Raw genomic sequence first — 46,071 nt, forward strand, 5'->3', positions numbered from 1 at the left:
ACCCGTCCGCCACTCGTCAGCGAAGCAGCAAGCTGCTTCCTGTTACCGTTCGACTTGCATGTGTTAGGCCTGCCGCCAGCGTTCAATCTGAGCCATGATCAAACTCTTCAATTTAAGTTTGATGCTCAATGAATTAAACTTCGTAATGAATTACGTGTTCACTCGTTGAGACTTGGTATTCATTTAGTGTCCGAGGACATTAAGAATCCATGTCACTTTGAGTGCCCACACAGATTGTCTGATAAATTGTTAAAGAGCAGTGCAACGCGGCTTTCGCTCACCGTTGCGAGGTCCCGTATATTACGTTTTCCTCATTCAGAGTCAAGCAATTATTTTCACTTTTCTCTGTTGGCGTTCATCTCTGAACCCCGCTGTCCCGGCGGCTTGTAAGCCGTTGTTCCGTGTCAGTGGAGGCGCATTATAGGGAGTTCTCAGACGTTGACAACCCCTCTTTGAAAAAAAACGTTCAACCGTCTCTTTTTTGCTCAAAACCGTGCTACAGCGCCAGTTTTTCGAGCGTTTCGAAGCCATAACGACGTAAAACGGGCAAAAGTTGTTCGGTTTCTTTTGTTATCGCCATACAGAAAGCGATGTTCGCATCCGCTGATTTCGCATCCGGCGCCTCGTGCTCCAGTAGCCAGGCCGTCCGACGCGCAATCGCAGCACCGGAATCCACCAGCCGGGTCCCTTCAGGCAAAACCTTTAACAGCTCTTCCTGTAATAGCGGGAAATGGGTGCAGCCGAGAACAACCGTATCCGGTGGTTCCTGCATCCGCAGCCATGGACGCAGAATGCGACGCAGCTCTTCAAGCGATACCGTCTCGCCGTGCAGTTTCGCTTCCGCCATTTCCACCAGCTCCGCGGAGCCGAGCATGGCGATCTGGCATTCATTGGCAAAGCGCTCAATAAGCTCACGCGTATAAGGACGTTTTACCGTACCGCGTGTCGCCAGCAACCCCACGATACCGTTCGCCGTCAGACGCGCCGCAGGTTTGATTGCCGGGACAACGCCCACAACCGGGAACGGGAATTTTTCGCGCAGGGCAGGAAGAGAGACCGTGCTTGCCGTATTACAGGCAATAACCGCCAGCGCCAGGGGATAGCGCTTTTGTACCGCAGTGACGATTTCAATCACACGCTCAACGATAAAGTCTTCACTCTTTTCCCCATACGGGAACGCGACGTTATCGAAGGCATAGATGTAATGGAGATCCGGCAGGAGCTGCCGAATTTCATCATAGACCGAAAGCCCACCGACGCCGGAATCAAACACCAGCACGGTGGGACGCGGATCAGAAGGTGTAGCTGCCAGACAAGGTGTATTCCCGTCCTGCAGTTTGGTAGCCATAAACTGTCTCGTAATCTTTATCGAACAGGTTGGCTATTTTACCACGAACTGTGAGATGTGAGGTGACAGGATATGAAACCGCGACGTCCCACAGGCTGACGCCGCCCATTTTAACTTTCTCTGACGGATAGGTTCCAAAGTCGGTGTCGTAGCGCGTGCCGAGATAGTGATACGTCAGGCTCCAGTCAACATCATAGATCTGCGTATCAAGCTGATATTTCACCTGCTGTTTAGCACGACGGTCCAGAAGTTGATTGGTTGCCGCATTGCGGGCATCCACATAGTCGTAGCCCACAGTATGCGTCAACGGACCCGTATCAAACGACGCTGTCGCTTCTACACCTTTAATGCGTGCTTTGCCGACGTTGTAATATTGCTGCAGGTTATTGTTGAAGTCGATGAGATCATCAACGTCATTACGATAGCCGGATACGCGCCAGCTTACGCCTGCCGTCAGGCCTTCAAACGCCCCTTCCCACTGTTTGCTCTCTTCAGGATCAAGATGGGTATTGCCGTAGAAGCCATAGAGCTGACCCAGATTCGGCGCTTTATAGGCCGTGCCATAAGAGGCTATGAAGCGGTAACCGTCAACGAACTCCCAGGCTGCGCTACTTTGCCAGGTACCATGGCGACCAAACTGAGAGTTGTCATCGCTGCGGGCCGCCGCCTCCAGAGTGAAATCTCCAAACTGCTGCAACCCAGTCAGGTAGACGCCAGTGTTACGCAGGTCATAGGCGTTGGTTACGTAGTTGGTACCCGGCTCGGTGCTCTGTTTCTGCCAGTCAACGCCCGCGCCGATGTTGCCATGCCCCACGTCAACTGAGTTGGTCCACTGAACATTGTACTGTTTGATTTCATCCAGGGTTGCTGTGGAGTCATAGCGTCCAAGGTGCGGATCGTAATTGTAGTCTTTGCTGTGACTGTAGCTGGAGAGCAACTGTGAATGGAAAACATCCCGGTTAAACCGCAATCCGGCATCCCAGGTCTGGCTATAGAGTTGGCGGGTATCAACCAGCACATCAGGGGTAAATGAACTGTAATAGCCGTCATAGGCGGTACGGTTGCTGTAACCATAGCCGCGAACGAAACCACTCCATTGCTCAGAGAAAGCATGCTCCAGTGCGCCGTAGAGCGTTTTATTCATAAAGCCGTCGCGATCGGTCTGGGCAAGGCCGCCGTTATTACCGTCAGCAACGACGTCAAAGCCTTTTGTGTAGGTGTAATCCCCCGCCAGCGTAACGCGCGTACTTTCACCCAATGTTTGCTGGGTGCTGCCACCATAATTCTGGAAGCCGTGTGTCCCAACGCCAGCATTCAGCGTTGTGCCATCCTTCGCACGCGTAGTGATAATGTTGACTACACCACCGATCGCATCCGAGCCGTACACCGCCGAACGCGGTCCACGAAGATATTCGATGCGCTGCACCAGGGAGATCGGAAACTGGCTGAGATCGGACGACCCCGTGACGCCCGCCTGGTTAAGGCGGATCCCATCGACGAGAATCAGGACATGGCTGGAGTTCGTACCGCGTATAAAGAGAGAAGAGAGCTGCCCCATCCCGCCATTTTGTGCCGTATCTACGCCAGGCAGGCGACGCATGACATCCAGAACCGTGGTGGATTGCCAGCGGTCGATATCGGCCCGCGTCACGACAGAAGTCGCAGCCAGAACAGATTTTTCAGGTTGTTCGAAACGGTTTGCTGTCACCACCAACGAGTCGGCGCTTTCCTGCGCCCAGCCCGAAAATGCCGTGACGGAAAACGCCGTCAACAGCGATACTTTTTTAATCATTGTTAAAGCATCCACAATATAAGAAGGATGCCGCAGGCCTCATCGATAGCACGCGATGATGAAACCAAATGCGACGTGATCCCGGCAGGTCTTCGGGCTGGGTGGCGTTATACGGATGAAGACTTCCCGTTTTCACAGTGTCTACAACTCTCATCCCGCCAGTCTTTACCGCTGCGCGTCAGCTCCAGATTTGCACTGGATTCCCTTTTCACTCTCAGGAGACCGGAAACAGAATGCTACAATTAGACACGTATAGATGTCCAGATAGCTATTAGCCATTAAATCTGGACATCCACTGCACAATCCCTACAATCCCCGCGTAATTCTTTATCACTCAGGACGCATCATGACCCCCGAACACCTCCCGACAGAACAGTACGACGCACAGCTGGCAGAAAAAGTTGTCCGCCTGCAAAGTATGATGACGCCTTTCAACGCGCCCGTTCCCGAGGTGTTTCGTTCTCCGGTCAGCCACTACCGTATGCGCGCTGAGTTTCGCATCTGGCACGATGGCGATGACCTGTACCACATCATTTTCGATCAGCAGACGAAATCCCGGATTCGCGTAGACAGTTTCCCGGCGGCGAGTGAGCTTATCAACCAGCTAATGACGCTGATGATCGACGGTGTGCGCACTAATCCGGTGCTGCGCAACAAGCTGTTCCAGATTGACTACCTGACCACCCAAAGCAATCAGGCCATTGTCTCTCTGCTCTATCACAAAGCGCTGACCGACGAGTGGCGCGAGCAGGCAGAAGCCCTGCGCGATGCGCTGCGCGCGCAGAACATCAACGTGCACCTGATTGGCCGCGCGACCAAAACCAAAATCATGCTGGACCAGGATTACATCGACGAGCGTTTGCCGGTGGCAGGAAAAGAGATGGTTTACCGTCAGGTGGAGAACAGCTTCACCCAGCCGAATGCGGCAATGAACGTGCAGATGCTGGAGTGGGCGCTGAATGCGACGGAAGGGTCGACGGGCGATCTGCTGGAGCTCTACTGCGGTAACGGCAACTTCTCGCTGGCGCTGGCGCGTAACTTCGAACGCGTGCTGGCGACGGAAATCGCCAAACCGTCGGTGGCCGCCGCGCAGTACAACATCGCCGCTAACCATATTGATAATGTGCAGATCATTCGTATGGCGGCAGAAGAGTTTACCCAGGCGATGAACGGCGTACGCGAGTTTAACCGCCTGCAAGGGATTGATTTGAAGAGCTACCAGTGTGAGACAATTTTTGTCGATCCGCCGCGCAGTGGCCTGGACAGCGAAACCGAGAAGATGGTGCAGGCGTACCCGCGTATTTTGTACATCTCCTGTAACCCTGAGACGCTGTGCAAGAATCTGGAAACATTAAGCCAGACGCACAAGGTTGAACGTCTGGCGCTGTTCGATCAGTTCCCATATACGCACCATATGGAGTGCGGCGTACTGCTCACGGCGAAGTAATGTGGGCCTTGTAGGGCAGGTAAGCGAAGCGCCACCTGCCAAAAAAGCCGGATGGCGCTTCGCTTATCCGGCCTACAATGACAAAACCCTTTACTCTGGTAACTGGCTCTTGCGGCTACGCATGCGCGAGCCAATCCAGAACACCAGCGCCACAGACAGCACCGCAGGCAGGAAGTTAGAACCGATATCCGGATACTCTGCACGCACCACGGTGCTGTACAACAGTACACCCAGAATAAAACAGGCTGCGGCCAGCCCCGGTAACCCAACCGGCATGGTGCGGTTCAGATAACGTTGATGCAGGCAATACACCGTCAGCACCAGCGCGATAATCGGGAAAATCGAGAACGGTACAATTGAGCTGAAAACCGCCGCAAACGTACCATTGATGGATAAGCCAGCGATCAATGCCAGCAACAGCGTTCCTTTATCCTGACCTGACTGTTTCATTACTCACCTTCACTCATCGTTTTGATGTGCCAACTTCTCTTGTTCACGGCGATACCAGTAGTACGCACCTTTAGAAATCATTCGCAGCTGCAATACCAGTCGCTCTTCGAGTTGCTTACGTTGTTCAATGCTGACATCCAGCGCTTCGGCACCCGCACTGAAAACAATGGTCACCATCGCCTCGGCCTGTGCTTCAGTAAACGCACGCGGCATATGGTTTTCGAGTTCAAGATAGTCGGCAAGTTCCGCGATGAAATGCTGAATTTCACGCGCGACGGCGGCACGAAACGCCGCCGACGTGCCAGAGCGCTCGCGCAGCAAAAGGCGAAACGCGTTAGGGTTATTGCCGATAAATTCCATAAATGTCGACACGGAGGTGCGGATCACGCTGCCGCCTTTGGCAATACGCTGACGCGCCTGACGCATAAGCTGGCGCAGCATCAAACCGCTCTCGTCGACCATGGTCAGGCCCAGTTCATCCACATCACGGAAATGACGATAGAAGGACGTTGGCGCAATCCCGGCCTCGCGCGCCACTTCGCGCAGGCTTAAACTGGCAAAACTCCGCTCAGCACTCAGTTGACTGAATGCGGCTTCCACCAGCGAACGCCGGGTTTTCTCTTTTTGTTGTGCTCTTACGCCCATCACGATAGTTGAATCCTTCCAAAGGCCCGTTGGCACTATACCAGAGAATAAAATTAATCTGTTTACCTGGCTTTGTGAATGATTGTTTACGCGCGGTTTGTGCTCCACTGCCCGAAAAAAGCACAACGATAATTGGGTTACCCAGGCAATGATGTTATGATTCTGTTGCTTTTATGTATAAGAACAGGTAAGCCTTGCCATGCCACATTCCTACGATTACGACGCAATAGTTATTGGTTCCGGCCCCGGCGGCGAAGGTGCTGCTATGGGTCTGGTAAAACAGGGAGCCAGAGTAGCGGTTATTGAGCGCTACCATAATGTCGGCGGCGGTTGCACCCACTGGGGCACCATCCCTTCGAAAGCCCTCCGCCACGCCGTTAGCCGCATTATCGAATTTAACCAGAACCCTCTTTACAGCGACCACTCCCGACTTCTTCGTTCTTCCTTTGCCGATATCCTGAATCACGCAGACACGGTCATTAACCAGCAGACGCGCATGCGTCAGGGTTTCTATGAGCGCAACCACTGTGAAATTCTGCAGGGTAACGCGCATTTTGTGGATGAACACACCCTGGCGCTGGAGTGCCACGACGGTTCGGTTGAGACGCTCACCGCTGAAAAATTTGTGATTGCCTGCGGATCGCGCCCATATCATCCGGCAGACGTGGACTTCTCTCATCCACGCATTTACGACAGCGACTCCATCCTCAGCCTGCACCACGAGCCACGCCATGTGATCATCTATGGCGCGGGCGTGATTGGCTGTGAATATGCGTCGATTTTCCGGGGAATGGAGGTCAAAGTTGATTTGATCAACACCCGCGACCGGCTGCTGGCGTTCCTCGATCAGGAGATGTCAGATTCCCTCTCCTACCACTTCTGGAACAGTGGCGTGGTGATTCGCCACAACGAAGAGTACGAGAAAATCGAAGGCTGCGACGACGGTGTGATCATGCACCTGAAATCTGGTAAGAAGCTGAAGGCGGACTGCCTGCTGTACGCCAACGGCCGTACCGGCAACACGGATTCATTGCAGCTGGAGAATATCGGGCTTGAAACCGACAGCCGCGGTCAGCTCAAGGTCAACAGCATGTACCAGACTGCGCTGCCGCACGTTTACGCGGTGGGCGACGTTATTGGTTACCCAAGTCTGGCCTCCGCTGCTTACGATCAGGGCCGCATCGCCGCACAGGCGCTGGTGAAAGGTGAAGCGACGGCGCATCTGATCGAGGACATCCCGACGGGCATCTACACCATCCCGGAAATCAGTTCTGTCGGCAAAACCGAGCAGCAGTTGACGGCCATGAAGGTGCCTTACGAGGTGGGTCGTGCCCAGTTTAAACACCTGGCGCGCGCACAAATTGTGGGGATGAGCGTGGGTACGCTGAAGATCCTGTTCCATCGCGAGACGAAAGAGATCCTCGGTATTCACTGCTTTGGTGAACGTGCCGCGGAAATCATTCATATCGGCCAGGCGATCATGGAGCAAAAAGGTGGTGGCAACACCATCGAGTACTTCGTTAACACCACCTTTAACTACCCGACCATGGCGGAAGCCTATCGGGTAGCTGCGCTGAACGGCTTAAACCGCCTGTTTTAACGCGTTGTCGAAATGGCCATCCATTGCACCACGGATGGCCTCTGCCAGCTGCTCATAGCGGCTGCGCAGCGGTGAACCCGGACGATAAACCAGGCCGATCGTGCGACGCGGCTCTGGCTTAATACACGGCAGATAGACCACGCCATCACGCTTACGCTCGCGCGGCACGGCCAGCGCAGGCAGCAGCGTAATGCCACTTCCCGCCGCGACCATGTTACGCAGCGTTTCCAGGCTGGTTGCGCGGAAATGGGTATCTTCATCTGCACCCGCTTCGAAGCAGAAGCCCATCGCCTGATCGCGCAGACAGTGGCCGTCTTCCAGCATCAGCAGCTTTTCTCCGGCCAGATCGGCCATCGGCACGCGATCGCGGTTCGCCCACGGGTGATCTTCATAGATCGCCAGCATCATCGGCTCATCGAACAGCGGTACTTCAATAAACGCTTCACTCTCTTTGACCAGCGCCAGGATCGCGCAGTCGAGCTTGCCGCTGTCTAACTGCGCCAGCAGCTGATGGGTTTGCGCTTCATGCAGGTACATTTCGAGTTTCGGGAACGTTTGGTGCAGCAGCGGAATGATTTGCGGCAACAGATACGGGCCAACGGTTGGGATCAGGCCAATATGCAGCGGGCCGGACATCGCCTCCCCCTGCTGGCTTGCCATTTCCTTGAGCACTTTGACCTCGCGCAGTACGGTGCGCGCCTGATCCACCAGCAGCAGACCTGCCTGCGTGAACAGTACCTTACGACTGGTGCGCTCCAGCAGCATCACGCCCAGCTCATCTTCCAGCTTGCGGATCTGACCGCTCAGCGTTGGCTGGCTGACGTGGCAGGAGTCTGCCGCGCGGCGAAAATGGCGATGCTCAGCTAACGCTACCAGGTATTCAAGATCACGAATATTCATTATTCATCCTCCGTCGCCACGATAGTTCATGGCGATAGATAGCATAGCAACGAACGATTATCCCTATCAAGCATTCTGTTGAATAATACATCACATAGACGTGGCGGCACGTGTTTGACCCAAAACGACCCCGCACCGTCAGCGAGTTTCTCTCAAAACTCGAAAAACTAAAGCCAACGTGAACTTTTGCGGACCCCGTGGTCCGCTTTTTTTTGCGTAAAAAAAGCCCGGCACTAGGCCAGGCTCCGTTTTTCTCCCTCTCCCTGTGGGAGAGGGCCGGGGTGAGGGCACCAGCCCGCACAAATCAAACCAACCGGTTTTTCGCGTCCGTAATCGCCTGCGCCACCTGCTTCGGCGAGACTCCACCTTTCGCCGCACGCTTATCCAGGCAGGATTGCAGGGCCAGAATCGGGTAGACATCCTCCCCAATAACCGCACTGAATTTTTGCAGGTCGGCAAGCGCCAGCTCTTCAAGGGCTTTACCCTGACGAATCGCTTCCACTACCGCTTCACCCACAATATGGTGCGCCTCGCGGAACGGTACACCTTTCGCCACCAGGTAGTCCGCCAGCTCAGTTGAGTTAGCATAGCCCTGCTGCGCCGCTTCCTGGCAGCGAGGACGCTTCACCTGAATGCCGTCCAGCACCAGCGCGCCCATATGCAGACAGTCCAGCCAGGTGTCGAGCGCGTCGAACAGCCCCTCTTTGTCTTCCTGCATGTCTTTGTTGTATGCCAGCGGCAGCCCTTTCAGGGTCATCATCATACCGGTCAGCGCGCCCTGCACGCGGCCACACTTACCGCGGATCAGCTCCAGCGCATCCGGGTTTTTCTTCTGCGGCATCAGGGAGGAGCCGGACGTCACGCGGTCGGACAGCTCGACGAAGCCCGCTTCGCCAGAGTTAAAGAAGATCAGGTCTTCGGCAAAGCGCGACAGGTGCACCATGCCGATAGAGGCATTTGAGAGCAGCTCCAGCACGTGGTCACGGTCAGAGACGCTGTCCAGGCTGTTGCGGGTGGCGGAGGCAAAGCCCAGCCAGCCTGCCAGCTGCTCACGGTCGATTTCATAAGCCGTACCGGCCAGCGCGCCGCTGCCCAGCGGGCTGACGTCCAGACGCGTTAAGGTATCCTGTAAACGGCTCTCATCACGCGCCAGCATCTCAACGTAGGCCAGACACCAGTGCGCAAAGGTCACCGGCTGTGCGCGTTGCAGGTGGGTATAACCCGGCATCACCGCATCCTGATTGTTCTGCGCAGTGTCCACCAGCGCGCTCTGCAGCTGACGATTCGCCGCCAGCAGTTCGCCGACGGTCTCTTTACACCACAGCTTCAGGTCGGTCGCCACCTGGTCATTACGGCTACGCCCGGTATGGAGCTTTTTACCCAGCTGGCCGACTTTGTCGATAAGTTTGCCTTCCACCCAGCTGTGAATATCTTCGGCATCGCTCTGGAGGATTTGCTGCGGATCCAGACGCACCTCTTCCAGCAGATTATTCAGTGCCTCTTCCAGCTGCTGCTGTTCCTCTGCGGTCAGCACGCCCACGGTCACCAGCGCTTTGGACCAGGCCACAGAGCCGACAATATCCTGTTCGGCCAGGCGGTAGTCGAAGCGCAAAGAGTCGTTGAACTGTTTGAACCGCTGATCCGCTGCCTGTGTAAAACGCCCACCCCAAAGTGCCATAACGAATTTCCTTAATGATGATATTTTTGCCCGGTGGCGCTGCGCTTACCGGGCCTACAAAATTCACGTAGGCCGGATAAGCGAAGCGCCATCCGGCACAGAATCTTAAGCCAGAATACGCGTACCAATCGGCGTACCGTTAAACAGCGCCGGGAGTTGCTCCGCGTGACGCCAGGAGGCGATATCCACCGGACGACCCAGCGTGCGCGCGGCATCCAGCGCCGCGTTCACCTTAACGATCATGCCGTCGGTGATAATGCCCTGATCGATCAGCTGTTCGGCTTTTGCGGCGGTCATTTCCGCTATACGCTGGCCTTTGCCGTCCAGAATACCGCTCACGTCGGAGAGCAGGATCAGGTCTGCGCCCAGCGTGGCCGCCAGCGCGGTTGCCGCCTGGTCCGCATTGACGTTCATCAGCTCGCCCTCTTCGGTCACGCCGATTGAGCTCACCACCGGCAGAAAACCACCTTCCAGCAGGGTGTTAATCAGCTTAGGCGAACCTGGCTGCGCCAGTCCAACATGGCCAAGCGCTTCGTCGAGCTGGGTCACTTTCACGCTATCGCCATCGCCCAGACAGAGACCAACGGACGCGATGTGGTGCTTCTTCGCCCACGCCAGCAGCGTTTTGTTCGCCGTCCCCGCCAGCGCACCAGTAATAATGTCAATCTGGTCGGCAGGCGTGACGCGCAGGCCATTTTTCTTAATCACCGGCAGGTTGAGCCCTTTCATCAGCTCGTCCACCACACAGCCGCCGCCGTGGACAATCACCAGCGGACGTTGATGTGATTCACGATAGTTCACCAGCGCGGTAAACAGGCGCTCCAGCGCTTCTTCGCTGTCCAGCAGTACACCACCGAGTTTGATAATTAATGGGTTCATCATCACACCTTAAATAAGAGCCTGCGTTTCAGGGAAGCCGAAACGAATATTTGCACACTGCATTGCCTGTGCGGCAGCGCCTTTGAGTAAGTTATCTTCTGCGGCGACCACAATCAGGTGCTCGCCCTGCACGGCAAAGCCGATGTCGCAGAACGGCAGGCCGACCACGTTTTTTAGCGCTGGTACGCCTTTGTCATACAGACGCACCAGTGGTTTATCCGCATACGCCTGCGTGAAGACTTCGCTCACCTGTTCTTTGGTCACACCCGGCTTCAGGCGGCAGGTAATGGTTTCGAGGATCCCGCGCGGGAAGCTACCGAGGTGCGGGGTGAAGATCACCTCCGCGCCCAGATGGGTGGTGATTTCAGGGTGATGACGGTGATTAAACACGCCATACGGCTGAAGGCTCACTTCGCAGAAACTGTTGGAGATCGCGGCCTTGCGCCCGGCGCCGCTCACGCCGCTGGTGGCGTTGATCACCGGCCACTGGTCAAGATCCAGCAGACCCGCGTCGATCAGCGGCTTAAGGGAGAGCTGCGCCGCCGTCGGGTAACAGCCAGGCACGGCAATCAGATTCGCTTCTTTCAGTTTATCTGCGCTCCACTCCGCCAGGCCGTACACCGCTTTTTCGAGCAGATCCGGGTGCTGATGGGTGAAGCCGTAATATTTTTCGTAGAACGCGCTGTCGTTAACGCGAAACGCGCCGGAGAGATCGAAGACCACGCAACCGGCTGCCAGAAACTGCGGCGCCAGGTCGTGACTGACCTCGTGTGCGGTGGCTAAAAACACCACGTCAACGCCGTCGGTAAACTCGCTGATGTCAGACATGGCCTGCAAAGGCAAATCAACCACGCCCTTAAGTTGTGGATGCAAATCGGAAATTAACTTTCCGGCATCATTGCTTTGCGCTGACACGGTCAAAGCGGTTATGGTCATATGTGGGTGGCGATTCACGTAGCTTACAAGCTCTGCGCCCGCATAACCGCTAGCGCCTACAATCAGCGTATTCAACATCGGGTTCCTTTATGCTCAACGTTAATGTATTTTTATTCACATTTATTGCATGAATATTGATACTATCACGACCTAAGGTGTGTCAACAATGAAAATGAACTTACCGCCATTTATCGAGATTTACCGCGCCCTGATTGCCACACCGTCCATCAGCGCAACGGAAGAAGCGCTGGATCAGAGCAATGAGTCTTTAATCAATCTGCTGGCGGGTTGGTTTAGCGATCTTGGGTTTAACGTTGAGGTTCAGCCCGTCCCCGGAACACGTCACAAATTTAACCTGCTCGCCAGCACCGGACATGGCGCTGGCGGCCTGCTGCTGGCTGGTCACACTGACACCGTGCCGTTTGACGATGGCCGCTGGACCCGCGATCCGTTCACCCTGACAGAGCACGACAACAAGCTCTACGGTCTCGGCACGGCGGACATGAAAGGCTTCTTTGCTTTTATCCTCGACGCGCTGCGTGACGTGGACGTGACAACGCTGAAAAAGCCGCTCTACATTCTGGCGACCGCCGATGAAGAGACCAGCATGGCGGGCGCACGGTATTTCTCTGAAAACACATCGATTCGCCCGGACTGCGCGATCATCGGTGAACCTACCTCTCTGCAACCGATTCGGGCGCACAAAGGCCATATTTCTACCGCAGTGCGCGTGCTGGGCCAGTCTGGTCACTCCAGCGATCCGGCGCGCGGCGTGAACGCCATTGAGCTGATGCATGACGCGATTGGCCGCATCATGACCCTGCGCGACGATCTGAAAGAGCGCTATCACTACGAGGCGTTCACCGTGCCGTATCCGACGCTGAACCTCGGCAGCCTGCACGGCGGTGATGCGTCCAACCGTATCTGCGCCTGCTGCGAACTGCATATGGATATCCGTCCTCTGCCGGGTATGACGCTGAGCGATCTGGATGGCTTACTGAACGAAGCGCTGGCCCCGGTCAGCGAGCGCTGGCCGGGACGTCTGACGGTCTCCGAACTGCATCCGCCGATTCCAGGCTACGAATGCCCGCCTGACCACCAGCTGGTTCAGGTGGTGGAAAAACTGCTCGGAGAGAAAACCGACGTGGTGAACTACTGCACCGAAGCGCCGTTTATTCAGACCCTGTGCCCGACGCTGGTTCTGGGCCCTGGCTCCATCAACCAGGCCCACCAGCCGGACGAATATCTCGAAACCCGCTTCATCAAGCCCACCCGCGAACTCATTACCCAGGTTGTGCATCACTTCTGCTGGCATTAAAACGGCCCCTCACCCTGCCCTCTCCCCAAAGGCGAGAGGGTGTTCAAGTTCCCTCTCCCCTTTGGGGAGAGGGTTAGGGTGAGGGGAGTAAATCCCGCGATTTTCGTCACATTCCCATAAGCATCTCTTATCTGACGCAATACGAATTAAATTTCGTAAATTGCCCGCATTTATTCATCTGCTGAACCGTTTTCGCAGCAATTGACGACGGGGGTTTTACGTGGCTTTATAAAGGGAGATGACAAAATAATGTCCAGAAAATTTTCGCCTGGGCATAAACAAAAATGATGGGGTGACTGGGTTTTTATGAACGAACAATATTCCGCGTTGCGTAGTAATGTCAGTATGCTCGGCAAAGTGCTTGGAGATACCATCAAAGATGCGTTGGGGGAGAACATCCTCGACCGTGTTGAAACCATCCGCAAGCTGTCCAAATCTTCCCGCGCCGGTAACGAGGCCAATCGTCAGGAGCTGCTCACCACCTTGCAGAACCTCTCTAATGATGAGCTACTGCCCGTTGCCCGCGCCTTCAGCCAGTTTCTGAACCTGGCAAACACCGCTGAGCAATACCACAGCATTTCGCCAAAAGGCGAAGCGGCCAGCAACCCGGAAGTCATTGCCCGCACCCTTCGTAAACTCAAAGACCAGCCCAACCTCAACGAAGCGACCATCAAAAAAGCGGTGGAATCCCTTTCGCTGGAGCTGGTGCTGACCGCACACCCAACCGAAATCACACGTCGTACGCTGATCCACAAAATGGTGGAAGTGAACAACTGTCTGAAGCAGTTGGATAACAAAGACATTGCCGACTACGAACGTAACCAGCTTATGCGCCGCCTGCGCCAGCTGATTGCTCAGTCCTGGCACACCGATGAAATTCGTAAGCATCGCCCAAGCCCGGTCGACGAAGCCAAATGGGGCTTTGCGGTGGTGGAAAACAGCCTGTGGGAAGGGGTGCCAAACTACCTGCGCGAGCTTAACGAACAGCTGGAAGAAAATCTGGGCTATCGCCTGCCGGTCGACTTTGTGCCGGTTCGCTTCACTTCCTGGATGGGCGGCGACCGCGACGGCAACCCGAACGTGACGGCGGAAATCACCCGTCACGTCCTGTTGTTGAGCCGCTGGAAAGCAACCGACCTGTTCCTGAAAGATATTCAGGTGCTGATCTCCGAGCTGTCGATGGTAGAAGCGACGCCGGAACTGCGCGCGCTGGCCGGTGAAGAAGGTGCCAGTGAGCCGTACCGTTTCCTGATGAAAAAACTGCGCGGTCAGCTGATGGCCACGCAGGCCTGGCTGGAAGCGCGCCTGAAAGGCCAGCGCCTGCCGAAGCCGGAAGGTCTGCTGAGCCAGAACGAACAGCTCTGGGAACCGCTGTACGCCTGTTATAAATCGCTTCAGGCCTGCGGGATGGGCATCATTGCCAATGGCGAACTGCTCGACACCCTGCGCCGCGTGAAGTGTTTCGGCGTGCCGCTGGTGCGTATCGACGTCCGTCAGGAAAGCACCCGTCATACCGAAGCGCTGGGCGAGCTGACCCGCTATCTCGGCATTGGCGACTATGAAAGCTGGTCCGAAGCCGACAAACAGGCGTTCCTGATCCGCGAGCTGAACTCCAAGCGCCCGCTGCTGCCGCGCAATTGGGAGCCAAGCAATGACACCCGCGAAGTGCTCAACACCTGTAAAGCGATCGTGGATGCCCCGAAAGGATCGGTGGCCGCCTATGTAATCTCCATGGCGAAGACCCCGTCCGACGTGCTGGGCGTTCACCTTCTGCTGAAAGAAGCGGGCATCGACTACGCTCTGCCGGTAGCACCGCTGTTTGAGACTCTCGACGACCTGAACAACGCCAACGACGTGATGACCCAGTTGCTGAACATCGACTGGTATCGCGGCTTTATTCAGGGCAAGCAGATGGTGATGATTGGCTATTCCGACTCCGCGAAAGATGCGGGCGTGATGGCAGCCTCCTGGGCGCAGTATCAGGCGCAGGATGCGCTAATTAAAACCTGCGAAAAAGCCGGTATTGAACTGACCCTGTTCCATGGACGCGGCGGCTCAATTGGTCGTGGCGGTGCGCCTGCACACGCGGCGCTGCTCTCCCAACCACCAGGAAGCCTGAAAGGCGGACTGCGCGTGACCGAGCAGGGCGAGATGATCCGCTTCAAGTACGGCCTGCCGGAAGTGACCATCAGCAGCCTGTCGCTCTATACCAGTGCGATCCTGGAAGCCAACCTGCTGCCGCCGCCGGAGCCAAAAGAATCCTGGTGCCGGATTATGGACGAGCTGTCTGACATCTCCTGCGATCTGTATCGCGGCTACGTGCGTGAAAACAAAGACTTTGTGCCTTACTTCCGCTCAGCCACGCCTGAGCAGGAGCTGGGTAAACTGCCGCTCGGCTCGCGCCCGGCCAAGCGTCGTCCTACTGGCGGCGTTGAATCCCTGCGCGCCATTCCGTGGATCTTTGCCTGGACGCAAAACCGTCTGATGCTGCCAGCCTGGCTGGGTGCCGGTGCGGCGCTGCAAAAAGTGGTGGAAGACGGTAAGCAGAGCGAACTGGAAACCATGTGCCGCGACTGGCCATTCTTCTCTACCCGTCTGGGGATGCTGGAGATGGTCTTCTCGAAAGCCGACCTGTGGCTGGCGGAATACTACGATCAGCGTCTGGTGAAACCCGAGCTGTGGGCGCTGGGTAAAGAGCTACGCGAGCTGCTGGAAGGCGACATCAAAGTGGTGCTGGATATCGCTAATGACTCCCACCTGATGGAAGACCTGCCGTGGATCGCCGAGTCTATCCAACTGCGTAACATCTACACCGACCCGCTGAACGTTTTACAGGCTGAACTGCTGCACCGTTCGCGTCTGGCGGAAGAGGAAGGTAAAGAGCCGGATCCACGCGTCGAACAGGCGTTAATGGTGACGATTGCAGGCGTTGCGGCGGGGATGCGTAACACCGGTTGATCGGTTTTGCCGGGTGGCGCTTACGCTTACCCGGCCTACAATAGGCTTTTCGTAGGCCCGGCAAGCGCCAGCGTCGCCGGGCAATACCCTGGTATCCACACCATGCACCACGATATCCCCCACATCCTGAATGACCTGATCAACGGCACCTTGCCGCTGCGTCAGGTGCATTTCCCCCCTTCGGCTAAACCGCTCCCCCGAACGTCACCTTGCCTCGTGCTTAGCTTTGATACGGCCTGCGAAGCGTTATTTTTTTCATCCGGTAATATTCCGCTTCAACCCGCCTTTTCGCTCAACATCAGCTTCGGCAAGCAACAACTGACTCTTCAGCTCGAGCGCGACAACACGCTTTTGCAACAGCAACAGGTTGCCAGACGCGGGCCGCGAGTGGGCGCATTCCTTTTGCAGACGCTCGCTGAATTGCAAATGCAGCCAGACGATCGGGAAACGGCCAGACTGGTGGTATTAAGTTTGCTCAGCCACTGTCGCGATCTGCTGGGCAGCGATATCCATACCGCCAGCCGCAGCCGTGCATTATTTGAAGCGATTCGTCACTACATCGAAGAACATCACGCCTCTGCACTGACCCGTGAATCGGTGGCGCAGGCGTTTTATATTTCACCGAACTACCTTTCTCATCTTTTTCAAAAAACAGGCAGCGTGGGGTTCAACGAATATCTTACGCAAACACGCCTCGAGCACGCGCGTCAGCTTCTTAAAGGCTACGAGTTTAAAATCAAAGATATCGCTGCAAGCTGCGGATTTACGGACAGCAACTACTTTTGCCGTCTCTTTCGCAAGCACACTGAACGTTCCCCTTCCGAATATCGACGCCAGTATCACAGCCAGCTGATCGCCAAAAAGTAGCATTGTGATCGCTCTCTCACTTCGCCAGGGACATTACATTTATCCAGTATTTGGCAAAATTGACCTGTATTCGCCGCGACTGGGTGCGCCGTATCCTTTATTCAACCTTTCTGACTTAAGGAAAAATAATGGAACTGTACCTGGATACCGCCAACGTGGCAGAAGTTGAACGCCTGGCGCGCATTTTTCCCATTGCGGGCGTGACCACCAACCCAAGCATCGTAGCCGCCAGCGGCGAATCTGTCTGGGAGGTGTTGCCGCGCCTGCAGCAGGCTATCGGCCCGGAGGGCAGGCTGTTTGCCCAAACCATGAGCCGCGACGCCGAAGGAATGGTGGCGGAAGCAAAACGGCTGAACAATGCCCTGCCGGACATCGTGGTAAAAATTCCCGTCACTGCACAGGGGCTCATCGCGATTAAAACGCTGAAGAAAGAGGGAATTACCACGCTGGGAACCGCCGTTTACAGCGCCGCTCAGGGGTTACTGGCCGCGCTGGCAGGAGCGAAATATGTCGCACCGTATGTAAACCGCGTCGATGCGCAGGGCGGTGACGGCATTCGCACGGTACAGGAACTGCAATCCCTGCTGGAACAGCATGCGCCAGAGAGCATGGTGCTGGCTGCCAGCTTTAAAACGCCGCGCCAGGCGCTGGATTGCCTGTTGGCAGGATGTGAGGCAATTACGCTTCCCTTAGACGTAGCGCAACAAATGCTCGGCACGCCAGCGGTAGAGTCAGCCATAGAGAAGTTCGAGCAGGACTGGAAAAACGCGTTTGGTAACCTCAACCTCTAAGGGAGAAATGTTATGGACCGTATCATTCAATCGCCGGGGAAGTACATCCAGGGCGCTGATGTTCTCACTCGTCTCGGCGACTACCTGAAGCCGCTGGCGGCTCGCTGGCTGGTGGTAGGCGATAAATTTGTGCTGGGTTTTGCCGAAGAAACCCTGCGTCAGAGTTTTAAAAAAGCCGGACTCCATGCCGAAATTGCACCGTTTGGCGGCGAATGTTCGCAAAATGAAATCGATCGACTGAAAAAACTGGCCGACAGTACCGACTGCCTGGCGGTGCTGGGTATCGGGGGCGGAAAAACGCTGGATACCGCCAAAGCGCTGGCGCACTTTATGGACGTGCCGGTGGCTATTGCCCCGACCATTGCCTCCACCGATGCGCCGTGCAGTGCCCTTTCCGTGATTTATACCGACAGCGGCGAGTTCGATCGCTACCTGATGCTGCCGCACAACCCGAACATGGTGATTGTCGATACCAGGGTGGTGGCGGGCGCACCTGCGCGCCTGCTGGCCGCCGGGATTGGCGATGCCCTGGCAACCTGGTTTGAAGCGCGCGCCTGTTCGCGTAGCGGCGCCACGACCATGGCGGGTGGCAAGTGCACGCAGGCAGCGTTAGCGCTGGCTGAACTGTGCTACAACACGCTGGTTGAAGAGGGCGAGAAAGCGATGCTGGCGGCGGAACAACACGTGGTGACGCCTGCTCTGGAACGCATTATTGAAGCCAACACCTATCTGAGCGGCGTGGGCTTTGAAAGTGGCGGGCTGGCGGCGGCACACGCCATTCACAATGGCATGACGGCGGTGCCGGATGCGCACCATTTCTACCACGGTGAAAAAGTGGCATTTGGTACGCTGACGCAACTGGTACTGGAGAACGCGCCGGTAGAAGAAATCGAAACCGTTGCGGCGCTGTGCCATAGCGTCGGGCTGCCAATTACGCTGGCGCAGCTGAATATCAAAGAGGATATTCCGGCTAAAATGCGGCTGATCGCGGAGGCGTCCTGTGCCGAAGGGGAAACCATTCACAACATGCCTGGCGGCGTAACGCCGGATCAGGTCTATGCGGCGCTGCTGGTGGCGGACCAGTATGGACAGCGATTCTTGCAGGAGTGGGAGTAATAGAAAAGCCGGGTGGCGCTGCGCTTACCCGGCCTACATGGCACTTTAATTTGTAGGCCGGGTAAGGCGTAGCCGCCACCCGGCACAAGGGTTACTTCACGTCAAACCGATCCAAATCCATCACTCGCGCCCATGCGGCAACGAAGTCGCGGACAAACTTCTCTTGTGCATCGCTGCTGGCGTAAACTTCGGCCAGCGCGCGGAGGACAGCGTTGGAACCGAAGACCAGATCGGCGCGGGTGGCGGTATATTTCACTTCCCCGCTGGCGCGATCGCTACCGGCAAACAGCTCGTTTGAGTCGTCGGTCGCTTTCCACTGGGTGTTCATATCCAGCAGATTGACGAAGAAGTCGTTGCTCAGCACGCCCTCGCGGTTAGTAAACACGCCATTCTTGCTGCCATCGAAGTTTGCACCCAGTACGCGCAAACCGCCGATCAACACCGTCAGTTCCGGCGCGGTCAGGGTCAACTGCTGGGCTTTGTCGATCAGCAGCGACTCCGTGGTGGACACATCCACCTGTGCGCGATAGTTACGGAAACCGTCGGCAATCGGTTCGAGCAGGTTAAACATCTCGATATCCGTCTGATCCTGGCGCGCATCCACACGACCTGGAGTGAACGGTACGTTGACGTAAACGCCTGCCGCTTTCGCCGCCTGCTCAACGCCCACGACACCCGCCAGCACAATGATATCGGCCAGTGACGCTTTGTTGGTGGTGCGCTGGATCGCTTCCAGAGCCGGTAATGCCCGCACCGCCGCGGCGTTAACGTCCCAGTCGCGCTGAGGTGCCAGCGCCAGACGCGCGCCGTTAGCGCCGCCACGCTTGTCGCCGCCGCGGAAGGTCGATGCCGACGCCCAGGCCACGGAAACCAGCTCGCTCACGGAGAGACCCGAGGCCGCGATTTCCGCTTTCAGGCTTTCAATATCTTCCTGCGTCGGATGGAACACTGGCTGAGGCAGCGGATCCTGCCAAATCAGATCTTCTTTCGGTACTTCCGGGCCGATGTACCGCGCTTTTGGCCCCATATCGCGGTGGGTCAGCTTGAACCACGCGCGCGCAAAGGCTTCGTTGAAGGCCTGCGGATCGTTCAGGAAACGACGGGAAATTTTCTCGAATTCCGGATCAAAACGCAGCGTCAGGTCGGTGACCAGCATGGTTGGCTTGCGTTTTTTCGACGGGTCGAACGGGTCAGGCATAATTTCCGGCGCATCCACGGCTTCAAACTGAATTGCGCCCGCCGGGCTACGCGTCTGCACCCATTCGTATTTGAACAGGTTCTCGAAGAAATAGTTGCTCCACTGGGTTGGGGTTTGAGACCAGATAACTTCCAGCCCGGAGGTGATGGCGTCAGCGCCAATACCGGTGCCGTGCGTGCTGGCCCAGCCCAGGCCCTGCGCTTCAATAGGCGACGCTTCAGGGTCAGTGCCCACGTGCGTGGCTTCGCCTGCACCGTGCGTTTTACCGAGCGTATGGCCGCCTGCAATAAGCGCAACGGTCTCTTCGTCATTCATGCCCATGTTGCCAAAGGTAGCGCGGATCGCCGCCGCCGCAGACAGCGGTTCACCACTGGCGTTTGGCCCTTCCGGGTTAACGTAAATCAGGCCCATTTCTGTGGCGGCCAGCGGGCGCTTCGCCAGCGCTTCCGGGTCACGGTGAGTCAGCCAGGCTTTTTCATCGCCCCAGTTCACGTCCAGATCCGGTTCCCAGACGTCTTCACGCCCGGCACCGAAACCAAAGGTGCGGAAGCCGGAGTTCTCCAGCGCCACGTTACCCGCGAGGATAAACAGGTCGGCCCAGGAGATTTTTTGTCCGTATTTTTGCTTAATTGGCCACAGCAGACGGCGAGCCTTATCCAGGCTGACGTTGTCAGGCCAGGAGTTCAGCGGCGCAAAACGCTGCTGACCGCGACCGGCACCGCCGCGACCATCAACGGAGCGATAGGTACCCGCACCGTGCCAGGCCATACGGATAAACAGGCCCGCATAGCTGCCCCAGTCGGCAGGCCACCACGGTTGTGAGTCGGTTAACAGTGCTTTGAGATCGCCCTTAAGGGCGGAATAGTCGAGCTTACTGAATTCTTTGCGGTAGTCGAAGTCTTCACCCAGAGGGTTTGAACGGCTGGAGTGTTGATTAAGTAAATCGATGCGGAGTTGTTTAGGCCACCACTCTTTGCTGCCGGTACCTGCACCCGCGCTGTGATCGACGCCGCCCTGGTGGAACGGACATTTGCCGGCGGATGCCGCGTTATTGGTCTCGTCTGACATGCTCATCGCTATGCTCCCTTTACAGTGTTACCGTTACGATATACACCACTAGCGATAAGAGATAGTTGAATTAATCCACAGATTCGATAGCTAATACCTTTTAACTTTCTGTTCGAGTAAAAAACCCTCACTTTATGAGGGTTTTTTACTTTATAACTCCGGGCGGACACCCAGCGTATGGCAAATGGCGTAACTCATCTCCGCGCGGTTAAGCGTATAGAAGTGGAAATCCTTCACCCCTTCACGGCTTAAAATCTTCACCATATCCATCGCGATATTGGCCCCCACCAGCTTACGGGTTTCCGGATCGTCGTCCAGCCCTTCGTACATTTTGGACATCCACAGCGGAATGCGCACGTTGGTCATATCTGCGAATTTCTTCGCCTGTTTGAAGTTCGAGACCGGCAGAATGCCAGGGATGATTTCGACATCAATACCCGCCGAGACGCAGCGGTCGCGAAAGCGCAGGTAGCTTTCCACATCAAAGAAGAACTGAGTAATGGCGCGATTGGCACCTGCGTCCACCTTACGCTTCAGGTTAAGCAGATCCGCCTGGGCGCTTTTCGCTTCCGGGTGAACTTCCGGGTAAGCGGCAACGGAAATATCAAAGTCAGCAACGTCTTTCAGCAGGGCAACCAGATCGGTGGCGTACATGTCCGGCTTACCGCTCCCCGGCGGCAGGTCGCCGCGCAGGGCAACGATATGACGAATGCCGTTGTTCCAGTAGTCCTGAGCAATCGCGCGCAGTTCATCAGGGGTGGCGTCGATACAGGTGAGGTGCGGTGCCGCTTCCAGACCGGTTCGGTCTTTAATGCCCTTAATGATGCTGTGCGTGCGGTCACGCTCACCGGAGTTGGCGCCGTAGGTTACGGAGACGAACTTCGGCTTCAGGCTGCTCAGGCGATCGATAGAGCTCCACAGGGTTTGCTCCATTTCACTGGTGCGCGGCGGGAAAAATTCAAAAGAGACGTTAATCTGGCCGTTTACTTCGGCCAGGCTCTGATTCAGGGCTTCCCGCTGGTTGGCGTGAAAAAAGCTCATACCTTACCTCTATCTTTCGCGTGTCATTGTTTGTTGTGTTGTGAACTTCTATACGTTTAGACGTCCAGATGTAAAAATGACGGAAAAGCGGGATGACGTCAACAGAAATAATCAACATTAACGGTGAGGTTTGTTCAGGGAAGATGAAGGGCGTTCATGATGGGGGGTGAGAAGGCCCCTCACCCCAGCCCTCTTCCCAAAGGGGCGAGGGGGGAAAGACCGCACCGAGCAGTCCCCTCTCCCCTAAGGGGAGAGGGTTAGGGTGAGGGGTTACAGTAGCTTAGCCAGGCGATTAATGTCGGACTGAATGGCTCCGGCGGTCACATCGCGCCCCGCACCCGGGCCACGGATCACCAGCGGGTTATCGCGGTACCAGCGGCTTTCGATGGCGAAGACGTTATCGCACGGCAGCAGCGCCGCCAGCGGATGTTCAGGACGTACCGCCTCCACGCCCACGCGCGCTTTACCGTTCGCCTCGAAGCGCGCCACGTAACGCAGCACCAGGCCCATCTCGTTTGCCGCTTCCAGACGTTGCACCATCTGCTCGTTCAGCTCGTCGCCGTTCTCAAAGAAGTGATCGACAGATCCTTCCTCGCAGCCCGCAGGCACCAGAGACTCAACGCGAACCTGGCCAGGCTCAATGTCGTAGCCCGCTTCACGCGCCAGGATCACCAGCTTGCGCATCACGTCTTTACCGGCAAGGTCAACGCGCGGATCCGGCTCGGTTAAGCCCTGCTGCCACGCCTGATCCACCAGGTCGGTGAACGGCACGGTGCCGTCAAATTGCAGGAACAGCCAGGAGAGCGTGCCGGAGAAGATCCCGCTCAGCGCCAGAATGCTGTCGCCGCTATCAATCAGATCGCGCACGGTATGGTTAACCGGCAGACCTGCGCCAACGGTGGCGTTATACAGCCAGTGACGACCCGTTTTTTCGAACGCGTCGTGGATCTGGCGATATTTATCAGTGCTGCTCGCTCCCGCCAGCTTGTTGGCGCTGATGACGTGGAACCCGTGGCTGGCAAAATCCAGATACTGATCGGCCAGCTGCTCGCTGGCGGTAACGTCCAGCACCACCAGATCGTCGTACGGGTGCGCGCGCATCCACAGGAACAGCGACTCTTCATCCTGCTCAACCGCTTCATCGTTAAAGAAGGCCAGCGCCCGGCTGGCGTCCAGCCCTTCGTAGTTCAGCAGGCTGCGGCGGCTGTCCACCACCCCTGCCAGAATAAATTCAAACCCGGTACGCGCCGAAAGCGTTACCTGCTCGCGGGCGAACAGCTCCAGCCAGCGGGAACCGATATTCCCTTTCCCGAACAGTACCAGGCCGATGCGTTTTTCCGCGCGGAACAGGGAGGTGTGCAGACCCTGAATCAGGCTTTCGGTTGGCCCCTTGCGCAGAACGGCAACCAGGCTGATGCCCTCTTCCGACTGCCAGGTGAACTCCACCGGCTGCCCTTTCAGCTGCTGCCAGAAGCGGTGGCAGTGCAGCGGGTTACGGGTGACGCCCGCGCCCACCATTGCCACCAGCGCCAGTCCCTGACGCAGGCGAAGCTCGCCCGGCAGTCCCGCTTCATCCAGAATCTTCAGGGCGCTGTCCACCACTTCAGCGGTATAGCAGAACTGCAACAGCTGGCGATCGTTATGCACGCCAACGGCCAGCGGACGCACCTGGGCACGTTTCAGGATGGTGTCGATATCTTTGTGCGCCAGTTTGAAATCCTGGCCCGCAGGCACCTGGAACTCAATCAGGCAGATGTCATCGTGGCTGGTGACAATGCGCGCGCCCGTACCGGATGCCAGCACGCGCTCGATGCGAGTGGAACCCTGATCCGGCGTGTAGCTACAGCGTAGTTGCAGGTCGATGTCGCTGCCGGAAACCGGCTGTAGCGTGCGCGCGTGCAGCACTGGTGCCGCCAGACGCGCCAGCTCGCTCGCTTCGTCGAGACGCAGCAGCGGCAGCAGGCAGGCATCTTTTACTTTGCGCGGGTCCGCGCTGTAGACACCGGCCACGTCGCTCCAGATGGTGACGCGGGACACGCCCGCCAGGGCGCCAATCTGCGTTGCCGAGTAGTCAGAGCCGTTACGGCCCAGCAGTACGGTTTCACCTGCGTTGCTGCGACTGATAAAGCCGGTCACCACAATACGTTTACCCGGATGTTGCACCAGCAGCTGTTGCAGCAGCGGGTAGGACAACCCTTCGTCCACCTGCGGCTGTGCGGCGCGTTCGGCACGCAGGAAATCACGCGCGTCGAGCCAGGCGGCTTCCACGCCAAGATGTTGCAGCACGGCGGCCATCAGGCGCGCAGACCACACTTCACCATGGCCAACCACTTCCGCATACACCGCATCGGTAATGCCGCTGTCCAGCAGAGCTGCCAGACGCTCAAGGTCGTGAGTAAAGGCGCTTATCAGTCCGTCCGCCACGTCCGCAGGCAGCAAACCGGCAATCAGTTCACTCTGGTAACGACGTAAGGACTGTTGCACCTGATGCGCAGAGAGGCGATCGGTCTGGCTCAGTTTCAGCCAGCTAATCAGCTGGTTGGTGGTGCTGCCCGCCGCAGAGACAACCATCATGTCCCCCGGCTGTGAATACTCGGTCATGATCCCTGCGACACGCAGATAACATTTCACATCAGCAAGACTACTACCACCAAACTTGTGCAGCTGACGACCCTTCGCCCCTGCCTGCGCTATCACACTCATGATTACCCCTTGGCTGCGACCCGGAAGCCATTTTCCAGATCGGCAATTAAATCTTCAGAATCTTCAATACCGGTCGAGATACGCAGCAGCGTCTCGGAAATCCCGGCGGCGGCACGTGCTTCGGGTGCCATACCTGCGTGCGTCATGGTTGCGGCGTGGGAGATCAAGCTTTCAACTCCCCCTAAGGATTCCGCCAGCGTAAACAATGACAACCCGCTCAGGAAGCGACGCAGCGTTTGCTCGTCACCGTCCAGTTCAAAACTTAACATCGCGCCAAATCCTTTCTGTTGGCGCGCGGCAATCTCGTGCCCCTGGTTTTCCGGCAGCGACGGGTGATAAAGCTTCTTCACCAGCGGCTGGGTTTTCAGGAAATCCACGATCGCCTGGGCATTACGCTGCGCCACGTCCATACGCGGTGACAGGGTGCGGATACCACGCAGCAGCAAATAGCTGTCGAACGCGCCCGCGGTGACGCCAATGTTATTGGCCCACCATGCCAGTTCAGTGACAACATCAGGATCTTTGGCAATCACCACACCCGCTACCACGTCAGAATGGCCGTTCAGATATTTCGTGCATGAATGCAACACCAGATCGGCACCCAGTGCCAGTGGGTTCTGAAGGGCCGGACTGAGGAACGTATTATCCACTACACTTATCGCTCCCGCATCCCTTGCGAGCTGACAAATTTTCGCAATATCGACTACGCGCAACAATGGATTGCTTGGACTTTCCACCAGAACCAGCTTCGGCTGTTCGGCTAACGCCTGTTTCAGCGCCTGTTCGTCGTTTTGATCGATAAACAACACGCGGTAGCAGCCACGTTTCGCCAGGCTATCAAACAGACGATAGCTGCCGCCGTAGCAGTCGTGCGGCGCCACCAGCAGATCGCCAGGTTTCAGGAACACCGTGGTCACCAGATGAATGGCAGACATGCCGGTATTGGTTAATACCGCACCTGCGCCGCCTTCCAGTTCCGCCAGCGCGCGCTGGGTGACGTCACGCGTAGGATTGCCGCGACGCGAGTAGTCATGCGCGCGAGGTTCATTAAATCCGGTGAAATTATAGGTGCTGGAGAGATGAATTGGCGGGACAACGCAGCCGTACTGCTCGTCATCATTCAATCCGCTACGCACTGCGATGGTGGCCTGTTTACGCGTCATGGTGAGGCTTCCTGGCGAATGAGGTGAAAAGTCAGGCACCAGAGTAAACATTGAAAGTATGGACGTCAATACATCTGGACATCTAAACTTCTTTGCGTATAGATTGAGCAATGCGCAAATAGCCGTTAAAATTATATGCTTTAGGACACGCTACAGCGGCAATATCCGTGCCTCGGTATCGTCTCTACGGTAAACTACGAAAGATTACGGTTCAAAACTGATGGTTACCGGTTTTGCACCTTTAGATTAATGACTGAGAGGATTAAAGGTATCTCATGGCTGAATGGAGCGGCGAATATATCAGCCCATACGCTGAGCACGGTAAGAAGAGTGAGCAAGTCAAGAAAATCACGGTGTCCATTCCTCTGAAGGTGTTGAAGATCCTCACCGATGAACGTACGCGTCGTCAGGTGAACAACCTGCGTCACGCCACCAATAGCGAACTGCTGTGCGAAGCGTTCCTGCATGCGTTTACCGGCCAACCGTTGCCGAACGATGACGATCTGCGCAAAGAGCGCAGTGACGAAATTCCAGAAGAGGCGAAGGTGATCATGCGTGAACTGGGTATCGACCCGGATACGTGGGAATACTGATAAGCGGATACAAAAAAGGCACCTTGCGGTGCCTTTTTTTCGGGAAACTTATTTAGCGCCCGGGATGCTGAAACGCTTGTTGAAGCGGTCAACACGGCCACCGGTTGCAACATCACGCTGCTTACCAGTGTAGAACGGGTGGCATTTGCCGCACACGTCCAGGTTCAGATCGTGACCCACGGTAGAGCGGATCTGGATAGAGTTACCGCAAGAGCAGTTTGCAGTAATCATTTCGTATTTCGGGTGAATATCTTTTTTCATGGGAGAACCTCAGTTAAGGCCGCGTCGCTCTTCCAGCCCTAACGCCAGACACCACGCGATGTTGAATGTAAGTTCTTTGGCGTAAAGTACACCAAAGGCGGCGAATCATACAGAATTTAACCAACGTATGCAAACTGATCCGCACGCCGCTTTCACTAATGTGTATACTAACGCGCCACTTTTCAAGTCAGGAAGATTCGATGCCCGTCGCTCACGTTGCCCTGCCCGTTCCGCTTCCCCGCACCTTTGACTACCTGCTGCCCGACAGCATGAGCGCCAAAGCGGGCTGTCGCGTGACCGTGCCGTTCGGTAAACAGCAGCGCGTGGGGATCGTCGTCTCCATCAGCGATAAAAGCGAGCTGCCGCTTACCGAGCTGAAATCGATCGTTGAAGTGCTGGACGATGAACCTGTTTACTCTCAAAGCACCTGGCGACTGCTGTTGTGGGCGGCAGATTATTATCACCATCCTATTGGCGACGTATTGTTCCACGCCCTGCCGATTATGCTGCGTCAGGGTAAGCGCGCCAGCCATGCGCCAATGTGGTACTGGTTTGCCACCGAGCAGGGTCAGGCGGTCGACATTAACAGCCTGAAGCGCTCGCAAAAACAACAGCAGGCGTTGGCCGCGCTACGCCAGGGGAAAATCTGGCGCCATCAGGTCGACGAGCTCGAGGTGAGCGAAACCGCGTTGCAGGCATTAAGGAAGAAAGGGCTGAGCGAGCTGGCCAGCGAAGCACCTGCCCTTCACGACTGGCGCGACGGCTTTTCCGTCTCGGGCGATCGCCTGCGTCTGAATACCGAGCAGGCCACCGCCGTGGGCGCGATTCACAGCGCCGCCGATCGTTTCTCCGCCTGGCTGCTGGCGGGCGTCACCGGCTCCGGTAAAACCGAAGTGTATCTGAGCGTACTGGAAAACGTGCTCGCACAGGGCAAACAGGCGCTGGTAATGGTGCCGGAAATCGGCCTGACGCCGCAAACCATCGCCCGTTTCCGTGAACGCTTTAATGCGCCCGTTGAGGTTCTGCACTCCGGCCTGAACGACAGCGAGCGCCTCAGCGCCTGGCTGAAAGCGAAAAACGGCGAAGCGGCGATTGTGATTGGCACCCGTTCCTCACTCTTTACGCCGTTTAAAAATCTCGGCGTTATCGTGATCGATGAAGAGCATGACAGCTCCTATAAACAGCAGGAAGGCTGGCGCTATCACGCCCGCGACTTAGCCGTGTACCGCGCCCACAGCGAGCAAATCCCCATTATTCTGGGGTCCGCCACCCCCGCGCTTGAAACGCTGCACAACGTTCGCCAGCGTAAATACCACATGCTGCGCCTGACGCGCCGCGCGGGAAATGCCCGTCCGGCCATTCAGCATGTGCTGGATCTGAAAGGCCAGCAGGTGCAGGCCGGGTTAGCGCCTGCGCTGACTAACCGCATGCGCCAACATTTGCAGGCGGGCAACCAGGTGATCCTGTTCCTGAACCGCCGCGGCTTCGCGCCTGCGTTGCTGTGCCACGACTGCGGCTGGATTGCCGAGTGCCCGCGCTGCGATCACTACTACACCTTCCACCAGGCTCAGCGCCATTTACGCTGCCACCACTGCGACAGCCAGCGTCCGGTACCCCGTCAGTGCCCGTCCTGCGGCTCAACGCACATCGTGCCGGTGGGTCTGGGGACGGAGCAGCTCGAACAGGCGCTGGCGCCGTTCTTCCCTGATGTGCCCATTTCGCGTATCGACAGGGACACCACCAGCCGCAAAGGGGCACTGGAGCAGCAGCTGGCGGAAGTGCATCGCGGCGGCGCGCGCATACTGATTGGCACTCAAATGCTGGCGAAAGGGCATCACTTCCCGGACGTGACGCTGGTCGCCCTGCTGGACGTCGACGGCGCGCTGTTCTCCGCGGATTTTCGCTCCGCCGAGCGTTTCGCACAGCTTTATACCCAGGTTGCTGGTCGCGCCGGTCGAGCGGGTAAGCAGGGCGAAGTAGTGCTGCAAACGCACCATCCTGAGCACCCGCTGCTGCAAACGCTGCTGCACAAAGGCTATGACGCCTTCGCGGACCAGGCGCTGGCCGAACGTCAGACGATGCAGCTTCCTCCGTGGACCAGCCACGTCATCATCCGTGCGGAAGATCATAACAACCAGCAGGCGCCGCTATTCCTGCAACAGCTGAGAAATCTCCTGCAGGCCAGCCCACTGGTGGATAATCAGCTGTGGATTTTAGGCCCGGTACCCGCGCTCGCCCCGAAACGCGGCGGCCGTTTCCGCTGGCAACTCTTACTTCAGCACCCTTCGCGTATCCGTTTACAGCAGATCGTCAGCGGCACGCTGGCGCTGATTAATACCCTGCCGGAAGCGCGAAAAGTGAAGTGGGTTCTGGACGTCGATCCGATTGAAGGCTGAAGACGGATCGAAAAATTTAATGCGCCTCACACTTTTTATGAAAATTCTGTAACCGATTCCATTAACTATCTGTAAAAATGGTGCGGTCCGCAGTTCGGTGTTCAGGCGAGGAGAAGACGTTGAAGTCCAGGAAAGAGGTTGCCTCGGCGACCATGAAAGACGTTGCCGAGAAAGCACAAGTCTCAACAGCAACCGTGTCCCGCGCATTGATGAACCCTGACAAAGTCTCCCAGGCGACCCGAAACCGGGTTGAAAAGGCGGCGCTTGAGGTCGGTTATTTCCCGCAAGCCATGGGGCGCAACGTTAAACGCAACGAATCCCGCACCATCCTGGTGATCGTGCCGGACATCTGCGATCCCTTCTTCAGCGAAATCATCCGCGGCATTGAGGTCACGGCCGCCGCCCAGGGCTATCTGGTGCTGATTGGTGATTGTGCCCACCAGAACCAGCAGGAAAAAACGTTCATCGACCTGATCATCACCAAGCAGATTGATGGCATGCTGCTGCTTGGCTCACGCCTGCCGTTTGATGCCAGCATTGAAGAACAGCGCAATTTACCGCCAATGGTCATGGCGAACGAATTCGCGCCGGAGCTGGAGCTGCCGACCGTTCATATCGATAACCTCACCGCCGCGTTCAACGCCGTGAACTATCTTCAGGAGCTGGGGCATAAGCGTATCGGTTGTATTGCCGGACCAGAAGAGATGCCGCTGTGTCATTACCGGTTGCAGGGCTACGTTCAGGCGCTTCGCCGTACCGGGGCTGTTGTCGATCCGCACTACATTGCGCGCGGTGATTTCACCTTTGAAGCGGGCGGGCAGGCGCTGGAAAAATTGCTTGCCTTGCCAGAACCACCTACCGCGGTCTTCTGCCACAGCGACGTGATGGCGCTGGGGGCGTTATCCTACGCCAAACGTCACGGCCTGCGCGTGCCAAAGGACCTGTCGATAATCGGTTTTGATAATATTTCGCTTTCGGAGTTTTGCGATCCGCCGCTTTCGACTGTTTCGCAGCCGCGGTATGACATTGGCCGGGAAGCGATGCTGCTTTTGCTGGATCAGCTGCACGGTCAAACAGTTAGCAGTGGGTCACGACTACTGGATTGTGAGCTGATTGTGCGCGGCTCTACCCAGGCATTAACTTAAAGTAAATACCTTTCGACACCCTTATCTGGTCAAAGCCCCGTCGCTTAAGTAACATGGCGGGCTGACGAACGAATAAATACAGCGAAACGATAGTGGCACAACGAGATTATGTACGTCGCGGCCAGCCGGCACCTTCGCGACGCAAAAAGAGTAGTTCAAAAAGCAAGCAACGTAGCCTGTCTGCTGTCTCCCCAGCCATGGTCGCCATTGCTGCGGCTGTGCTGGTGGCCTTTATTGGCGGCCTCTACTTCATTACGCATCATAAAAAAGAAGAGTCTGAAGCCCTTCAGGGTAACAAGGTCGTCGGCAACGGCCTTCCTCCGAAGCCTGAAGAGCGCTGGCGCTACATTAAAGAGCTGGAAAGCCGCCAGCCTGGCGTACGTGCGCCTACCGAGCCTTCTGCCGGGGGTGAAGTGAAGAATGCCGATCAGCTGACGGACGAACAGCGCCAGTTGCTCGCTCAGATGCAGGCGGACATGCGCCAGCAGCCTACGCAGTTGAACGAAGTACCGTGGAACGAACAAACCCCGGCGCAGCGTCAGCAAACGTTGCAGCGCCAGCGTCAGGCACAGCAGCAAACGCAACAGCAGCAGTGGACGCAGACGCAGCCGGTACAACAGCCGCGTACACAACCGCAGCAGCAGACGCGTACCGTACAAACGCAGCCTGTTCAGCAGCAGCCGAAAGCCCAGCCGCAGAAGCAAACAGCACAGCCGTATCAGGATCTGTTGCAGACGCCTGCACATACCACTGCGCAACAGCCAAAAACGCAGCAGGCTGCGCCGGTCACTAAAGAGACCGAGGCACCAAAGCAGACGGCTGAGAAAAAAGATGAACGCCGCTGGATGGTTCAGTGCGGTTCGTTTAAAGGCGCCGAACAGGCAGAAACGGTGCGAGCTCAGCTGGCATTTGAAGGATTTGACTCACGCATTACCACCAATAACGGCTGGAATCGCGTGGTGATTGGACCGGTCAAAGGCAAAGAAAACGCAGACGGCACCATTTCCCGTTTGAAAGTGGCTGGCCACACAAACTGCATTCGACTCGCCTCCGGGGGTTGAAACCCCCAAAATCCCCCCCATCTATCATTTAATTCAGCCCTGAGCACAGGCTCAGGGCTTCTGTTTCCCGAATCTGTAACCAGGGGGTCTGCTCGTGACAACAATAGTAAGTGTACGCCGTAACGGCCAGGTGGTAATTGCCGGTGATGGCCAGGCCACGCTGGGTAATACCGTCATGAAAGGCAACGTGAAGAAAGTACGTCGTCTTTATAACGACAAAGTGATCGCCGGTTTCGCAGGCGGCACGGCTGATGCCTTCACGCTGTTTGAACTGTTTGAACGCAAACTGGAAATGCATCAGGGTCATCTGGTGAAAGCCGCCGTTGAGCTGGCAAAAGACTGGCGTACCGACCGCATGCTGCGCAAGCTCGAAGCACTGCTGGCCGTGGCTGACGAAAACGCCTCGCTGATCATCACCGGTAACGGCGACGTGGTTCAGCCTGAAAACGACCTGATTGCCATCGGCTCTGGCGGCCCGTACGCCCAGGCCGCAGCCCGTGCGCTGTTGGAAAATACCGACATGAACGCGCGCGATATCGCGGTGAAAGCGTTGGATATTGCAGGTGATATCTGCATCTATACCAACCACAATCACACCATCGAAGAATTGACCTCCAAAGCGTAAGGATCGCCCATGTCTGAAATGACCCCACGCGAAATTGTCAGCGAACTGAACAAACACATTATCGGCCAGGACAACGCCAAGCGCTCCGTGGCTATCGCACTACGTAACCGCTGGCGTCGCATGCAGCTCGACGAAGAGCTCCGCCACGAAGTGACACCAAAAAATATTCTGATGATCGGCCCGACCGGGGTGGGTAAAACCGAAATCGCTCGTCGTCTGGCCAAACTGGCTAACGCGCCGTTCATCAAAGTTGAAGCCACCAAGTTCACCGAAGTGGGCTATGTGGGTAAAGAAGTGGACTCCATCATCCGCGACCTGACCGATTCAGCGATTAAGATGGTGCGTGTCCAGGCGATTGAGAAAAACCGCTATCGCGCCGAAGAGATGGCCGAAGAGCGTATTCTCGACGTGCTGATCCCACCGGCAAAAAATAACTGGGGACAGGCTGAACAGCAGCCTGAACCTTCTGCTGCGCGTCAGGCATTCCGCAAAAAACTGCGCGAAGGCGAGCTGGACGACAAAGAGATTGAGATCGATCTCGCTGCCGCGCCAATGGGCGTTGAAATCATGGCCCCTCCGGGCATGGAAGAGATGACCAGCCAGTTGCAGTCCATGTTCCAGAACCTGGGCGGGCAGAAACAGAAAGCACGTAAGCTGAAAATCAAAGACGCGATGAAGCTGCTGATTGAAGAAGAAGCCGCGAAGCTGGTTAACCCGGAAGAGCTGAAACAGGACGCTATCGACGCGGTTGAGCAGCACGGTATCGTGTTTATCGACGAAATCGACAAAATCTGTAAGCGCGGCGGCAACAGCTCCGGCCCGGATGTTTCCCGCGAAGGCGTTCAGCGCGACCTGCTGCCGCTGGTGGAAGGTTGCACCGTCTCTACCAAGCACGGCATGGTGAAAACTGACCACATTCTGTTTATCGCGTCAGGTGCGTTTCAGGTTGCCAGCCCATCCGATCTCATTCCGGAACTGCAGGGTCGTCTGCCAATCCGCGTTGAGCTGCAGGCGCTGACCACTGAAGATTTCGAACGTATCCTGACTGAGCCAAACGCTTCTGTGACCGTACAGTACAAAGCGTTGATGGCGACCGAAGGCGTGAATATCGAGTTCACCGACGATGGGATCAAACGCATCGCTCAGGCCGCATGGCAGGTCAACGAAACCACCGAAAACATCGGTGCGCGTCGTCTGCACACCGTGCTGGAACGCCTGGTGGAAGATATCTCTTACGATGCGAGCGACCTTAACGGTCAAACAATTACCATTGACGCAGAGTATGTGGGCAAACACCTGGATGCGTTAGTGGCAGATGAAGATCTGAGCCGTTTTATTCTATAATCGCGTTCAATGCATTTTCATCACTGTTGATGGGGGCTATGGCCCCCATTTTTATTGGCTAAATAACTATGACTGATATCAGCCGTACGCAGGCGTGGCTCGAAAGTCTGCGTCCAAAAACGCTTCCTCTGGCTTTTGCCGCCATTATCGTCGGTACCGCACTTGCCTGGTGGCAGGGGCATTTCGATCCCCTGGTGGCTGGTCTGGCGCTTGTCACCGCCGGGCTACTGCAAATCCTCTCTAATCTCGCCAATGATTACGGCGATGCGGTAAAAGGCAGCGATAAACCTGATCGTATCGGGCCGCTGCGCGGGATGCAAAAAGGGGTAATTACCCAGGCACAGATGAAGCGGGCGCTGATTATCACCGTGGTGTTGATTTGCCTGTCCGGCCTGGCGCTGGTGACGGTCGCCTCGAAAACCACCAGCGATTTCATTGGCTTCCTGGTGCTGGGCTTGCTCGCCATTATTGCAGCAATTACCTATACCGTCGGGACGCGTCCTTACGGGTATATTGGTCTGGGCGACATCTCCGTACTGGTGTTCTTCGGCTGGCTGAGCGTCATGGGAAGCTGGTACTTGCAGGCGCATACGGTGATCCCCGCCCTGTTCCTGCCCGCGACCGCCTGCGGTCTGCTGGCGACGGCGGTGCTGAATATCAATAACCTGCGCGACATCGACAGCGACCGTGAGAACGGTAAGAACACGCTGGCCGTGCGTCTGGGCCCGGTGAATGCCCGCCGCTATCACGCCTGCCTGCTCATCGGCGCGCTGGTCTGCCTGGCGCTGTTCAATCTGATCTCTCTGCACAGCCTGTGGGGCTGGCTGTTTGTACTCGCCGCACCGCTGCTGTTTAAGCAGGCCCGCTATGTCATGCGTGAACTGAGCCCGGCTGCCATGCCGCCGATGCTGGAGCGCACGGTAAAAGGCGCATTGCTGACTAACCTGCTGTTCGTCATCGGGATTGTCTTAAGCCAGACGCTGAGTTAGCTGACAAATATCAATTAACAATTGATGATTTTGCCAACAAGGCATTTCGCACGATATACTGAACACATTCGCAGCAACAGAGCGTTAAACCTATGAAATACGATACCTCCGAGCTTTGTGACATCTACCAGGAAGATGTCAACGTCGTTGAACCCCTGTTCTCCAACTTTGGCGGACGGTCGTCGTTTGGCGGACAAATCATCACGGTGAAATGTTTCGAGGACAACGGGTTGCTGTACGATCTGCTCGAAGAGAACGGCCGTGGCCGCGTTCTGGTGGTCGACGGCGGCGGTTCCGTGCGCCGTGCATTAATTGATGCTGAACTGGCGGGAATTGCCGTCCAGAACGAGTGGGAAGGCATTGTGGTGTACGGCTCCGTGCGTCAGGTGGACGATCTCGAAGACCTGGATATCGGGATTCAGGCCATCGCGGCCATACCGGTAGGCGCAGCGGGCGACGGCATCGGCGAAAGCGACGTGCGCGTCAATTTCGGCGGCGTGACCTTCTTCTCGGGCGACCACCTTTATGCTGACAATACCGGCATTATCCTTTCCGAGGATGCGCTGGACATTGAGTAGTTAATCGATAAGCGAGATGCATAAAAAAACCGCCAACAGCAATGTGGCGGTTTTTTTGTCCCTCGGGATTCGCGGTCCGTTGGGTGATATTGCAACCTTTAACCAGGATTTTTATCTTACCCTGATTCATTCCTCAGGTAACCCCTGTCGACCCTTTATGAATTCCTAATTATGTGTGGAAACCTTAACTCCGCAGCTGTTGCTCATTATGATGCTGTGTCCCTTTCCGCCATCTCGCAAATGGGCATCGGTCCAGGGAAAGGTGTATTCACCACCGTAAAGCAACCTTTAACCGGGCTTGTGTCCACCGACTTATCACCGGTGGTGAACGGTGGAGCGGTGAGCAGCAGGGACCGCATAATGAAACGCTATTTATGTATCGCGTTCATTGTCGCCAGCGTACTCGTTGTAAAGAGCGATGAACCTGTTGGGTTTGTTGCTTTTGCTACGACAGCGCAGGACAAGTAGCGTTAAGGCCGCCTCTGGCGGCCTTTTTTATGGTTGAAATCCGTGAGCAATAACCATAAAAAAGCCGGGTGGCGGCTTCGCCTTACCCGGCCTACTCAATTCATTCCCAAAGGAAATCAGACTTCTTCCATACGTCCCAGCAGTGCCTGCAGGCGATCCTGCCAGCCGTTCTGCTGTTCGCGGAGCTGGTTGTTTTCGCGCTCCAGTTCTTCACGGCTGTGCTGAGCATTCTGAACTTCCTGGGACAGGGAGTTGTTTTTCTCTTTCAGCTCTTCAATTTCCATCTGCAGCAGGGTGATGGTGTCGATCGCCTGCTGTACTTTCGATTCCAGTTTCTCAAACACTTCTAAAGACATGATGCTACCTCTCCTGAATTGCAAGGCGACGCTTTAACGTAAACGCGCACGACATATACCGTCGATTGTATGGAGCGCGGCGCTCTGTGTCCAGCGACACACCGCGCAGATCGCGGTTTGCAACACTTTTAGGTCTGGTCCTGGTGCGTTCGCGGCATATACCCCTAAATTGTTAACTCTTTAGTTAATGAAATGATTCAGCTCACATTATACCGCTGATGCAAAAACGCGCTTTATGGCGCGAAAACGCTCATTTTATTGACACAGACCACACATTTTGATTTCGATATTTCTCGTTTGTGCTCGTTAACGATAAATTAACACTATGTCTACAGGGCATCGTGGCTGTCACGGGCGGTCACGCAAACAATAAACATTACTCTTTTGCAGGATTCCGATTATGAGTCAGACATCAACCTTAAAAGGCCAGTGCATTGCCGAGTTCCTGGGTACCGGGTTGTTGATATTCTTCGGAGTAGGCTGTGTCGCTGCACTGAAAGTGGCGGGTGCCAGTTTTGGTCAGTGGGAAATCAGTATTATCTGGGGTTTGGGCGTGGCGATGGCCATCTACCTGACCGCAGGGGTTTCCGGCGCACATCTTAACCCGGCGGTGACCATCGCGTTGTGGCTATTCGCGTGCTTTGACGGACGCAAAGTTGTCCCTTTCATCATTTCACAATTTGCCGGCGCCTTTTGCGCAGCGGCGTTAGTTTACGGGCTTTATTACAATCTTTTCACCGACTTCGAACAGACGCATCATATGGTGCGTGGCAGTGTCGAAAGCCTGGATCTGGCAGGCATTTTCTCAACGTATCCGAATCCGCATATTAATTTTGTGCAGGCGTTCGCAGTTGAAATGGTGATTACCGCTATTCTGATGGGCGTCATTATGGCGCTGGGCGACGACGGAAACGGCATTCCGCGCGGCCCGCTGGCACCACTTTTGATTGGCCTTCTGATTGCGGTAATTGGCGCATCCATGGGTCCGCTGACCGGCTTTGCGATGAATCCGGCGCGTGACCTGGGTCCAAAAACCTTCGCCTTCTTTGCAGGATGGGGCGATGTCGCCTTTACCGGCGGCAAAGACATTCCTTACTTCCTGGTACCGCTGTTCGGGCCAATCGTAGGGGCAGCGCTGGGCGCATTCGGCTATCGCAAATTAATTGGTCGCCACTTACCGTGCGACACCTGTGTGGAAGAGGAAAAAGAGTCGACTTCCACCACACAACAAAAAGCTTCGCTGTAATCTGACTACGGGACACATACCATGACCGAAAAAAAATATATCGTTGCGCTCGACCAGGGCACTACCAGCTCCCGCGCTGTCGTAATGGATCATGACGCGAACATTGTCAGCGTGTCTCAACGCGAATTTGAGCAAATCTATCCGCGTCCAGGCTGGGTTGAACACGACCCGATGGAGATCTGGGCATCACAAAGCTCCACGCTGGTGGAAGTGCTGGCGAAAGCCGACATCAGTTCTGACGAGATTGCCGCTATCGGTATCACCAACCAGCGTGAAACCACCGTTGTCTGGGAGCGCGAAACCGGTAAGCCCATCTACAACGCCATTGTCTGGCAGTGCCGCCGCACCTCAGAGATCTGCGAAAAACTGAAGCGCGACGGAATGGAAGAGTACGTGCGCAGTACAACCGGTCTGGTCATTGACCCCTATTTCTCCGGCACCAAAGTGAAGTGGATCCTCGACCACGTGGAAGGTTCACGCGAGCGTGCACGACGCGGCGAGCTGCTGTTTGGCACCGTCGATACCTGGCTTATCTGGAAGATGACTCAGGGACGCGTTCACGTCACCGACTACACCAACGCCTCGCGCACCATGCTGTTCAACATCAACACTCTGGAGTGGGATGACAAGATGCTGGACGCGCTGGACATTCCGCGTGCGATGCTGCCAGACGTGCGCAAATCTTCAGAAGTATACGGCCAGACCAACATCGGCGGTAAAGGCGGCACCCGTATTCCTATCGCCGGTATTGCCGGTGACCAGCAGGCGGCGCTGTTCGGCCAGCTGTGCGTCAAGGAAGGGATGGCGAAGAACACTTACGGCACCGGCTGCTTTATGCTCATGAACACCGGCGAGAAAGCGGTGAAATCAGAAAACGGTCTGCTGACCACCATCGCCTGCGGCCCACGCGGTGAAGTGAACTATGCCCTGGAAGGGGCGGTATTCATGGCGGGTGCCTCCATTCAGTGGCTGCGCGACGAGATGAAGCTGATCAGCGATGCGTTTGACTCCGAATACTTCGCGACCAAAGTGAAAGACACCAACGGCGTATACGTGGTGCCAGCGTTTACCGGTCTGGGCGCACCGTACTGGGATCCGTACGCCCGCGGCGCGATTTTCGGCCTGACGCGCGGTGTGAACTCAAACCACATTATTCGTGCGACCCTGGAATCCATCGCCTACCAGACGCGCGACGTGCTGGAAGCGATGCAGGCGGACTCCGGCATTCGTCTGCACGCCTTGCGCGTGGACGGCGGTGCGGTAGCCAATAACTTCCTGATGCAGTTCCAGTCCGACATTCTGGGTACCCGCGTTGAACGTCCTGAGGTGCGAGAAGTAACGGCGCTGGGCGCGGCGTATCTGGCAGGTCTGGCGGTTGGCTTCTGGCAAAACCTTGACGAGCTTCAGGAAAAAGCGGTGATCGAACGCGAATTCCGTCCAGGCATCGAAACCACCGAGCGCAACTACCGCTACAGCGGCTGGAAGAAAGCGGTGAAACGTGCCCTGGCATGGGAAGAGCACGACGAGTAAGACAGACTCACCCCTCACCCTAACCCTCTCCCCTTTGGGGAGAGGGCCGGGGTGAGGGGCTCAGACCGCACCACCCCTCCCCCTCCCCACTCTGTGATAAACTTCGTGCAATTCCTTATGATTGTACGAGTACCTCATGAAACGTGAACTTGCTATCGAGTTTTCCCGCGTCACCGAAGCTGCCGCCCTCGCAGGCTACAAGTGGTTGGGCCGTGGCGACAAAAATACCGCAGACGGCGCAGCCGTCCACGCCATGCGCATTGTGCTTAATCAGGTCAATATCGATGGCACTATCGTCATTGGCGAAGGCGAAATCGACGAAGCCCCGATGCTCTACATCGGTGAAAAAGTCGGGACGGGCAAAGGCGATGCGGTGGATATCGCGGTCGACCCGATCGAAGGCACGCGCATGACGGCGATGGGCCAGGCCAACGCGCTGGCGGTGCTGGCGGTGGGCGATAAGGGCTGCTTCCTCAACGCGCCAGATATGTACATGGAAAAACTGATTGTCGGTCCTGGTGCTAAAGGCGCTATCGACCTTAGCCTGCCGCTGGATGCCAACCTGCGCAATATCGCAGCGGCGCTGGGTAAACCGCTCAACGAACTCACCGTGACCATCCTGGCGAAACCGCGCCACGACGCCACCATCGCTTATCTGCAAGCACTCGGCGTGCGCGTATTTGCCATTCCTGATGGCGACGTTGCCGCCTCTATTCTGACCTGCATGCCGGACAGCGAGGTCGACGTGCTTTACGGCATCGGCGGCGCGCCGGAAGGTGTGGTCTCTGCGGCAGTGATCCGCGCGCTGGACGGCGATATGCAGGCGCGTCTGCTGCCACGCCATGAGGTCAAAGGCGACAGCGACGAGAACCTTCGCATTGGTGAAGACGAACTGGCGCGCTGTGCGGCGATGGGCATCGAGGCCTATAAAGTGCTCGCGCTGAACGAGATGGCTCGCAGCGATAACGTGGTCTTCTCCGCAACCGGCATCACCAAAGGCGATCTGCTGGATGGCATCACCCGCAAGGGAAACATGGCCACCACTGAAACCCTGCTGATCCGCGGCAAATCCCGCACCATTCGCCGCATTCAGTCCATTCATTATCTCGACCGCAAAGACCCGGACGTACAGACGTACATTCTGTAAAACCGTTTGATCGATAGAGCTTTCCGGCCCGAATGGGCTGGAAATGTTTCCCACAAGTACGGAAGATAGAAGAGAGAAACAGCACAGGAGAAGATCATGGCGGACTGGGTAACAGGTAAAGTCACAAAGGTACAGTTCTGGACCGATGCGCTATTTAGCCTCACGCTGCACGCTCCCGTTCATCCGTTTACCGCCGGGCAGTTTGCCAAGCTCGGGCTGGATATCGACGGTGAACGCGTACAGCGCGCCTACTCATACGTTAACGCGCCTGATAACCCGGATCTCGAGTTCTATCTGGTCACCGTCCCGGACGGTAAGCTCAGCCCGCGCCTCGCCGCGCTGAAACCGGGCGATGAGGTGCAGATTGTCTCCGACGCGGCGGGGTTCTTCGTGCTGGATGAAATCCCCGACTGTGACACGCTCTGGATGCTGGCGACCGGCACGGCCATCGGCCCGTATCTCTCTATCCTGGAGTACGGCAAAGATCTGGAGCGCTTTAAGAATATCGTGCTGGTTCACGCCGCGCGCTACGCCGCAGACCTGAGCTATTTGCCGCAGATGCAGGCGCTGGAACAGCGATATGGCGGGAAGTTAAAAATTCAGACGGTGGTCAGCCGCGAAACCGCAGCTGGCTCGTTAACCGGCCGCGTTCCGGCGTTGATTGAAAGCGGCGCGCTGGAAGAGGCGGTGGGTTTACCGATGAATACCGAAACCAGCCACGTGATGCTGTGCGGTAACCCGCAGATGGTGCGCGATACGCAGCAACTGCTGAAGGATACCCGGCAGATGACGAAACACCTTCGCCGCCGACCGGGCCATATGACCGCCGAACACTACTGGTGATCAGCGGTACTTCACCTCAAGGGTATCTTTTCCGTATTTGTTCTCGCTCTGGGTGCCGATAAACGCGCCCAGTTCGACAACCATCATCACAAAGATAACCGTCGGCAGCAGTCTGCCCACCACCCACGGGAGGATGGAGGGCAGCATTGACCAGTTCCCCGCCACCAGCATCCACGCCAGAATAATCAGAAAAGCCCAAGCGCCGGAGCGACCGCGATCGTGCAGACGTTTCACCACCACGGCAGCGGTTGGCCACAGTAAACAGACCAGCGCAAAAGCCGCAGTTTGCGTGCTCAGCCAGGCGTTATAGGCAACAAAAAACAGAAGCAGCATGGCGACAACCCACGCTGCCATCCAGATCCAGAAGTCACGGCGTCCAATACGCCCTTTGAATGAAAACAACCACTGCTGTATGGTCATGTAAGGTTCCTTATTATTGTTTAGCCCGCATTTTACCCTGGAGTTGTGACCTTTTGACAAGCCGACCAGATATCGTTTTAATCATGGGCAATGACGGCCAGGGGCAAAGTTGATGAAAAGTTCGGCACACTCTCTTTATTTGTGTTTAGCGATGCTGAGCGCCAGTTTTTCTCTGCACGCCGCGGAACCGGCTTCCCCGGTCACCGCCCCCTACCTTCTGGCGGGCGCCCCCTCTTTCGATCAATCTATCAGCCAGTTCCGCGAAGCCTTCAATAAAGAAAACCCCTCGCTTGCGCTGGGGGAGTTCCGTGCGATTGACGGTGCCCGCGATACGCCAACCCTGACCCGCGCTGCCAGCAAAATTAACGAGAATCTATATGCTTCCACTGCCCTTGAGCGCGGAACGTTAAAAATCAAAAGTATGCAGATCACCTGGCTGCCGATTCAGGGCCCAGAGCAGAAAGCAGCGAAAGCGGAAGCGCTGGAGTATATGAGTGCTATTTTGCGCGCCTTTACTCCCACCTTCACGAAAGCGCAAAGCCAGCAAAAGCTGCAAAAACTGCTTACCGCCGGGAAAAACAAACGCTATTACGCCGATACGGAAGGTGCCGTTCGCTATGTCGTCGCAGATAACGGCGAAAAGGGGCTGACCTTCGCGGTTGAACCGATTAAGCTGGCCCTATCAGACGCACTCGAGGGGGCGAATTAATGACAAAAAGCAAAGCCTTTCGAGGGAAAATCTCTATACTGATTCACAGACCATGCTGCCCTTAAGGGCGGCCATATTCCTTAATTCGCTTATTGAGCGTGGAGAATTGAAATGCGACATCCTTTAGTGATGGGTAACTGGAAACTGAACGGCAGCCGCCACATGGTAAACGAACTGGTTGCTAACCTGCGTAAAGAGCTGGCTGGCGTGACCGGCTGCGCGGTTGCTATCGCTCCGCCGGATATGTACCTGGATCTGGCTAAACGTGCCGCTGACGGCAGCCACATCATTCTGGGCGCGCAGAACGTTGACGTTAACCTGTCTGGCGCGTTTACCGGTGAAACCTCCGCTGAAATGCTGAAAGACATCGGCGCGAAATACATCATCATCGGCCACTCTGAGCGTCGCACCTACCACAAAGAATCTGACGAGTTCATCGCGAAGAAATTCGCTGTGCTGAAAGAGCAGGGTCTGATCCCGGTTCTGTGCATCGGTGAAACCGAAGCAGAAAACGAAGCGGGTAAAACCGAAGAAGTGTGCGCACGTCAGATCGACGCTGTGCTGAAAACCCAGGGCGCGGCAGCGTTCGAAGGCGCGGTTATCGCTTACGAGCCAGTCTGGGCGATCGGTACCGGCAAATCTGCAACTCCAGCGCAGGCACAGGCGGTGCACAAGTTCATCCGTGACCACATTGCAAAAGCAGACGCGAAAGTGGCTGAGCAGGTCATCATCCAGTACGGCGGTTCCGTTAACGCATCAAACGCAGCTGAGCTGTTCACCCAGCCAGACATCGATGGCGCGCTGGTTGGCGGCGCATCCCTGAAAGCAGACGCTTTCGCGGTGATCGTTAAAGCGGCAGAAGCGGCTAAGCAGGCGTAATTGCCTTTGGGGCGGGTGGCGCTTCGCTAACCCGCCCTACAAAACCACTACAAACGTCCTAATACGCTAAACCACAAATAATCCAGCGGCAGCAGTACCAGATACGTCGCAATCGCCAGCGCCAGGCAGAGCAGCATCCCCGCCTTCGCAGGCACTTTCCCTAAGCCCATCGCCACCACAATCGGCGACGCCTGATACGGCAGCAGCGGCGTGGAATACCCCAGCACCTGAATCATGATCACCGACAGCAGCGGGAAGCCGGTCGCGTCGGAGAAGCTCTGCGCCAGCGTGGTGTACAGCGCCGGAACGCCGTTGGCGGTCATAATGAAGTTGAGCGCCGTGGTGATCCCCGTCAGCGCCAGGAAGCTGGTAAACGGGCGGTCTGCATCCAGCGGCATGATATGGAGCAACGCCTCGCCTACGGCCGTACCGATACCGGTCTGCGTCACCGTAATGGCCAGCCCGAGTATACCCGCGACGTAAATACAGGTGCGCATATTCACCCCCGCCGAGAACTCCTCGCCGGTGATAAATCCGATGCGCGGCAGCATAACGATGACCGAGGCCGCCAGCCCTGTCCACGCTGGGCCCACGCCATGCCAGCTCTCCGTTACCCACATCGTCAACACCACCGCCAGCAGCCAGGCGAGTCGTTTTTCGTCACGCCCCATCGGTTCAGACGGCGTCAGATCCTTCGCTGGTTTCGGGCTACCGGGGAACAGCCAGCAGATCAGGCCAATCAGAATCAGGCCTTTGAGAATACCCAGCACCGGCGTGTGCAGCAGCAGATACGGGACATAGTTGAGGTGGATACCGTATGAGCCTTCCGCCGCGCCGCTCATCACAAGGTTTGGCACGTTAGCGGGCAAAATAGTGGCCGAGAGCTGGAAGGTGCCAAACCCGACCGCCAGCGCCAGGCCAAACCAGGCCCGCGAGCCATCAGGAATGCCGGCCCGCTTCGCCATCGCGGCGACAATCGGCATCAGCAGCGCAATACGTCCCATGTTCGACGGCATCACGAATGCCAGGGCATAGCTCAGCAGCACAACGCTTGCCACCATCAGCACCCAGGAGTCGGTAAGCTTTGCCGACAGCGCCCGGGCGGCCCTGTCCGCCAGGCCGGTTTTCCGAATCGCCACGCCCAGCACAAAGCCGCTGAACACCAGCCAGAAGGCAGACGAGGCGAAGCCGCCAAAGATCACTTCCGGCGGGGCGATTCTGGCGGTCATCGCCGCCGTAAAGAACAGCAGCGCGGTGATAAATTCCGGCAACAGCGACGTCGCCCACAGCACGATGGTGACGCCGACGATCAGCGAGGGAAGCAGCAGAGGATGCGTTAACCAGAGCGACATACCTGTCTCCTGTAGAATTTTTCAGCAAGTCTACGGCGACAGGCAGGGCGAGTAAACGCTATTTATGGTGGGGTCACTTCAGGATATCGCATTGATGATCCTGCAATTCCTCAGCCGACGCGCGGTTAAAGGTCAGCAGGTTACGCTCCGTCGCCAGCAGTACAAACGAGCCGTCCGACTGCTGCGCCATCGCCAGCGCGAAGCGTCCCATATGGTCGCGCGCTTCCGGCAGCTCTTCCGCCAGCATCATAAACGGGCTGCGCTGCACCAGTTCGTTCTCCGTCACCCGACGGGCAAGGTACTCATGCCCTTCCAGCCCGCCCGGAAGCGGTAGCCACTGGGTGCTGATTTGCCCCTGCGCCGCGTTCAGCTTCTCGCGCACGTCCGGGCGCAGGCAGGAGATGTGGATATGGAAATGGTTTTGCGTGCGCCCGGTCGGGGAGTTGATGGTCAGAGAAACAGCGCTGTCAGACACGTCGGCTCCCCGTTTCATGCTCATAAAATGACGAGACTGCCATGCCAGCCAGAAGAAATTCGGCGTCTGAGGCTCAGTCAGCAGCGGGCTTTCGGTGCCGTTAATACGGTACGTGGGCATCAGCAGGTATTGCAGCGGCCCGTTGCGGTCTTTGAACACCACGTAGCCAGCATCTGGCTTCACCTGCGCACACGGCGCCGGGTTACGGTTTTGCAGCTGGTTGGGCACACACTGGTCGAGAACGATATGACGCAACGCATTCGGATTACCCGCTTTCATCCAGTACACGCCGCCTGCGGCAAGGGCGATAACGATCAGAATCAGTAAGATAATTTTTTTCACAACGCGTTCCCTGTTTTCAATAGAGGCAAAAGAGTAACGCAAAATGATGACCAAATAAAAAACCCGGTGGATTTCTCACACCGGGTTACCGTGTCGTTCTTTGTAAAACGCTTAGCGCTTGCTGATCTGGTCGAAGGTGCCGCCGTTAGAGAAGTGCTCTTTTTGCGCTTTGGTCCAGCCGCCAAAAACATCATCGATAGTGAACAGCTTCAGTTTCGGGAAGGCGTTTTCGTATTTCTTCGCGACGGCCTCATCGCGCGGGCGGTAGAAGTTTTTCGCCGCAATTTCCTGCCCTTCCGGTGAGTAGAGGTACTTCAGGTAGGCTTCCGCCACCGCTTTGGTGCCCTTCTTATCAACAACCTTATCGACGACGGAGACGGTCGGCTCAGCCAGGATGGATTCGCTCGGGGTCACGATCTCGAATTTGTCTTTACCCAGCTCGTTGGTCGCCAGCAGGGCTTCGTTTTCCCAGGCAATCAGCACGTCGCCGATGCCGCGCTCGACGAAGGTGTTAGTTGCGCCGCGCGCGCCGGAGTCCAGCACTTCGACATTTTTAAACAGCGCTTTCACGAATTCCTGCGCTTTAGCCTGGTCACCGTTGTTGTGGTGCAGGGCGTAGCCCCAGGCCGCCAGGTAGTTCCAGCGTGCGCCGCCGGAGCTTTTCGGGTTCGGCGTGATGACAGACACGCCCGGCTTAATCAGGTCGTTCCAGTCTTTAATCTGTTTCGGGTTGCCTTTGCGCACCAGGAAGACAATGGTCGAGGTGTATGGCGCAGAGTTGTCCGGCAGGCGCTTGATCCAGTTTTTGTCGATACGGCCACGCTCCGCGATCGCGTCTACGTCATAAGCCAGCGCCAGGGTAACCACATCGGCTTCAATGCCGTTGATCACCGATGTCGCCTGCTTACCTGAACCGCCGTGAGACTGGCGAACCACCACGTTATCGCCGGTTTCCTGTTTCCAGTGCGCCGCAAAAGCTTTGTTGTACTGGTCGTACAGTTCACGCGTCGGATCGTACGACACGTTCAGTAACTGAATGTCCTTTGCCAGAACGCTGGTCGATGCCAGCAATAATGTTAACCCCACGCCCCATTTATTCATCGCCCGGCTCTCTTGTGTAGTGTTTTGATGAATGCAGCGTGCCAGAAAGCTAACCGATGATTAAAGAATAAAAAAAGATTGGCTATAACGTGGAGAAATAAAAAAAGGATGGGCACAAAAAAGCCGGGTGGCGGCTACGCCTTACCCGGCCTACGATCCGTGCTTTTGTAGGCCCGGTAAGCGCAGTGTATGACCGGATACATAGGTAACAGATCAGACCGGGAACATAGGTAACACTTTTCAGTCTATCCGGAGCACACTCTGGGTTTTTCGGTCGTAGTACGCAAGCGTTATTCCATTAAAGATGATGGCC

At 56.4% G+C, this 46,071-nt stretch carries 39 protein-coding genes, 1 rRNA gene and 1 riboswitch; of the genes, 21 read left to right on the forward strand and 19 right to left on the reverse strand.

All coding sequences use genetic code 11. The features are described 5' to 3' along the window. From C3451_RS19975 to btuB, 3 genes are all read right to left on the reverse strand, one after another. Positions 1-114 (reverse strand): 16S ribosomal RNA (locus tag C3451_RS19975); the annotation flags it as partial. A gap of 382 nt (positions 115-496) precedes the next feature. Beyond that, positions 497-1,348, reverse strand: coding sequence for a glutamate racemase (murI, locus tag C3451_RS19980; RefSeq protein WP_023298885.1), 852 nt, complete (start codon positions 1,346-1,348; stop codon positions 497-499). Continuing rightward, on the reverse strand, positions 1,293-3,140 hold the full coding sequence (gene btuB, locus C3451_RS19985) for a TonB-dependent vitamin B12 receptor BtuB (protein ID WP_032626966.1): 1,848 nt from the start codon (positions 3,138-3,140) through the stop codon (positions 1,293-1,295). The genes murI and btuB overlap by 56 nt, the downstream gene beginning before the upstream one ends. Before the next feature lie 65 nt (positions 3,141-3,205). Beyond that, a riboswitch (cobalamin riboswitch) is annotated at positions 3,206-3,382 on the reverse strand. Between the two features lie 104 nt (positions 3,383-3,486). Here btuB and trmA point away from each other — a divergent pair. Then, on the forward strand, positions 3,487-4,587 hold the full coding sequence (gene trmA, locus C3451_RS19990) for a tRNA (uridine(54)-C5)-methyltransferase TrmA (protein WP_023298887.1): 1,101 nt from the start codon (positions 3,487-3,489) through the stop codon (positions 4,585-4,587). A gap of 90 nt (positions 4,588-4,677) precedes the next feature. Here trmA and C3451_RS19995 read toward each other — a convergent pair whose 3' ends face one another. Together C3451_RS19995 and fabR are read right to left on the reverse strand one after the other, a co-directional pair. After that, complete coding sequence (locus C3451_RS19995) at positions 4,678-5,037, reverse strand: YijD family membrane protein (RefSeq protein ID WP_017383113.1); 360 nt, start codon at positions 5,035-5,037, stop codon at positions 4,678-4,680. A 9-nt stretch (positions 5,038-5,046) separates the two neighbouring features. Continuing rightward, positions 5,047-5,685: an HTH-type transcriptional repressor FabR gene (gene fabR, locus C3451_RS20000; RefSeq protein ID WP_003862059.1), complete on the reverse strand. Its 639-nt coding sequence runs from the start codon at positions 5,683-5,685 to the stop codon at positions 5,047-5,049. Positions 5,686-5,881: 196 nt separating this feature from the next. Between fabR and sthA the strand changes: the two genes are divergently transcribed. Beyond that, positions 5,882-7,282, forward strand: coding sequence for a Si-specific NAD(P)(+) transhydrogenase (gene sthA / locus C3451_RS20005; RefSeq protein ID WP_003862057.1), 1,401 nt, complete (start codon positions 5,882-5,884; stop codon positions 7,280-7,282). Here sthA and oxyR read toward each other — a convergent pair. The 4 genes from oxyR to argC all read right to left on the reverse strand — a co-directional run bounded on the left by oxyR (position 7,265) and on the right by argC (position 11,753). Continuing rightward, entirely contained in the window at positions 7,265-8,182 is a 918-nt protein-coding gene (gene oxyR / locus C3451_RS20010; protein ID WP_022649783.1) for a DNA-binding transcriptional regulator OxyR, read from the reverse strand. The genes sthA and oxyR overlap by 18 nt on opposite strands. Before the next feature lie 304 nt (positions 8,183-8,486). After that, a complete protein-coding gene (argH, locus tag C3451_RS20015) occupies positions 8,487-9,860 on the reverse strand; it encodes an argininosuccinate lyase (protein ID WP_023298888.1) in 1,374 nt (457 codons plus the stop codon). Between the two features lie 105 nt (positions 9,861-9,965). Continuing rightward, entirely contained in the window at positions 9,966-10,742 is a 777-nt protein-coding gene (gene argB, locus C3451_RS20020) for an acetylglutamate kinase (RefSeq protein ID WP_094948456.1), read from the reverse strand. Positions 10,743-10,748: 6 nt separating this feature from the next. Continuing rightward, positions 10,749-11,753, reverse strand: coding sequence for an N-acetyl-gamma-glutamyl-phosphate reductase (argC, locus tag C3451_RS20025; protein WP_045623064.1), 1,005 nt, complete (start codon positions 11,751-11,753; stop codon positions 10,749-10,751). A gap of 88 nt (positions 11,754-11,841) precedes the next feature. On the opposite strand from argC, the gene argE reads away from it, so the two are divergent. The 5 genes from argE (at position 11,842) to C3451_RS20050 (ending at position 18,725) form a co-directional block, all read left to right on the forward strand. Then, complete coding sequence (gene argE / locus C3451_RS20030; RefSeq protein ID WP_015569956.1) at positions 11,842-12,993, forward strand: acetylornithine deacetylase; 1,152 nt, start codon at positions 11,842-11,844, stop codon at positions 12,991-12,993. A 306-nt stretch (positions 12,994-13,299) separates the two neighbouring features. Next, complete coding sequence (gene ppc / locus C3451_RS20035; RefSeq protein WP_022649787.1) at positions 13,300-15,951, forward strand: phosphoenolpyruvate carboxylase; 2,652 nt, start codon at positions 13,300-13,302, stop codon at positions 15,949-15,951. A 102-nt stretch (positions 15,952-16,053) separates the two neighbouring features. After that, entirely contained in the window at positions 16,054-16,818 is a 765-nt protein-coding gene (locus C3451_RS20040; protein ID WP_023298892.1) for a helix-turn-helix domain-containing protein, read from the forward strand. Positions 16,819-16,946: 128 nt separating this feature from the next. After that, a complete protein-coding gene (gene fsa, locus C3451_RS20045) occupies positions 16,947-17,609 on the forward strand; it encodes a fructose-6-phosphate aldolase (RefSeq protein WP_038416924.1) in 663 nt (220 codons plus the stop codon). A gap of 12 nt (positions 17,610-17,621) precedes the next feature. Then, a complete protein-coding gene (locus C3451_RS20050; protein ID WP_023298894.1) occupies positions 17,622-18,725 on the forward strand; it encodes a glycerol dehydrogenase in 1,104 nt (367 codons plus the stop codon). A 91-nt stretch (positions 18,726-18,816) separates the two neighbouring features. Here C3451_RS20050 and katG read toward each other — a convergent pair whose 3' ends face one another. The 4 genes from katG to metB form a co-directional block, all read right to left on the reverse strand. After that, positions 18,817-20,997, reverse strand: coding sequence for a catalase/peroxidase HPI (katG, locus tag C3451_RS20055; protein ID WP_023298895.1), 2,181 nt, complete (start codon positions 20,995-20,997; stop codon positions 18,817-18,819). Between the two features lie 144 nt (positions 20,998-21,141). Continuing rightward, positions 21,142-22,032 carry a methylenetetrahydrofolate reductase gene (metF, locus tag C3451_RS20060; protein WP_045623068.1) on the reverse strand — a complete coding sequence of 297 codons (891 nt, stop codon included), beginning with the start codon at positions 22,030-22,032 and terminating at the stop codon, positions 21,142-21,144. 270 nt (positions 22,033-22,302) lie between these two features. Continuing rightward, entirely contained in the window at positions 22,303-24,735 is a 2,433-nt protein-coding gene (locus C3451_RS20065; RefSeq protein ID WP_023298896.1) for a bifunctional aspartate kinase/homoserine dehydrogenase II, read from the reverse strand. Between the two features lie 2 nt (positions 24,736-24,737). Beyond that, on the reverse strand, positions 24,738-25,898 hold the full coding sequence (metB, locus tag C3451_RS20070; protein WP_045623070.1) for a cystathionine gamma-synthase: 1,161 nt from the start codon (positions 25,896-25,898) through the stop codon (positions 24,738-24,740). Between the two features lie 275 nt (positions 25,899-26,173). Between metB and metJ the strand changes: the two genes are divergently transcribed. After that, positions 26,174-26,491, forward strand: a complete 318-nt coding sequence (metJ, locus tag C3451_RS20075) for a met regulon transcriptional regulator MetJ (RefSeq protein WP_006179183.1) — start codon at positions 26,174-26,176, stop codon at positions 26,489-26,491. 48 nt (positions 26,492-26,539) lie between these two features. Here the strand turns inward: metJ and rpmE are convergent, their stop codons facing one another. Next, positions 26,540-26,752, reverse strand: a complete 213-nt coding sequence (gene rpmE / locus C3451_RS20080; RefSeq protein WP_003862040.1) for a 50S ribosomal protein L31 — start codon at positions 26,750-26,752, stop codon at positions 26,540-26,542. Positions 26,753-26,952: 200 nt separating this feature from the next. On the opposite strand from rpmE, the gene priA reads away from it, so the two are divergent. The 7 genes from priA to rraA all read left to right on the forward strand — a co-directional run bounded on the left by priA (position 26,953) and on the right by rraA (position 34,890). Continuing rightward, on the forward strand, positions 26,953-29,148 hold the full coding sequence (priA, locus tag C3451_RS20085; RefSeq protein WP_045623072.1) for a primosomal protein N': 2,196 nt from the start codon (positions 26,953-26,955) through the stop codon (positions 29,146-29,148). A gap of 119 nt (positions 29,149-29,267) precedes the next feature. After that, complete coding sequence (gene cytR / locus C3451_RS20090) at positions 29,268-30,293, forward strand: DNA-binding transcriptional regulator CytR (protein WP_022649794.1); 1,026 nt, start codon at positions 29,268-29,270, stop codon at positions 30,291-30,293. Positions 30,294-30,385: 92 nt separating this feature from the next. Further along, positions 30,386-31,354 (forward strand): cell division protein FtsN, encoded by a 969-nt coding sequence (gene ftsN, locus C3451_RS20095; RefSeq protein WP_017383099.1) that lies wholly within the window; start codon positions 30,386-30,388, stop codon positions 31,352-31,354. Positions 31,355-31,448: 94 nt separating this feature from the next. Next, positions 31,449-31,979, forward strand: a complete 531-nt coding sequence (gene hslV, locus C3451_RS20100) for an ATP-dependent protease subunit HslV (RefSeq protein ID WP_022649795.1) — start codon at positions 31,449-31,451, stop codon at positions 31,977-31,979. A 9-nt stretch (positions 31,980-31,988) separates the two neighbouring features. Beyond that, positions 31,989-33,323, forward strand: a complete 1,335-nt coding sequence (gene hslU / locus C3451_RS20105) for an HslU--HslV peptidase ATPase subunit (RefSeq protein WP_022649796.1) — start codon at positions 31,989-31,991, stop codon at positions 33,321-33,323. Positions 33,324-33,385: 62 nt separating this feature from the next. Then, the gene (gene menA, locus C3451_RS20110; protein ID WP_114138782.1) at positions 33,386-34,312 is read left to right on the forward strand and encodes a 1,4-dihydroxy-2-naphthoate polyprenyltransferase; all 927 of its coding nucleotides are present in this window, start codon (positions 33,386-33,388) and stop codon (positions 34,310-34,312) included. A gap of 92 nt (positions 34,313-34,404) precedes the next feature. Further along, the gene (rraA, locus tag C3451_RS20115; RefSeq protein WP_015569946.1) at positions 34,405-34,890 is read left to right on the forward strand and encodes a ribonuclease E activity regulator RraA; all 486 of its coding nucleotides are present in this window, start codon (positions 34,405-34,407) and stop codon (positions 34,888-34,890) included. A 584-nt stretch (positions 34,891-35,474) separates the two neighbouring features. Here the strand turns inward: rraA and zapB are convergent. Continuing rightward, positions 35,475-35,714 (reverse strand): septal ring assembly protein ZapB, encoded by a 240-nt coding sequence (gene zapB / locus C3451_RS20120; protein ID WP_022649799.1) that lies wholly within the window; start codon positions 35,712-35,714, stop codon positions 35,475-35,477. Positions 35,715-36,114: 400 nt separating this feature from the next. On the opposite strand from zapB, the gene C3451_RS20125 reads away from it, so the two are divergent. The 4 genes from C3451_RS20125 to fpr all read left to right on the forward strand — a co-directional run bounded on the left by C3451_RS20125 (position 36,115) and on the right by fpr (position 40,480). After that, positions 36,115-36,960, forward strand: coding sequence for an MIP/aquaporin family protein (locus tag C3451_RS20125; RefSeq protein WP_022649800.1), 846 nt, complete (start codon positions 36,115-36,117; stop codon positions 36,958-36,960). A gap of 21 nt (positions 36,961-36,981) precedes the next feature. Then, positions 36,982-38,490 (forward strand): glycerol kinase GlpK, encoded by a 1,509-nt coding sequence (glpK, locus tag C3451_RS20130; protein WP_022649801.1) that lies wholly within the window; start codon positions 36,982-36,984, stop codon positions 38,488-38,490. A gap of 136 nt (positions 38,491-38,626) precedes the next feature. After that, a complete protein-coding gene (gene glpX / locus C3451_RS20135) occupies positions 38,627-39,637 on the forward strand; it encodes a class II fructose-bisphosphatase (protein WP_022649802.1) in 1,011 nt (336 codons plus the stop codon). A gap of 96 nt (positions 39,638-39,733) precedes the next feature. Beyond that, positions 39,734-40,480 carry a ferredoxin--NADP(+) reductase gene (fpr, locus tag C3451_RS20140; protein ID WP_022649803.1) on the forward strand — a complete coding sequence of 249 codons (747 nt, stop codon included), beginning with the start codon at positions 39,734-39,736 and terminating at the stop codon, positions 40,478-40,480. Here fpr and C3451_RS20145 read toward each other — a convergent pair whose 3' ends face one another. Further along, positions 40,481-40,900 carry a DUF805 domain-containing protein gene (locus C3451_RS20145; RefSeq protein WP_022649804.1) on the reverse strand — a complete coding sequence of 140 codons (420 nt, stop codon included), beginning with the start codon at positions 40,898-40,900 and terminating at the stop codon, positions 40,481-40,483. Positions 40,901-41,012: 112 nt separating this feature from the next. On the opposite strand from C3451_RS20145, the gene C3451_RS20150 reads away from it, so the two are divergent. Both C3451_RS20150 and tpiA read left to right on the forward strand, forming a co-directional pair. Next, complete coding sequence (locus C3451_RS20150) at positions 41,013-41,609, forward strand: DUF1454 family protein (protein ID WP_045623076.1); 597 nt, start codon at positions 41,013-41,015, stop codon at positions 41,607-41,609. A 111-nt stretch (positions 41,610-41,720) separates the two neighbouring features. Beyond that, positions 41,721-42,488 carry a triose-phosphate isomerase gene (gene tpiA / locus C3451_RS20155; protein ID WP_003862019.1) on the forward strand — a complete coding sequence of 256 codons (768 nt, stop codon included), beginning with the start codon at positions 41,721-41,723 and terminating at the stop codon, positions 42,486-42,488. A gap of 47 nt (positions 42,489-42,535) precedes the next feature. Here the strand turns inward: tpiA and C3451_RS20160 are convergent, their stop codons facing one another. The 3 genes from C3451_RS20160 to C3451_RS20170 all read right to left on the reverse strand — a co-directional run bounded on the left by C3451_RS20160 (position 42,536) and on the right by C3451_RS20170 (position 45,758). Beyond that, on the reverse strand, positions 42,536-43,840 hold the full coding sequence (locus C3451_RS20160; protein ID WP_045308715.1) for an SLC13 family permease: 1,305 nt from the start codon (positions 43,838-43,840) through the stop codon (positions 42,536-42,538). 73 nt (positions 43,841-43,913) lie between these two features. Next, a complete protein-coding gene (locus C3451_RS20165) occupies positions 43,914-44,657 on the reverse strand; it encodes a CDP-diacylglycerol diphosphatase (RefSeq protein ID WP_045623077.1) in 744 nt (247 codons plus the stop codon). 111 nt (positions 44,658-44,768) lie between these two features. Beyond that, a complete protein-coding gene (locus C3451_RS20170; RefSeq protein WP_023298902.1) occupies positions 44,769-45,758 on the reverse strand; it encodes a sulfate ABC transporter substrate-binding protein in 990 nt (329 codons plus the stop codon). Positions 45,759-46,071: the final 313 nt, after the last annotated feature.

Origin of the sequence: Enterobacter sp. 301B (assembly GCF_003850715.1) — a bacterium.
Lineage (GTDB): Bacteria > Pseudomonadota > Gammaproteobacteria > Enterobacterales > Enterobacteriaceae > Enterobacter > Enterobacter intestinihominis.

What these genes read in the sequence shown, in the direction of transcription:
- hslU (WP_022649796.1), top strand. Translation starts at nt 31,989, where the DNA reads ATGTCTGAAATGACCCCACGCGAAATTGTCAGCGAACTGAACAAACAC.
- murI (WP_023298885.1), bottom strand. Translation starts at nt 1,348, where the DNA reads ATGGCTACCAAACTGCAGGACGGGAATACACCTTGTCTGGCAGCTACA.
- metF (WP_045623068.1), bottom strand. Translation starts at nt 22,032, where the DNA reads ATGAGCTTTTTTCACGCCAACCAGCGGGAAGCCCTGAATCAGAGCCTG.
- priA (WP_045623072.1), top strand. Translation starts at nt 26,953, where the DNA reads ATGCCCGTCGCTCACGTTGCCCTGCCCGTTCCGCTTCCCCGCACCTTT.
- metJ (WP_006179183.1), top strand. Translation starts at nt 26,174, where the DNA reads ATGGCTGAATGGAGCGGCGAATATATCAGCCCATACGCTGAGCACGGT.
- katG (WP_023298895.1), bottom strand. Translation starts at nt 20,997, where the DNA reads ATGAGCATGTCAGACGAGACCAATAACGCGGCATCCGCCGGCAAATGT.
- oxyR (WP_022649783.1), bottom strand. Translation starts at nt 8,182, where the DNA reads ATGAATATTCGTGATCTTGAATACCTGGTAGCGTTAGCTGAGCATCGC.
- C3451_RS20050 (WP_023298894.1), top strand. Translation starts at nt 17,622, where the DNA reads ATGGACCGTATCATTCAATCGCCGGGGAAGTACATCCAGGGCGCTGAT.
- C3451_RS20125 (WP_022649800.1), top strand. Translation starts at nt 36,115, where the DNA reads ATGAGTCAGACATCAACCTTAAAAGGCCAGTGCATTGCCGAGTTCCTG.
- argH (WP_023298888.1), bottom strand. Translation starts at nt 9,860, where the DNA reads ATGGCACTTTGGGGTGGGCGTTTTACACAGGCAGCGGATCAGCGGTTC.
- C3451_RS20150 (WP_045623076.1), top strand. Translation starts at nt 41,013, where the DNA reads ATGAAAAGTTCGGCACACTCTCTTTATTTGTGTTTAGCGATGCTGAGC.
- argE (WP_015569956.1), top strand. Translation starts at nt 11,842, where the DNA reads ATGAAAATGAACTTACCGCCATTTATCGAGATTTACCGCGCCCTGATT.
- C3451_RS20145 (WP_022649804.1), bottom strand. Translation starts at nt 40,900, where the DNA reads ATGACCATACAGCAGTGGTTGTTTTCATTCAAAGGGCGTATTGGACGC.
- rpmE (WP_003862040.1), bottom strand. Translation starts at nt 26,752, where the DNA reads ATGAAAAAAGATATTCACCCGAAATACGAAATGATTACTGCAAACTGC.
- glpK (WP_022649801.1), top strand. Translation starts at nt 36,982, where the DNA reads ATGACCGAAAAAAAATATATCGTTGCGCTCGACCAGGGCACTACCAGC.
- zapB (WP_022649799.1), bottom strand. Translation starts at nt 35,714, where the DNA reads ATGTCTTTAGAAGTGTTTGAGAAACTGGAATCGAAAGTACAGCAGGCG.
- fpr (WP_022649803.1), top strand. Translation starts at nt 39,734, where the DNA reads ATGGCGGACTGGGTAACAGGTAAAGTCACAAAGGTACAGTTCTGGACC.
- btuB (WP_032626966.1), bottom strand. Translation starts at nt 3,140, where the DNA reads ATGATTAAAAAAGTATCGCTGTTGACGGCGTTTTCCGTCACGGCATTT.
- sthA (WP_003862057.1), top strand. Translation starts at nt 5,882, where the DNA reads ATGCCACATTCCTACGATTACGACGCAATAGTTATTGGTTCCGGCCCC.
- glpX (WP_022649802.1), top strand. Translation starts at nt 38,627, where the DNA reads ATGAAACGTGAACTTGCTATCGAGTTTTCCCGCGTCACCGAAGCTGCC.
- tpiA (WP_003862019.1), top strand. Translation starts at nt 41,721, where the DNA reads ATGCGACATCCTTTAGTGATGGGTAACTGGAAACTGAACGGCAGCCGC.
- C3451_RS20170 (WP_023298902.1), bottom strand. Translation starts at nt 45,758, where the DNA reads ATGAATAAATGGGGCGTGGGGTTAACATTATTGCTGGCATCGACCAGC.
- C3451_RS20040 (WP_023298892.1), top strand. Translation starts at nt 16,054, where the DNA reads ATGCACCACGATATCCCCCACATCCTGAATGACCTGATCAACGGCACC.
- C3451_RS20065 (WP_023298896.1), bottom strand. Translation starts at nt 24,735, where the DNA reads ATGAGTGTGATAGCGCAGGCAGGGGCGAAGGGTCGTCAGCTGCACAAG.
- C3451_RS20160 (WP_045308715.1), bottom strand. Translation starts at nt 43,840, where the DNA reads ATGTCGCTCTGGTTAACGCATCCTCTGCTGCTTCCCTCGCTGATCGTC.
- fsa (WP_038416924.1), top strand. Translation starts at nt 16,947, where the DNA reads ATGGAACTGTACCTGGATACCGCCAACGTGGCAGAAGTTGAACGCCTG.
- rraA (WP_015569946.1), top strand. Translation starts at nt 34,405, where the DNA reads ATGAAATACGATACCTCCGAGCTTTGTGACATCTACCAGGAAGATGTC.
- argC (WP_045623064.1), bottom strand. Translation starts at nt 11,753, where the DNA reads ATGTTGAATACGCTGATTGTAGGCGCTAGCGGTTATGCGGGCGCAGAG.
- C3451_RS19995 (WP_017383113.1), bottom strand. Translation starts at nt 5,037, where the DNA reads ATGAAACAGTCAGGTCAGGATAAAGGAACGCTGTTGCTGGCATTGATC.
- metB (WP_045623070.1), bottom strand. Translation starts at nt 25,898, where the DNA reads ATGACGCGTAAACAGGCCACCATCGCAGTGCGTAGCGGATTGAATGAT.
- ppc (WP_022649787.1), top strand. Translation starts at nt 13,300, where the DNA reads ATGAACGAACAATATTCCGCGTTGCGTAGTAATGTCAGTATGCTCGGC.
- argB (WP_094948456.1), bottom strand. Translation starts at nt 10,742, where the DNA reads ATGATGAACCCATTAATTATCAAACTCGGTGGTGTACTGCTGGACAGC.
- trmA (WP_023298887.1), top strand. Translation starts at nt 3,487, where the DNA reads ATGACCCCCGAACACCTCCCGACAGAACAGTACGACGCACAGCTGGCA.